Origin of the sequence: Microcoleus sp. N9_A1 (assembly GCF_036701795.1) — a bacterium.
Lineage (GTDB): Bacteria > Cyanobacteriota > Cyanobacteriia > Cyanobacteriales > Microcoleaceae > Microcoleus.
The window spans coordinates 57,672-115,342 of record NZ_JAUBRI010000013.1 but is presented as its reverse complement, the minus strand read 5'-3'; the positions used below and the strand labels follow the sequence as shown (position 1 = coordinate 115,342).

Genomic DNA, 57,671 nt, shown 5'->3' with positions numbered 1-57,671 from the left:
TACTACTGATTAATAGCAATAATGAGGCAGGAACTAAAGCGACACCAGCAATGAATATATCCCCTTGAAAGCTTCCATATCCCCGAAATAGTTTGCGCGTCGCAAAACTAGCTCCTGCTATACTCAAAAAATTAGCAGCGCTGGCCACTATTAAATTAAATAATGAACTGCCAGAGTTGTCTGGAAAAAATTTGTGGCACGCGAATACAAAGCAAACTACATATACTATTCCAAAAGCAATTCCCACCCCTAAAGCACGTTCCTTGCCTAACCCTTGAAAAAAAACTGGAAGACCGCCAACAGGATTAATTAGAAAAATTTTTAATCCTTGAATAGCGTCATTAACAGTTGATTTAACTTTGCTGGCGACTTCAGTAGCCATTTCATTTTGATTTGGGTTGTCATTCATAATTATTGTTTTAGATAATTTTTTTGGTTGTTCGTAAGTTCAAAAAAAATATAGTTACTTTTCTTTTTCTTACATTGATGTCAAGCAAAAGTAGTTGATATTAGCCGCCATTTCCAGTACATTTTTTGACAAGTTTTATATGTATATCAAGGGTATCGGCAACCTCTTTGACTGTCTCCTTTTGTTCTTGCGACAGCGGGCATTTCAGCTTTGATTCTTTTTTCGGTTTATTAGTCATGGCTTTATATTTTAATGTTTGGTTACAGCGTACTACCAGTTAATCATAGCTTCTACTATAAAATTACCACCATCCTCAGAATGCAGTCAAGTCATAAAATATCATAAAATGTCAGAAGTTTAATATTTCTTAATCTCATAAAATGTCAGATGCGATCGGGATGTCATAAAATGTCAGAAAATGTCTGATACAATAGGATAATTCCCCTACCTACACGACCTATGGACGTGAAAGAACTCTTGAAATTAGCTGACAACCTAGTTTTGGCCAAGACAGGAGAACACTTGGACGATCTGCAAGAAGCCATCCTAGCAGGTGTATGGGAAGGTCAAAAATACTCTCAAATCGCAGAAGCATCATATTGTAGCGAAGGTCACGTCAGGAATATAGCTTCAAAATTATGGAAGCGTTTATCCAATGTCTTAGGTGAAGAAGTTACACAATCAAATTTACGATCGACAATTGAAAGACAACAAGTATTCATCGTTTCACAAAATTTTGGGAATGATTTTGTATTCTGTAACGTCAATGTCAGTACAGATAGCCAACCTCCCGAAGTTCCAAAAGATCGATCGCCCTCAACCCCCACCTCAGACACCTCCCAACCCCAAACCCGACTAGACTTAACAGACGCACCTCATATTTCATCCTTGTGCGATCGCACATCCGAACTCGCCACCCTGGAAAAATGGATCGTCCAAGAAAAGTGCAACCTCGCAGCCATATCAGGACTCAGCGGCATCGGCAAAACCGCACTTTCTCTCCATCTCATCCAAAAAATTCAGCATAACTTTGAATACGTCATCTGGCGAAGTCTCCGCCACTCCCCACCGTTAGAAACAACCCTAAAAAATCTCCTAGAATTTCTTTTAAATAAACCCGAAATCGAACTCCCTCGCAGCATTCCCGATCGACTTTCCCTGTTAATGGAATATCTGCGAAAAAACCGCTGTCTCATCATCCTCGACGACGTGCAAACCATTCTCAGCAGCGGACAACTAGCAGGAAATTACCGCCCCGAATGCGAAAATTACAGCATCCTCTTCAGACAAATCGGAGAAACAACCCACAACAGTTGTTTAATCCTCAACAGTTGGGAACCTCCCAGAGAAATTACCGCCTTAAAAGGTGAAAATTTACCAGTTCGCAGCTTACAACTCAAAGGCATAGGTACAGCAGCAGCCGAAATTTTCCGACAAAAAAAATTACTCAATCCCGAAACATGGGAAAACCTAATTAACGCCTATGAAGGCAATCCATTGTGGTTAAAAATAGTCGCCACCACTATTCAAGAAATATTCCGAGGTAGGGTTGCAGAATTTTTGAAATATGATATGCTATTCTTAGGGGAAGAATTGGCAGCAACATTGCACCCGCAGATAAATCGTTTGTCCGAATTAGAGAAAAACCTCATCTGCCGCCTCAGCCGCGAAGCAAATTCAGTTTCAATAGAGCAATTGCTACAAGATGCCGATTTATCGCCCTCGGAGTTATTCAACGGGCTGCAATCTTTGGGCAGGCGATCGTTAGTTGAAATAGAAGAACAGGAGAATAAAACGCTATTTGGCGTTTGTCCTGTGGTAAGACAATATGTAATATCAAATCCAGTTTGTTGATACTTTCCGACATTCCGGCAGGGGTTGAAACCCCTGCCTCAAAGCTAAAGTCGGTTAAAACCGACTACAGAATGTGATGAAAATGCAATTAATTGTAGTCCTCTTTTAGAGGACTTTCGCTGTGAAACAGGGGTTCTCAACCCCTGTCGGACTCGAAGTCAAACGAGAGATTCGATCGAAAATATGAACACTCCTAAACCTTCATTAACTAAAACCGAATTAAGAAAATCGCTCCTCCACACCCGCAACTCCCTATCAACACAAGAATGGAGAAAAAATAGCGCGAGCATCTGCAATCATCTGCAAAACTCGCCCCTATTCACCCCAGCAAAAACAATCCTCGCCTACTTCAGTTGTCGTCAAGAACCAGATTTAAGTCCCCTATTTACATCTTCTGTGGAGGAAGCATCTTGCCTGCTCAATTCTGGAGACAGGCAAGATGCCTGTCCCACAAATGCCATTCTCACCCCTAAAAAATGGGGATTTCCCCGCTGTGTCGGCAAAGAGCTATCTTGGCACATCTGGCAGCCCGGAGATGCTTTACATACTGGAGCTTATGGCATACTTGAACCCCTGCCGGATGCTCCTAAAATAGATTGCTCAGAAGTAGATTTAATGCTCGTACCCGCTGTAGGCTGCGATGTTCGCGGCTATCGCTTGGGCTACGGCGGCGGCTATTACGACAGAATGTTCAGTTTACCTGAGTGGGAATCAAAAATTACGATCGGCATTATCTTTGAATTTGCCTTGCTGGCCCAACTACCAGTTGACTCGTGGGATAAACCGCTGCACGGAATTTGCACAGAGAGCGATTTGACAATCGTACAGCAAAAATCAAAAAGGTCGATCGAGCAATAAATTTTCAGAAATTATCCCTAGATCCATGTTTATATATATTCTATTTAGGACTTGCACAAGTCTTTTTGAATCTAGAATCTAAAACCTAAAATCTACAATACTATGGCCCAGCGCTACGTTCGAGTTAAAACAACACAAGGACACATCCATTACGGTTTACTGCAACTCAGCCACAGTGTGCAAGTATTTGATGCACCGCCCTGGTTAAAAGGACAACCAACCGATTTGGAACTTTCACCAGATACTTACCAAATTCTCGCCCCGTGTTCTCCCTCAAAAATTGTAGCCGTAGGCAAAAATTATGTCGATCACGCCGCCGAGATGGGAACCCCAGTACCGGAAGAACCCCTGCTGTTTTTCAAGCCTCCGAGTGCAGTCATCCCCGCAGGTGCAGCGATTCGTTATCCGCAGCAGTCGGAAAGGGTAGACTACGAAGGAGAATTGGCCCTGGTAATTGGCGAACATTGTACCAACTGCACTCCCGAACAAGCACACAGCAAAATTTGGGGCTATACTATCGCCAACGACGTAACAGCCAGAGATTTGCAAAAGCGGGACAACCAGTGGGCCAGAGCCAAAGGGTTCGATACTTTTTGTCCCTTGGGGCCTTGGATTGTCCGCGAACTGAGTCCTGCTGCACAATTGCAGACTTTTGTCAATGAGAGCGATCGACCGGTACAGTCATCCCAGATCGATCGCATGGTATTTTCGCCAGACTTTCTTGTCTCCTACATCAGTCAAATAATGACCCTAATTCCCGGCGATGTGATACTGACTGGAACACCGCAAGGAGTAGGGCCGCTACAAATAGGCGATCGAGTCCGCATCGAAATTGAAGGCATCGGCAGTCTTGAAAATACAGTAGTTATTAGTAATGGGTAATGGGTAATTGGTAATTATCACCAACAACTAACAACTAACAACTGTCAACTGTCAACTGTCAACTGTCAACTGTCAACTGTCAACTGTCAACTGTCAACTGTCAACTGTCAACTGCCAACTGCCAACTGCCAACTGACTAACGTACCTGCATATAAACAGCATCCGAAAGCGGAGGAATCTCTGCATAGCGTCCCAAAAGCGACTGCACGACTGCATAGACAAATGCAGCAAAAGCGCCCAAAAACACCATGTTATACAGAGTTTCCGCAATAAATGCGACTTGGACGCCTTTTGAAAAAATCGGCAAAACTAGACCGCACAGCATCAAAACAATGTCTAAAAGAATCGCCTGCATCGCATTAAAACGAATGAAGTGACTGATGTTTTCGTTTCTAACTACTCCTAAATATAGGGCAAAGAAGATAATCAAGCTAGCAAAGGGTACCCTATAAAGTTGAAGCAACGGAGTTAGCGGGATCAAAAACAGTTGCAGGACAGGAAACTGTGCAAACAGATACCTGCCAAACCCCAGCCCGTCAATCAGTGGCAGCAAATAAGGCAAAGAAGCAAAAATCCGGTCTGGAACAGTTGTAGATCCGCGCCAAGTCATAATGAACTCTCCTGAGTCGATCGATTAACTATCAATTCCCGTTACACTCAGCATAACGCAGCAGGGTTTGTGTTCCGACTCGCCCGGAATTTTCCCACACTCAGAGCCGAGTAGATTCAGGGGTACTTAGATCGAGTCGGGTTCAATAGTCACCATGCCCGATGCCCGATGCCCGATGCCCGATGCCCGATGCCCGATGCCCGATGCCCCATGATTATTTAATATTGGCAATGACGAAGCCCATTTGACACTCGTACCGATCGGGCAAATTTTCCGTAGGTTTAGCAACTGGATGCCCGCAGCGAAGCTCTCCACCGCTCCAGCGAGGTTGGCCCGTGCGATCGGCGAGCACACAACCTTGGCAAACACACTGAGGGGCAAGCATCTGATTTTCCATTAGAATAACTAACATTTGATACCTCCGGCAGGTTTCACACCAGTAATTTCATTGTATGTCAGGAACTTGGGACAAACCGCTTAACCCGAACACAATGTAATATTTGTATCAATCGTGCGAAATCCGTAGTAGGGTAAAAGATCCCCAATTCGCAATCCCAAAATTGTCAAGAGGTTGATTATTGTGACCGACACTAACTTAGACTTGCTTTCCAAAACCGACCCGCAGATTGCCGATTTAATCGGGCAAGAACTCCAGCGGCAGCGAGACCACCTAGAACTGATCGCCAGCGAAAACTTCACCTCCGCAGCCGTAATGGCAGCTCAAGGCTCAGTGCTGACCAATAAATACGCTGAAGGACTGCCAGCCAAACGCTACTACGGCGGCTGCGAATTTATTGACGGCATCGAGCAAATTGCGATCGATCGCGCCAAACAGCTCTTTGGAGCAGCTCACGCCAACGTCCAGCCCCACTCCGGCGCTCAAGCGAACTTTGCAGTGTTTTTGAGCTTGCTAGAGCCTGGAGACGCAATTATGGGCATGGATTTGTCCCACGGCGGACACTTGACCCACGGTTCCCCCGTCAACGTCTCCGGCAAATGGTTCAAAGCTTTTCACTACGGCGTTAACAAAGAAACAGAACAGCTTGACTACGACGAAATTTTGGCACTGGCGAAACAAAACCGACCAAAATTGCTGATTTGCGGCTATTCAGCATATTCGCGAATTATCGACTTTGAAAAGTTTAGAGCGATCGCCGACGAAATCGGAGCCTACTTGCTCGCCGACATCGCCCACATCGCCGGGTTAGTCGCCACAGGCCACCACCCGAACCCCCTCCCTCACTGTCACGCAGTCACCACCACCACTCACAAAACCCTACGCGGCCCCCGCGGCGGCTTGATTATGACTAATGACCCGGAATTAGGTAAAAAGTTCGACAAAGCAGTGTTCCCCGGCACTCAAGGCGGCCCCTTAGAACACGTTATTGCGGGCAAAGCAGTAGCTTTCGGCGAAGCATTAAAACCCGAATTTAAAACTTATTCCGGTCAAGTAATAGAAAATGCGCGGGCTTTAGCTGCACAGTTGCAGCAGCGGGGTTTAAAACTCGTTTCCGGCGGCACGGACAATCACTTAATGCTAGTAGATTTGCGATCGGCAAACATGACAGGCAAGCGAGCCGACCAATTAGTTAGCGGTGTGAATATTACTGCTAATAAAAATACCGTGCCTTTCGATCCAGCATCGCCTTTTGTCACCAGCGGTTTGAGACTCGGTTCGCCGGCGATGACAACCAGGGGCATGGGAACTACTGAATTTACCGAAATTGGTAATATTATTGCCGATCGCCTGCTAAATCCAGATGATGAAAGCGTCGCAGCCGACTGCCTGCGTCGAGTAGCAGCACTGTGCGATCGCTTCCCATTATATCCCCACTTGTTCTTAAAAGTGCCGGCATTAGCTTAATTTTCCTGATCGGCAATGGGAAATTTGTAGTTGGAAGTGTACGGGTAAAACGGTAAAAGAGCAGGAAAAGATTGATAGTTGCCGATAGCGATATTGACAAGCGGTTTTCACCAAAAATATCGATCGCCCATACGGTTTTTAGTAAAGATATTTGTCGGGCGGGGCTGGTTTGACTAACGGTATTTGTCGGTTGCGAAAGATACCGCTCAACAGGGCCCGCTCGCCAAATATCAACTTTTTTGCTCGCGAAAGAGTCGATATTTCAAATCGTTAATTCGAGAGTTATGAATGAAAAACCTGACAATTCGCCCCAGGGCAACTGCCATTGCGGCAAATCTCCGACTCCCAAACCCCCAGTCGCTCTTCAAGATGTTTCCTTGTTATAAGCCATCTGAAATGTAGTAGACTCTGCCTGACAGCCTAATTGCCCCGCACTATTTAAAATTGATTTCAGATGCCGTATCAGTATCTGTACCACATACTCGCTTTCCTGGTTTCTGCGAGCATCGTCCTCTGGAGTACACCAATAGTCAAAAAAATTGGTCTCAAAAGCGGGCGAGTCGATCGGCCAGGCGAGCGAAAAGTCCACAAGCGCCCGATGGTGCGCTTGGGAGGAGTTTCCATCTTTCTCGGCACTCTCACTGCCCTCTTATTTGTCTGGCTCTCAGGAGGCTTCCTCGATGCTAACGGACAAGTTCTCAATTCCAAAGACGAATACGAAATTTGGGGAGTCACCCTCGGCGGCATCGGATTCTTCCTCATCGGTTTAGCAGATGACCTATTTTCGCTCTCGGCAGTAAAACGTTTGCTCATGCAAATTGGCGTATCCAGCATCGTTTGGTACGCGGGCGTACAAATTGAGTTTCTCACAGTTCCCTCCCTGGGACTGACAAATATTGGCTGGCTGAGCTTGCCAATTACCGTGATTTGGCTTGTCGGCATGGCTAACGCCATAAACTGGATTGACGGTTTGGACGGTTTAGCAGCCGGAGTTTCAGGTATTGCAGCAGTTGTAATGCTGATAGTCAGTCTGTCGATGCACCAACCGGCGGCGGCCCTGATTGCAGCGGCTTTAGCTGGCGGGGCCTTGGGGTTTCTGCGCTACAACTTCAATCCGGCTCAAATCTTTATGGGGGATGGCGGGGCTTATTTTATCGGGTTTACTCTCGCGGGAGTGGGAGTAATTGGGTTAGTTAAAACTACGGCTGTTACTTCTGTGTTGCTGCCCTATTTAATTTTAGCTGTACCGATTTTAGATATGTCGGCGGTGATTCTCGATCGACTCCGCAACGGCAAATCACCATTTATTGCTGACAAGCGCCACCTCCACCACCGACTTCTAGAAGCCGGACTCTCCCATAAATTTGCGGTTTTATTTATTTACTCGCTGACACTGTGGGTAGGGAGTTTAGCCCTAGCTTTTTCGGTTCCAAGCGGCGTAATTTACGCTATGGGTGCAACAAGTTTGCTGGGATACGCTAGCTGGAAAGTTTGGAGACACGCTCGATAGTCAGTTGACAGTTGACAGTTGACAGTTGACAGTTGACAGTTGACAGTTGACAGTTGACAGTTGGCAGTTGATGGTTGGCAGCTTGCCCTGAGCTTGTCGAAGGGTTGACAGTTGACAGTAGTCATTTACTACCAATTACCAATTAGCAATTACCAATTAGCAATTACCAATTACCAATTACCAATTACTAATTAGCAATTACTAATTAGCAATTGCCCATGCCCAATGCCCAATGCCCAATGCCCTATTACCAATGCCCAATGCCCAATGCCCTATTACCAATAACTAATGGTTGCTGAAATTATTTGTGTTGGCACTGAATTGCTGTTAGGAGATATTCTTAATGGCAACGCTCAGTTTTTAGCGAAAGAATTAGCGAGTTTGGGAATCCCTCACTACTATCAAACCGTGGTGGGGGACAATCCAGAACGCATCAAACAAGTATTGCAAATCGCTGTGGGTCGATCGCAACTTTTACTCTTCACAGGAGGCCTCGGCCCGACACCAGACGACCTCACAGTCGAAACAATCGCCGATTTCTTTGGAGTTCCCTTAATCGAAAAACCGGAAATTATCGCCGATATCGAACAAAAATTTGCCCTGCGGGGACGCACCATGAGTCCCAGCAATCGCAAACAAGCTTTAATTCCAGAAAGTGCGGACATTCTGCCGAACCGCTGCGGTTCGGCACCGGGGATTATTTGGCAGCCGGTTTCTAACCTGACAGTAATGACATTTCCCGGCGTACCGGCGGAAATGCACTTGATGTGGCGAGAAACCGCCGTTCCTTTCCTGAAAAATGGCGGCTGGTGCAGCGCCACTATTTTCAGTCGCACGTTGAAATTTTGGGGAATTGCTGAGTCGGCGCTGGCGGAAAAAGTAGAATCTTTTCTGCATTTAACTAATCCTACTGTGGCTCCCTACGCCAATCACGGCCAAGTCAAATTGCGGATTTCTGCCCGCGCTGACTCAGAAGCGGCTGCGAAAAAGTTAATTGAGCCGATCGAACAACAATTGCAGCAGATTACTGGCCTAGACTGTTACGGTGCCGATACCGATACCCTCCCTTCGACAGTAGGCAAATTGTTGCTGTTGGTCGGGGAAACTCTGAGTGTGGCTGAATCCTGCACTGGAGGAGGATTGGGGGCGATGCTGACTTCTGTTCCCGGCAGTTCGAGCTATTTTTGGGGCGGGATTATTTCTTATGACAATCAGGTTAAGGAATCATTATTAGGTGTTAATCCGCAAGATTTAGCCGAATTCGGCGCAGTCAGCCAGCAAGTAGCCAAACAAATGGCCGCGGGAGTGCGCGCGAGGCTCAATACCGATTGGGGATTGAGCATTACAGGCATCGCGGGGCCAGGAGGCGGTACAGACGCTAAACCTGTGGGACTGGTTTATGTCGGTTTATCCGGCCCTGACGGCGTGACAGAAAGTTTTGAATACCGTTTTGGCGATGCGCGAGGCCGCGATTGGATTCGGCATCTCAGTAGCTGTACGGCGCTCGATCGGCTCCGGCGTCAATTATTGTTGGTAAAAGCGTAAAAAGTATCCAACGCTGTGTAAATTGTCAACCATTAGCAGTAAGCTTAATCTTTATTTAATAGTTTGTAAACCCAGATTGTTTCGCAATTTTCCGATAACCTCTTGCTTATCTGTAAAGATTCGTTATGATAATAAGATAGGACTGATTGGCAAAGATACTGAAATCTCTCCTTTGCTGAAAACAACCAGCAAGCGAGACAGCAAGTTTGACCTTTGGTTTCAAAGTCGCGCTTGCTTATGTTTCAGAAATTTAGCCGTCGGTTTAGCAGTCTAGACTATAAAAAAAGGAGCTATCCGTTCAATGGAAAACATTGAAAAGGTGCTGGAACAAATTGAAAAATGGGTTCGCAAGTTGATAGAAGGACTGCTGAGTCCCGAAGCTCAACCGGAACTGCAACCGATTCCTATTCCAGTTAACCAACCTAGGCATCGCCGATAGTTGAGACTGGGTTTGAGATTTGATCTTGGCGATCGAATTTAAGTCAAGACTCAAAGTTTTGTGGCGCTGGAATTTAAAAAATTGTTAAATATCCTGGTACTTCACGGCCCCAATCTGAATCTATTGGGTCAGCGAGAACCTGGAGTTTATGGTCTTGCGACTTTAAATGATATCAACGAGTTGCTAGAACGAGAAGCGCAAGCCCTCCAGGTGAAAGTCTCAATTCAGCAGTCGAATCATGAAGGGGTCTTGGTGGATGCAATTCACTCGATGTTAGGGCAGCACCAAGGCTTATTAATTAATCCTGGAGCTTATACTCATACGAGTGTGGCAATTAGAGACGCGATCGCCGCAGTGAATATCCCTGCGGTGGAAGTTCATCTGAGCAATATTTATCGGCGGGAAGCTTTTCGACACCACTCGTATATCGCACCAGTGGCGATCGGGCAAATCAGCGGTTTTGGCTCAGAAAGTTATCGGCTGGGGCTGCAAGCTCTAGTTACTTACCTGATTAAAAATTAAAAATTGACCGATTTTCGCGATCGGATGAGGGCAGGTTTTAGATGGAAAACCAGCCCTTATATGTTTGGGTTAAATTCAAATTAATCACAAGAGTTAGGCAAAGAAGCACAGCAGGAAGAATTCTAAATTACCAATTACCAATTACCAATTACTAACAACTTGAGTTAAATTCAAATGCGGCATTCCCTGTTGAGCAAGTTTCAAGGAACCATCCTGGGGGCAGTTTTAGGAGACTCTATAGGCCTGCAATACCAGAGGCAAATCGTGGGTATTCCTCCCCAAACAGAAGACTTGCAGCCGATTTTACAACTGACGAAACACCAACAATTGACCCTAAGAGGGGCAACATTGGCCTTGAATTCTGTCAACAGTAAAATCCCAAGTGGCAAAGACTCATCCGCATCCGGGAGACTTGCGGTAGCGTGTGCTCAAAGTTTAATTCGGTGTAGGGGTTTAGATTTAAAAGATTGGCGCGAAACTTGGGAAGCATTTGCCAATTCCGAAATCTACGATCCGCGAAGCAGTGAGTTTCAAAGCCTGCTTAACCCTTGTGAAGCTGCCGTTGCTGCGCTGCCATCCGCGATGTTTTTTCACGAAAATAAAGCCAAGCTGCGAGAAAAAATCATGCTGGCGATAGAGGTTTGGCACAACGAAAACCAGCCAGAATGGGAAACAGCAATTTTAGCAGTAGCATATACGATCGCCCGATCGCTCAAACAAAGACTTGACCCCGCGACAGCGATCGAGCAAACACTTGCCTACCTGAAAACAGATAATGCCTTAACAGAGCTGCTGCTGCAAGTGCAAATACTACTAGAAAAAGGAGCCGATTTAGAAACAGCCGCCACTCATCTGTGCAAAAGCGCGACAGCTTTGCGAGAAAGACAGGGCGAAGGTGAAAAAAAATTACAAACCGAGTCAATTGTCAACCCAGAAAATTTGATTCCCATTGCCTTAGCTTTCTACTGCTTTTTGAACACCCCAGAAGACTTGCGCTTGTCAGTGGTGCGTGCTGCCCGCTGTGGCATAACTGGACAAATAACCTGCGCTTTGACAGGAGCTTTGTCTGGAGCCTATAACGGCGTTGCGGCGATTCCTGTAGAATGGCGACAGGTATCTTCGGCTCAGGTTAATTCGCAGCAGCTAGCCGACGGCCGAGAACCCTCGCTCTGGGGAATCGGCAGCGATGCCAAAATTGTGGAGTTAGCAAATAATTTGTTTGCGGTGTGGGCGGGAGTTTACAACCCTTCTGCGGGCATGAATTCGGCAGCGCTAGCCCGCGCTGTGGCTGCACCTTATGTGATTAGACCTCGCAAAATATAACGTTTTGAGCTTGAAAAAGGGAGGGTAAACTAGAAATTAATTAATAATGAGAAATGGGCAATTAACCAGTCAAAAGCGAAAGCGGAAGGAAAGCGGCAATTAAAAATTTAAAAATAAAATCTGACTATCTTGACTCCCAAAACCCAGTTTCTAGGAAAATGTTGGGTTTTAAAACCAGGAATCTACGGATAAATCGGGTTTTTAGCCCTCGCGCCCGCGAACTGTTCGAGATAGACAAGGACTCGAAAGAAGCAGCCGAAGCTTGATGACACTGCTGGCTGGTTGGCTACTTCTTAGCAAACCGAACTGCTGGCGACATTCAGGCAAAGTAGCTGGCGCGGTTAAATATTCAGGTACGGCAATTCGGATACACTCAATCAAGATGCACAGTCAGAATTTCTGACCGAGAAATGGGGATACAAGCCCCTTCTTCAGTGGCCGGCTTTGTGCGATAATTTAAGTGGTTGAAATCCCCACCTAAGAGTGCAGCGATATATACTCATCAGAGTTGAAACCGGGACTGCTCCAGTAATAGGGAAAGACTGAAGGGCAATGGTTAAAATCCAACCTGGAAGCAAAACAAAAGTATTGTTAATATTCCCAAAAAAAACGATACATATTAGTCGCCATAGGGCATTAGGAGACTCTAAACGGACATGGAGGGACTGTAAGACTACCTTGGTAGCAGGACTCGTTGAAGTGTCAAGAATCCCCGCTCGTTTACGACGGGGAGTATGTCAAAAGGCTGCTGGATAACAGTGAACATATCTTCGACATATAATGAATACGATCTCCTCATTGATGCGACAGATTGAGCAGCTAGGGGCTGCGCGCTCACTGCGCCAACACATTGCTAAAGTGCAAAATGGCAGCAGCAAAGCAGATACCTCACGCGCTGGCGGGCCTCTCCTGAGCCGTTTGTCGCGCCCGAAATGGATTCTTCCCGAGACTTTTACTACTAAATTTACAAGTAAAACCTCCAAATCAAGCCTCAAAAATCAAGCTCGTTCCCCTATGTTGGCGCTGGTAGCGGTAGTTTCCCTAAGCAGCACTCTGGGCCACCGCTTCTACAACCAGCCGAAACTGGATGTGGGGACGAAAGCTCCTCAGACGATTAAGGCTCCTGCTACTGCTAGCGTCCCCGATTACAAAACTACTGAAGAACAGCGGAAAGCAGCGCGGACAGGGGCTGTAGCGATATTAATGCTGGATTCGGCGGTCGATCGACAAATTTATCAAGAATTGCAACAATTTTTGCAGCAGGGAAGCGAGCTACGGGAGGCGGTAGGCCCGTTTCCGTTTGCGAGCACCTCGGCGCTCTCACTTGCGGTTCAGGTTTACTTGCGGGGCTGTCCCGAGTGGGAGTGGCGCTCGATTTTGGCGCAAGCGGGTGACAAAAGGGCAACTTCCGAGCGATTGAGTTTGGATTCCCCGGCAATTGCTGGGGCAACAGATAACAAGTCTCAGCAAGATGCTATCGCTCAACTGCAAGCTTACAGCCGATCGGTCCGGGCGGCAGAGTTTCAAAGCCTGACAGACAGTATTTCCTCTGCTCGCCAGCGCTATCTCAATGCTGTGGAGGCGCTGGGAAAACCGTCGGTTTTGGGGCTGCCCCAGATTTACGATACTTCGCTGTTTGATTTGTCGGATGCAGCTTGGCAGAAAACCCAAACGGGTATGAGTCGGGCGGCAAAAAGGATGGTGGCTCAAGGTATCCCGCAGGGCTTGCCAAAAGAGATTTTGAAAGAAGCTGTGAAGCTGCAAGTGGCTGATGAAGTGCCGTTAGAGTCCCAAGCTTTGGCGGTGGAGGGTTTAAGTGCGATTTTGCAGCCAAATCTGGTGAGAGATCGGGAGGAAACCAAACAGCTAGCGGAATTAGCGGCGCAAAAGGTGAAACCGGTGATGATCGCAGTAGATCAGGGCGAGATAATTGTTGCAGAAGGAAAAGAGATATCGCAGCAAGATTTCGTGTTGCTGGACTATTTTGGTTTGAGCCGGCGGGGGGTGAATTGGCTGGGGCTGACGGGTTTTGTTTGTTTAGTCGCGGGGGCAATTGCGATCGTACTGCTGGTGGAAAGGCACTACCGCTTGCGCCGCAGAGATCATTTGCTATTGCTGCTGCTGACTTTGAGCGCGCCCGTGCTGGTGAGTTTGGGGCTGCCTTGGACGAGTTTGCCCGCGATCGGCATTTTAGCCGGTGGCTTCTACGGTTCTGCGGTGGGAGTGACTGTGGTGGGGCTGCTGTCGGCGCTGCTGCCGGTTGGCTTAAATGTGGAGTTGATTCATTTGGTGGCTAGCGCGGCGGGGGGATTGCTGGGCGCTTTTATGGCCGGGCGGCTGCGATCGCGCGAGGAATTGGCTCTTTTGGGCGTGGCTGTCGGCTTGACTCAGGGCACGGTTTATCTGGTGGGGACTTTGATTGCCAGCGCGGCTGCCGGTGCGATTTGGTACGTCGTGCTGGGTACGGTGGGCGCGCAAAGTTTGGCCGGTTTGGCTTGGAGCGTTGTGGCGATCGGCATCAGCCCTTATTTAGAACACGTTTTCGACTTGATTACCCCGATCCGGCTGGCGGAACTTGCCAATCCCAACCGCCCGCTGTTGAAGAAATTGGCTGCCGAGGCTCCGGGGACTTTTCAGCACACGCTGTTTGTGGCGAGTTTGGCGGAGGCTGCAGCCCGGGAACTCGGCTGCAATGTTGAGCTGGTCAGAGCTGGGACATTATACCACGATATTGGAAAAATGCACGACCCGCTCGGATTCTGTGAAAATCAAATGGGCGGGGGTAACAAACACGATGAAATTAATGACCCTTGGGCGAGCGCTGAGATTATTAAAAAGCACGTTAGCGAGGGCTTGGTGATGGCGCGGAAGCATCGATTGCCGAAGGCAATTCAGGCGTTTATTCCCGAGCACCAAGGTACAATGTTAATTGCTTACTTCTACCACCAAGCGCAGCAAATTGCTGCAAAAGAAATAGAAGATTTAAAGATTGCTTTGCCAGATGCGGATAATTCAAAGTTAACGATCGTAAGTCGCCAAGTGAGGGAGGAGGATTTTCGCTACGATGGGCCGATTCCGCAGTCGCGGGAAACCGGGATTTTGATGCTGGCAGATTCTTGCGAGGCTGCTTTGCGATCGCTCAAGGATGCTACTCATGAAGAGGCTTTGAATATGGTTAATCGGATTTTGCGAGCTCGTTGGCAGGATAATCAGTTGATTGATTCGGATTTAACGCGGGAGGATATGTCTCTAATTGCGGAGATTTTTGTGCGGGTTTGGGAACAGTTCAATCACAAGCGGATTGCTTACCCCAGTGCAGTTTTCACTCCCAGGTAGGAGGAAATTTTTAGTTATGAAAAATCAGTTCGCATTTCAGTTGTGAATGAGATTTCATTGCTATCTGCCCGGTAAAGCGCCATGTACTTCAGGATTGTGGCTGACAATTACCACAGTTTGCTTGATTCCTGTGATTAGCCAATGTCTGTCTGTTTGAATCAAGGAGTGAAAATAGTTACCTCCTGTATCCAGCCGATTCTGTCCCGCTTCGCGCTCGGGGTCAAGTCGATAAATGCGGTACACAGACTTACATTTGGCAGCATCCTTTTTAATAGTTACCTCGTGATTTGTGCTGACGTGCAGCGTTCGCAAACCGGCAAGACCTTCTACGCGCTGTTTTATGTATTCTTCTGCGGTTACTCGTCGGGGAGTTTCACCTCGAAATTCGGAATAGTCGATATCTATTTCGTCTGCTAGATGCGAGCGCAATTTTTGCCAGTCTTGGGCATCGATCGCATTGGCAAATGCTACGATCGTATCTACAACCCCAGCGCGATCGATAATCCAGCGGATGTCTGGCAGTTCGTACATAAAAAATAAATTTTGTGAGTGGTGAGTTCAAAAGATTTTAATTTTTAACCGCAGATGAACGCGGATAAACGCCGATTTTTTGTGTTGATTCTATCCTTTGACTCCAGCGGCGGTTTCTGTTGGCACAATGTATTTTTGCAAGAGCAAAAATAGTCCTAAAACGGGAACAATAGAAATAATGGAACCCGCCGCAACTAAACGCCAATCTAAGGAAAATGTCCCGGCTAAATTGGCTACGCCTAAAGGTAAAGTGTAATACTCCGGCCTGTCTAAAACTAGCAGCGGCCACAGAAAGTCGCTCCAAGAACCGATAAATACGAAAATTCCTAGGGTGACTAAAGCTGGCTTAATTGCCGGAATCATGACGTGCCACCAAATGCCTAATTCGCTGCAGCCGTCGATGCGGGCGGCTTCTTCTAGTTCTTTGGGAACTGCTAGGAATGCTTGTCGTAATAAAAATATGCCGAAGGCTGAGGCTAGTCCGGGAAAGATTACGCCTAAATAACTATTTTTTAGTCCGAGTTGTACTGTCAATATGTATAGGGGAATCATGACTATTTGGAAGGGAATCATGATTGTGGAAATGATTGTGATTAAGATGGCTTCGCGGCCGCGAAATTTGAGTCTGGCTAAGGGGTAAGCGGCGAGGGCGCAAAAGAGGACGTTGATGCTAACTGTGAGGCAGGCAATTAGGGTGCTGTTGAACAGGTAGCGGCCGAAGGGGTTGGTTTGCCACACTTTGATGAAGTTTTCGAGGGTTGGCTGTTGTGGCCACAGTTGCGGGGGATATTGAAAGATGTTTTCGCTTGGGGATTTGAGGGAGGTACTCAGCAGCCACAGCAGGGGGAAGAGCATTAAAAGTGCGATCGCGCTCATGATGGTGTACGTCCACAGGGTGCTCCACGGCGAGGGAGTGTTGTTTGGGGAATTTGGTTTTTTAGTTTTGAGATTGTTCATTGTTGGGATATGATGATAAGTCCTTGCTTCGTGAGAAGCCTTGTTGTCCATAAGGGGATTATTGCCATGAAACCGTTTATTTACGAAACAATGTACATTCTGCGCCCTGATTTGGGTGAAGAAATGACTGACCAGGCGATCACGAAATATCAAACTATTTTGCGCGATCAAGGTGCTGAAAATATCGAAACTCAGCACCGCGGCAAACGTCGCTTGGCTTACGAAATCGGCAAGCACCGCGACGGAGTATACGTTCAAATGAACTATACAGCTCCGGGCGCTGCAATTTTTCCTCTGGAGCGCGCGATGCGTCTGAGCGAAGAAGTGATTCGCTATTTGACAATCAAGCAAGATGTGCCAGATGCACCTGAAGCGGAAGCTGAAGCTGAAGTCGCCGAGTAGCATTCGTGTCAACTTAACGTCTTATGTAGTACCAGTCTACTGTTTGATGATTAGGACCGCTTATTCCCCGGCACGCATTTCTTAAGGGCTACCCTGTACACACAACTTGAAAAACTAACGTCAGAGCCTTTCGCTCCCCGTGGCATCCTCCTGAAAAAGAGACTAGGGGGATCTCTGGAATTGTGGGTACAGCATAGTTTCTTAAGGGCGGGACTTGATGTTAATTGAAATTATATGTGAATGGGCGATTGTTTTTCTAGGGGAGGACGATCGCTCTTTTTTGTGGGGAGGCTGCTGAGGCTTAATCTATTTTTACCAACAAATAAAGCTCGCTTTTAGAGGATGGCGAGAGCGATTCACTTTGGCTCAACTCTATTATCTAGTTGACTACAAAAAACTTGACTATGCTTGAGCATAGCTGCTTAATCATTGTAAATCTAATTGTGATTCGCTACTTATTAAATTTACTGTTAACTAAGGCAAATTCGACTCCATTGAGAGGCAAAATTCTGTATCTATAGCAATCCTAAATTATTTGTGGGACTACTCGTTACCAGGCTCTGCCTGGTAACGCAGATCCGGAGGCTCTGCCTCCATTTTCGCAGGCGAGGCAGAGCCTCTGGACATGGGTTTCCCAGGCCAAGAGCCTGGGAACCAGTTATTGAAAATGATTTAGGATTGCTATATAACTCTGAACCAAACTATAAAGTTATTTTTGCCCTTGGCAATTAGGTAGTCGCTAAAATGTGGCTTTTAGAAGATGAATATTGTCAAATTTTGCCAACTGCTGCTTGAGGTTGGGCCTGAATCAACTAGCCAAAGCTCGATCGCACTCCCTGCAACCTCGATCGAGATTCTCGCCCCATAGCCCAATTGTAAAGTTTTGTGACAATCTTGATTTGGTAGCTTTAGATACAGAATTGTCTGTTATAGTGATAGAAGAGAAGAAAAAAACAGCCCAACATTAATCTAAAGAATACGGAGAAACCCCCTATGTCTACCGAAAATCAAGCTCGCTCTCTGATGATGCGCCACCACCAACTGGTGAAGAACCGGCAGCAATCCATGCTCAACCGCACCGCCACCGAAGTCGGGATGGAAGATACGCACTACTGGGGTCACATTCAAGGCAAACCGCAGCCCAGCTTTCAAGCCAGTTACGATCGCAGCAACGCCACTATGAGCTAGGGCAAGCTCAATTTCGACAATTGCCTACGCAGTTATTACCTATAATTTGGAGAAATCAGTTATGTCAACTCAAGAACAAGCCCGCAACCTGATGATGCGCCATCAACACGTCGTCAAAAACCGTCAGGAATCGATGCTGAGCCGTGTGGCTGCTGAAGTTGGTTTAGATGCTGGTTCTCCAGCGAGTATTGATCGCAAATAACTCCTTTTTTCAACCGCGAGATAGTTGAATCGAGTTTGTTGTTTGCTAGCTAAAAATTAATAATGTCAATTACAAAACCGTCGCGACTTCTTCTTGAGTTCTAACTCTAGATTGGAAGCCGCGATTAGTTTTATGGGGAATTGGGAATTAGGAATTGGTAATATCTCGATCGTACTGCTTGTATAGAGAGCCGTTTGAGTAAAGGGTGAGCTAAACGAGAGTTGGATAGCCTCAAAAGTATACATCACAAACAATAAAAGACGTTTGTGCCGAGAAACTTGATATAATCCCCTTTCAGCAGATTGAAGGCTACTAGGGAGGTCATCATGTCGGACTGGAAAAAAATTGACGGCGGAGTTACAGCACCCAGAGGGTATCGAGCATCGGGAATTACAGCGGGTTTGAAGCCTTCTGGCTTGCCGGATTTAAGTTTAATTTTGTCAGAGGTAGACGCGATCGCCGCCGGAGTCTTCACAACCTCCACTGTCCGGGCCGCTTGCGTGGACTACTGCCGCCAGCGTTTGCAAGCTAAACCCAGCGCCAAAGCAATTTTGTGCAATGCGGGACAAGCTAATGCTGCTACTGGCGAACAAGGTTTGGCAGATGCCCTCGAAAGTGCCAAATTGTTGGGAGAAGCGCTGAATATTCCTCCAGAATCAATTCTTTTGGCCTCCACTGGCGTCATCGGACAGCGGATAAAAATGGAGCCGCTGAGGGCGGGAATTCCGCGATTAGTTGCTGAGGCATCGGAAACTGGTTCTGATGCGGCGGCTAAGGCTATTTGTACGACTGATTTAGTGCCGAAAACGATCGCCCTGGAAACCATGTTTGGCGATCGACCCGTCCGCATCGGCGGCATTTGCAAAGGTTCGGGAATGATTCACCCGAATATGGCAACAATGCTGGCATTTGTAACTTGCGATGCAGCAGTGTCGTCGCATTTATGGCAAGAAATGCTGAGTCGGGCGGCTAACAGAAGTTTCAATCAAATTACTGTTGACGGCGATACCAGTACCAACGATTCGCTAATTGCTTTGGCGAATGGTCAATCTCGCACACCGGCAATTACGGAAATGGGGGCAGATGCTGAAAAATTAGAGGCGATGCTGACAGAAGTGTGCGTACATTTAGCAAAGGCGATCGCCCGTGACGGCGAAGGTGCAACTTGTTTGGTAGAAGTGCAAGTTAGTGGCGCGGTGGATGAAGTTTCTGCGAGTAAAATTGCCAAAACAATTGTCGGTTCTTCCTTGGTGAAAGCTGCTATTTTCGGACGCGATCCGAATTGGGGCAGAATTGCGGCGGCGGCTGGGCGCGCTGGTGTATCTTTCGATCAAGAGAATTTGCGGATTCAATTGGGGGATTTTTTGATGATGGAAAACGGACAACCTAAAGAGTTCGATCGCGCTGCTGCAAGTAATTATATGAAAGCGGCTGCGGAGGGGAAATATTTGAAGGCTGATACGGTTTTAATTCAGGTTAGTGTCGGGAATGGCAGCGGTTTTGCGAAAGCTTGGGGATGCGATTTGAGTTACGACTACGTGAAGATTAATGCGGAGTATACAACTTAAATAAGTCCAGGCGGTTAGCAGTCCGGGCGGTTAGAAACCGCACACAAACAAAACCAGACGAGAGAAAGTTGAAGGCAAATTTCACACAATTTAAACTAAAATTCCCCCACTTGGGGGAAATTAAAAAATCTAGGCATTGCTGATTTACGGTATGAAGCGCTAAATATGCCCGTCATAGAAACCAGTACCCACAAAGCTTTTGGATTTTAAGGTTATTTTTTCATATCCTGATTAAGCAATACCAAGCTTTATGATGCAGCACCTCATCCCAAGCAAATTCTTTTAATTCGCGGTTTTGGGCATGATAATATCTCTGACATGATTGAAAGTCATCAGTTTAGGATGGCATGAAAAAATACATTCAGAAGGTTAATGCCACAAAATGAAAATACTTCTTCTTGGGTTCATGTTTATTATCTGATTACAAAGTTTGAAAACACGCCCTAACCTAACCGAAACTATCGGAGACAAACACATAGCCGCCGCCATACGCCGCACCACCGGCCAATATTAAGCCGTCATTGCTCTGTGGATCTCCACTCTGAGCAAGTCCATAATTCACCACCCGCAACAACCGCTGCGGCGTAAAAGATTCTAATTCCACAAAATTGCCGGCATCCAGCCACGCGAGTTCTTCTGCTGTTAAACCTTGCCTCACAGCATCGGGTAATTGACGAGTGCTTTGTGCCATTGTTTGAGATTGCTGTACAAACATATCGCGAGTTTCCAAGATTTGACGGGGAGAAATGCCTAAATCAAAAATTGTGACGGCTTGATTTGCAAACCAGTTTGGACTGGTTCGTAGTTGATGCACTAAACTAACTCCAGCAGGATTCGCATCGTGCAGTGCATAGACTTTTAAATCAGCATTGCGTCGCAGCATTTCAATTACTGTGTCGAAGATGCTTTGGGGATAGCCGCTGATGCTGAGAATGGCGCAGTTGTTCTCAAAATGGACGTTGTTGGCAATCAGGAATTGGGCGGTTTCGTCACTGTCGCAGATGATTGCGCGATCGAAACTGTAGGCGCTAATTTCGGGATCGATGCTGGCGGATAAAGCTTCTTGGCGAGGTGCTGGGAGGAGTTTTTCTAGTGTACCGTTTACTCTTTGCCAGTCTCGCAGCCACTTATTACTCTGGGCTTGATTGACTAGAAATATTTCACCAGTTATCTGTGGACGATTTTTTTGTGAAATGCCCAGCCAGTAGGAAAATAGTCCTAGGGCGATCGCTGCGATGTATCCTGGGACATAGTTCAGTATCAAGCTTCCTGAAATCCCTGTTACTAACATCATTATTCCTAAAGTTTGTAAATTTGTGGCATTAATTCTTCTGTTGCGAGCACTTTGCTCGGTAGATTTGCTTTTCGCGAAAAATCCCCCAATCCAAATAATATTTAAAACTGTCCACACTATCAAAAATCCCACAGTATCAGAAAAAATAGAGCTCATGAATAAACCGCCAATGATTAGAATTATCAAGCTCTGGATCAAATATTCTAAAGTCCACTTCCAGAGGTTAGATGATGTGCGATTTTTTAGCCGTTTATCCATCAAATAAAAAAACTGTTTGGGCGTAAAAAATAACATATTTTGGCTGGAGATATCTGCGATCGCATTCTTGAAAAATGGATCGGTGAAGGCGATTTTTTGATCGGTGATAGTAGTGGGATCAAATACAAAGGGATGGTTGCAATTCTTACAGCGCCCTGAGTTGGTGGTACGATCGCGCAAATTGTTGTCGGTGTTACACTGGACGCATTTCATTCCCATTTCGGTTACTCCTGATTAATTTAATGGATTTATGTCGTTTACGGTTGTTTCGGAATGATTTAACCGCAGAGGGCGCAGAGGGCACAGAGGAAGAGAAGAGAGAGATGAATAATTCGGTTTAAAAGATTTGCCCGTTTAACAAGATGGAATAGTCTTCTCGCTGTCGAATTAATCGATCGCCCTTAGCATCAATCAACACTTCAGCAGGGCGCGGGCGGTGCAGAAAATGCGACGACATCGCATAACCGTAAGCCCCACTATCCAAAATGGCGATTGCATCTCCAATTTGCAGTTTCGGTAGCCAACAATTGCGCCCCAAATAATCCCGCGAATAAGTCGTGTTGCCGCAAATATCGGTTTCGTATCGCGATACATCGCCGGTTTCCCAAGTTGCGATCGCCCGATAGCCTCCGTGTACCGCAGGCACTGATAGATTTGATACAGTGGTATCGACTCCGACTATTTGCCGCTCGCCCAACCACTTCACAGACACAACTTTTGCTAGCAAAATACCGCAACCTGCGATCGCGGATCGTCCCGGTTCAATTACTAACTCGATCGGGCGAGATAAAGCACTCAATCGTTCAGTAATCGCCGTACCAAACTCCCCCCAGTCAAACACCGCACCGCCTCGGTAGGGATAGCCAAAACCACCGCCAAAGTCGAGGGTTTTCCAATCGGGTAACTGTTGGGCGATCGCAATTAGGCGATCGATTACTTGCGTAAAAGCACCAGTGGCATTAGTTCCCGTCCCCCGATAAAAATGCAGTCCAGTGATGCTAAAACCATGCTGCTGCGCGATTTCGTTGGCTTTTTCAAATTCAGCGGGATTGAGTCCGATGCGGCTGTCTCCCGTCAATTCGGGTAAGTTGAGCCGCAGTCCAATTTCGGGATCGATTAATCGCGGTTGACTGCGCGAATATTCGCAAAAATCCTGGAGTTGCGACAGGCTATCGAAGTTGAATCGATCGATCTTCCATTCAATCAGTTGCTGAATATCCGCCCGGTTGAGGTTACTGCCAGTGTAGACAATGCGATCGCCCGTAAAACCCGCTTTCAGCCCCAAAAAAACATCACCGGGCGTATTCGCGTGCAGCCCCCAACCAGCTAGCTGAATCAGTTGCAACAAAGCAATATTGCCGTTGGTGACGGTGGCAAAATGAAACTGAACCTGCGGATAGTCGATCGATCGGGTAATGCGATCGAGAGTCTGGCAAAGAATCTCGGCTTGATACACGTAAAGCGGCGAACCGTAGGTTGATAACAGTCGCTTGGCGATTGCTTCGGAGCACGGTGGCGAATGTATTTTGGTTTCATTATTTAGCAGAGATTCAATCATAAGGAAGAAGTTCGGCAACGGATTTTGTAGCGGATGTAACGGATGTAACGGAGGTTATATCAAGTCCGATGGATCTGTTCTGATATAATTCCATATCTTGTAGGGGCGGGTTCAACAGTATTCTCAAATTCAAAGCCAACAAATTTATAAACCCGCCCCGACCATATCAACAGTCAACTGTCAACAGTCAACTGCCAACAGTCAACAGTCAACTGTCAACTGTTAACCTCCTTCGATATTTCCAAATGCGTTGTCCGATCGCCGGTGGCAACCAAAAAACATGATCCAGCGATCGCTTAACTGGAATTTCGCCTAAAACCTCAGTACGCCATGCTTGCCACATCAGCAGCAACCAGAGATTGTTGCCAATATATCGATCGCGCATGGCAACTCCGAGTTTTCCCGATAACATCGAGTCGGCTAAATGCGGTTGCCAGGATTTTTGCGATCGCAGTACATTCGGATTCAACCGAGATCCGATCGCAGCCCAAAACTCCCGGTAATACCAAACCTTCAACGGCACACCCATCCCGCGCTTTTCCCGCCAGACAATTTCCGGTGGCAACCAACGTTCGGAGGCTTTTTTGAGGATGTATTTTTCGCACGCACCTTGCAGTAGCAGCTCGCCAGGGAGTTGAAACGTCCAGTCCGTGAGGTCGGGGTCGCAGAAGGGCGATCGCACCCACAAACCGCAAGCAAAGCCCAATGCGGTGGCCCTCGGCTGGATATTTTGGGCACCTTTGAGCATCAGTGAAGCCCGCCGCAGTTTGGCTAGCAGGGAGGGACAGGTGTCGGTACCGATCGCATCTTGCAGGTAAACGCTTAAATCGTGGGATTGAGTGCGATCGAGCCTCTTTGATAAAAAACTGGGCGTAAAAATCTGTTTTTCATAACCATAAAATCGCTGGAATGTCCGCAAATACTGCTGTTCAAAGGTTTCTTTTCCGGCTGGATGTTCTGCGCTGTAAACTCCGTTAGCAATCAAGGGTTTGTTTGTCCATCCGGCAAATAGCTGATCGCCGTTTTCGCCATTGAATACGACTCGCACCTCTTGCGCCGCCGCCTGTTTGAGCAAAAACAGCGGGGCTGTTGTGCCGTCTCCGTAGGGTGAATCTAGGGCTTTGGCGGTTGGCCCGATCGCGCGCAACACTGCATCGCCCGTCGCCGCCACTCGGATTAGCGGAATCCCGAAAAAGTCGGCAACCTGTTGCGCGTAGGGCAATTCGGAATAACTTTCGACACCAAAATCGAGGGCATAGGCGCGGACTTTCAAGCCTGCTTTGACTAGCAGCGCTGTCACTAGGGAAGAATCAATGCCGCCTGATAGCAAAACGCCGACTGGTTCGTCGATCGGCAAATCAGCCACCTGTCGATCGATCGCCTGTTGTAACAGCGTTTGCAATTGTGCGATCGCCTCATCTTCACTCCGCAGTAATTGCGGCGCTTCTTGCCAAGCTGATTTGAGCGATCTCACTTTCGGCTGAGACTGAACATCGGCGATTTCCCAAACGATCTCGCTTCCGGCTGCTACGGATGCAATTTGCTCGATCGCAGTTAACGGCGTTGGTACATAGGAAAAACAAGCATAACTGTGTAGGGCGATCGGACTCACTTCAGGAGAATCAATCAGCGGTAGCAGCAATTGCATTTGAGTCGAAAACCAAATCGTTTTTGCCAACTGAATCCAGTAAAGCGGCACGCGCCCAAACGGATCGCGCCCCAACCGCAGTTGTCCCGATTCCACCACAGCCCAAGCATCTCCCGGAAAATCCGTCGGTTGAAATCGCCCGCAAGCATTCAGCGTCACTGTGTCAGCCGCGAGGATTGATGCAGAGGCGATCGCCCACTCGGATAATTTGCCCGATCGAATACAGTAGTCTGGCACTAAACGGCGCAAGGTTTTTGTGAGATCCGTTTGTCCCCAATAGCCGATGAAATGTGCAGGTTTGCCGATCGCACCCATATCTATTTCACCACGAAAGGTTCACTGCCGATCGCGCGCCCATCCAGAGACATCCGAACCTCCCAGTTTCCCGGCAAGGAAGCAGATCCGAGGTCATAAAAACAGTAAGTATTCCAAACTGGTGTATCGATCGTGCGAGTCTGATACTTGTTCTGATGAACAATTTGACCACTCGGATTAGTCCAGTCGCATTGCAGAGACAACTGATTGCCGATCGGAGCATTTTTCAACGTCACCTGGTAGTAGATGCGGGGATTGATTTGACGATTGACTTGACTGAGGCTATCACCACCCTTTTTCGATAGCGAAATCCTGTCTTCTGTTGACGCAACTCCAGCATTTTGCTGCTGTCGATTTTGCCCGAATAGAATGCCGATCGCGATCGCCGAAATCACAGCGACTGTCGAGGCGATCGCAATCCAACGATTCCGTCGCTGCTGTTTTTCCAAGGCTTCGCGACGGTGCATTTGGGCGATCGCATCTTCCAGAAGTTCATCAGGCAAATTCAACTCCCGTAAAATTTCTCTTACCTGATCAGTCCCCAATTCTAAATCACGCTGGTTTGATAACCTATCGATTTCAGCGACAACCTGTGCTAACTGAGTTTGAGTGAGTCGAGTTTCCATAGAGTTTTTTCCAGTAAAAATTAGATAAATAAATCATATCTTTCTCCTCCTCTGCGCCCTCTGCGCTCTCTGTGGTTAAATTACTCATATTATTCAATAAATAATTCTCAAAGTCAATTCATAAAAATCATAACCTTAACATCATAAAAATCATATTTAGATAAAATCCAGACTAGCAAATTCCTCTACCTTCTGAAAATCCAACTTTCCTAAATCCAGTTTTTCCTGTTGGCGATTCAACCAAATTGCATTTAAGCCAGAATTTTTAGCACCACAATAATCAGCCTTGAAGCTGTCGCCAATATGCAATACATTTTCAGCAAGGCAATTATGTTTCTGCAAAGCTGCGGTAAAAATTTGAGAATCTGGTTTAGCAGCACCTACTTCGGTAGAAATTGTGACTGATGTGAAATATTCTGCTAAATTGAGTGCTTTTAATACTGGATAAAGTCGCGAATCAAAATTCGAGACTACGGCTAATTCAATTCCTTGTTGCTGCCACCTATTTAAGGCGGGGAATACATCGGGATAGACAAACCAAGGTTCGGCGGTGGCAAAATGAGCGTAGAGTTCGGCAAAGAAATTTGGAAAGTCTGAGAATTGATGGAAAACGCCTGCTATTTGAAATGCTTTCGCGGAAACTGTCAGCCACCATTCAAATTCTAATTGGGGAATTTTTGCTGCTTCTATCCCAGGAAATGCCATCGGATTTGAGTCAACGAAGCTTTGGAAAAATGCTGCATTTAATTGTTCACTGTCAACAGTTACTCCAAAACTATTGGCTAATTTTTGGTACACTTCGCCAACGCTGCCGCGCACGTCAAATAGTGTGCCAGCGGCATCTAAAAAAAATACTTTGGTCATTGGTTAATGGTTATTAATTATTAGTCAGTCAACTGTCAACTATCAACTATCAACTGTCAACTGTCAACTGTCAACTGTCAACTGTCAACTGTCAACTGTCAACTGTTGTTTGCGGATTTACTACACCGGAATGATTGGCAATATTGCCCGCAGGTTCAAATCGACCTCCTAAATATTTGGCGAGGAATTCTTCTGCGATCGCGTAAAAGTGCAGGCGATTTTCCGGGCGCGCAAATCCGTGTCCTTCGTCTGTATAAAGTACGTATTCTACAGGTTTGCCGGCTTGCTCCATGGCATTGACAATTTGCTCGCTTTCTGCTACTTTGACTCGCGGGTCGTTGGCACCTTGGGCGATGAGTAAAGGTTTCTGGATGCGATCGACAAAAGATAAAGGCGATCGCGACTTCAGAAACTCTGGTTCTGTTTCCAAATTGCCGACGCGGTGATACAGACTTGCTTTTCTCGGTTCCCAGTAAGGGGGAATAGTTTGCAGCAGCGTAATCAAATTGCTTGGCCCGACAATATCGACGGCGCAAGCAAAAACATTGGGACTAAAAGTCAATCCCACTAAGGTGGCATAACCGCCGTAGGAACCGCCCATAATCGCAATTTTATCCTGTTGGGCAATTCCTGTTTCTACCAGCCAATTTACGCCATCTAGCAAGTCGTCGTGCATTTTAGCTGCCCATTCGCGATTGCCGGCATTAAGAAAGGCTTTGCCGTAGCCGCCGGAACCGCGAAAATTGATTTGCAGGACGGCGTAACCTCGGTTTGCCAGCCATTGGGATTCTGAGTTGTAACCCCAGGTATCGCGTCCCCAGGGGCCGCCGTGAACTAGCAAGACTGTCGGTACGGGTGTGGCGACTCCGACAGGTTTTGTCAGGTAGCCGTGAATTGTTAAACCATCTCTTGCGCTGTAAGCAATCGGTTCCATTGACGATAGCGGCAGGTTTTCGAGTTTTGGTTGCTTGCTGAATAGGAAGGTGAAGGTTCTGGAGGCGCGATCGAACACATAGTAATAAACTGGGCCGTTGTCTGTCATGTAAGCGACTAGCCAAGTGGTGTCGGCGAGGTTGCGGCTGGTGAGGTCGAATTCGCCGGGACGGAATTTGCCGATCGCCTCAAAATCTTCTGCTATGCTTTGGTCTAAAATCTGCCACTCTTGTTTGTCTTTGTAGAAGGAAACCGCCTGAATCTCTCGGTTGGTGGGGTGTACGACAATACCGCCAAGATCGTATTCTGGGTCAGAGATAATCTCCGTTTCCTGTTTGGTTTCCAAGTCGAATGCGATCAAACGTTCGGCGTTAGCATCGTGATTGCCGATGATGTAAAGAATTTTGCCGTTTTCGGAGAACATGAAGGCACCACCTTCGTCGTCTGCGCCCCAGCTTCGCAAGCTTTCCCAAGACTTGTCCGCAGTTTGCCGACCTAGCAATTCTGAGCCGCCGTCAGGAGTTGTAGCTGTGGCCGCCCGTACTTGAAATTGAGCGTCAGCAGTCCAACCGACGATGTTACCTGGGTTGTCGGTGTCAAATTCAACGGCGCCGTTTTTCAGGTTGATTCGGTAAACATCGTGTTTTCGCCGATCGCGGATGTTCATTCCCACTAATATTTGATTAGGGAAGTTGTGGTCAAGGGCGATCGGCTGGGCTTGAACGCCTTGAAATGGAGTCAAGTCGCGAACCAGCTTTGACTCGATATTGACTGAGAATAAATGCCAGTTTTCGTCACCGTCAGTATCTTGTCGATAAATTAATTCTTCACCGCTGTAAGTCCAAAAAAAGATGCGGATGCCGCGTTTTTTATCGGCTGTTAATTGGCGATCGTCTTCTTGACCGACTGTACGCACTCGCACTTGCAGGACGTTGTTTTCGTCTGGTGCAATGTAGGCGAGATACTTGCCATCTGGTGAAAGTTTTGGGCTAGTTTTTTCGGGGTTTCCGAAGAGAATCTCCCGCTCGATTAGCGGTGGAAGTTCGTTTTTTGGATCTTGAACTGTTATATTTTGCATTTTTTATTGTGATTAAGATTCTCTATTGGAATGGGCCTCTTGCCCATTCCACAAGAAAACTAAATCTTTGTGGAACAGGCATCTTGCCTGTTGTTACCCATTCCACAAGAAAACTAAATCTTTGTGGAACAGGCATCTTGCCTGTTGTTACCTATTCCACAAGAAAACTAAATCTTTGTGGAACAGGCATCTTGCCTGTTACGGATCTATTTGAAGAAGCATTGATTACTTTTTAAGCAACTCCTGAATCGGCTTGCTAATCCAATTGAATCCAACTTTTATTTGGTGGTCAAATGTTGGCATCCGATAGAGATAGGCTAGGCGGCGAGCAATATGTGCTAGTTGTCCGTCGAGTTTAATTCCTAAACCAGAAAGAGTAGCATTGTCAATGCCTAGTGTCATCATTTCTCCTAGCGGCTGGTACCGGAAAGGAAGTAATGGGCGATCGGTGAGGGATGCCCAAATGTTCCAGGCGGTATAGTCGGCTTGCTGGAAGGCTGTTTGGGCTGTTCCGGGGACTTTTTGTCCTGTTGCGTCGTGACATTCGGCTAAGTCTCCCAAGGCAAATATGTCTGGATGGTCGATAATTTGCATCTGGGAATTAACTATTAATTGACCGCGGTGGTTTTGTTTGAGGGGGAGCGATCGCACTGCTTGACTAACTTGAGTTCCTACTGTCCACAATACTATGTCTACCGGGAGAACATCTAATTGTCCTTTGTAAAGTAAGGATATTGTATCCGCTTCGATCGCCTCTACTTCTGTTTCTAAGTCGATCCACACTTTCCGTTTTTCTAAAGCTTGGCTGGCGGCTTCGCGGTTAAACTCCGGTGATGTCCGCAGAATCATGTCGCTTTGCTCAACTAACCGGATGCGACCTTTGTCTCCGAGTCGATCGGCTAATTTACAAGCTAATTCTACTCCTGAATAACCAGCGCCGACGATCGCCACCCGAATTTTGTCGGTATTGCTGGCTTCGAGAAACCGCAGTCTTTCTTCCAAGCCGTAGGCGTCCTTGAGGGTGCGGAACGAATAAGCGTATTCAACGGCTCCTTTTACCATATCGAGAGGGGTTTCGCCGCCTAAAGCTAAAACGAGGCGATCGCACGGAATTTCTGGGCCGTCGCGTAACTGCACTCGCTTCTGGTATAAGTCGATGCCCGAGACAGTGCCTTGACAAAAACGCACGCCTGTGTTTTCCAAAAGTTCGGCAAACGGCGGGGCGATTTCCCAGGTTTGGAGTTCACCGGTGAGGAGTTCGTACAGCAGGGGAACGAACAGGAAGCGATCGCGGCGGTCAACTAGGACAATTTCGGGTTTTTCGGTTTTGGAGAAGGGTAACTGACTCAAGCGCAGGGCTGTGTAGAGTCCGCCGAAGCCTCCGCCGAGAATGCAAATCCGGGGTTGTTGTTGAGTCATGGTGTTTTGTGTGAGGGGCTCACGGTAGCAAGGAAACTTATCTTATTCTAACGAGAGTGAGGGAGTGGGGAAGGGGGAGAGTGGGGGAGTCGGAGAGTAAGGGAGTGGAAAAATCTTCCCTCTTTCCCTCGAACCTCAACATCCATCTGTTAAATCCGTTAAACTCACACCCAGAGCACCATTCGTGTGGAAGCTTTTTATGGGCGGGATCTCCTGCCCAACTCCTACTCCCCACAAGAAAATGCACTTGTTGTGGAACAGGCCGGAAAGCCTGTTAAGCGAGAATGGTGCTCTGGGCGTGAGTTAAATCCATTAAATCCGTTAGACAATGCGTTTCCGAACTATTTTCTAAATCTCTAGCCTTGATTAGCTTTACCTATTACCCGCCCTCAAATTTTCTGAATGTTCGCAGAACTAATTTTGTACTATATTAGTTTATAACGAATTATTTCGCACATTAAATTCACTTTTTATAGGGTCATCTACTCTAACACTTGCCCTCGCACTCACAAGTGAAAAAAAACCATGCAAATTTCTTCCAATTCTTCTAAATTTAAGAACGGCGATCACAATAACGAAGACGGCTCATCTTTGTTAAAAAGCGAAGAACGATATAAAAATTTAGTAGCTAATATTCCCGGTGCTGTCTACCGCTGTACCTGCGAGTATACGGACGACGGGGAATTAACACGGACAATGGCGTTTTTGAGCGAGGCTGTTCAAGAAATATCAGGCTATCCCTCTTCTGATTTTATCAACGATCGCGTCCGTTCTTTTTCCAGCATTATCCATCCTCAAGACCGCAAAAATGTGGATGGTACTGTCAAAAAAAGTGTAGCAACCAGAACTTCGTACATCCTTGAATACCGGATTGTCCGGGCAGACGGCGAAATTAGCTGGGTTTACGAAAAAGGCAAAGCTGTTTGCTGTGAGGAAGAGGCTAGAGGAAAACAAGAGGGACAAGGGGAAATTGAGGGCTTTTTGTCGGCTGTGGTTTCGCCGGTTTCGCCGATCGCAAATTCTCTGTGTCGGGTTGTTTATCTCGACGGAGTGATTTTGGATATTACTGAGCGAAAGCGAGCTGAGGAAAACCTGCGAAACACTCAAGATTTTCTGAATGCGGTACTGCAAAATCTGCCGATCAGTGTCTTTATTAAAGATGCTGTAGAGCAAAGATTTATTTATTGGAATACTGCTAGCGAAGAATTGTTTGGCTATTCGAGGGATGAAGTTATCTTAAACAATGCTGCTGACTTGTTGAAGTCAGAGGAGGCAAATTACTTGCAAGCACAAGATTTAGAAGTGCTGGTAACGAGAAAATGTGTCGATTTGCCAGAAGAAACTATCCAACTTCCCCACCGAGGAAAGCGGATTTTGCACACGAAAAAAGTTCCTTTGTTTGACGATTCGGGCGCGCCTAAGTACATTCTGGGTATTGCTGAAGATATTACCGAAAGAAAAAAAAATGAAACCGAATTGTCGCGGTTGGCAATTGTGGCTCAAAAAACCCAAAATGGTGTGATTATTACTGATGCTCAAGGCTGCATTGAATGGGTGAATGAAGGATTTACTCGGATTAGTGGTTACGTGCTGGCAGAAATGCAGGGAAAAAAACCGGGTGATGTACTGCAAGGCCCTCAAACAGACCCGCTAACTATTGCTCAACTGCGAGCGGCTTTGGCTACGGGCGTGCCGTTTAATCAGGAAATTTACAATTACAACAAGGATGGAAAGGGTTATTGGGTGGCGCTTTCGATCGCCCCAATTTATCAAGAAACCGGGGAACTCGAAGGTTTTATTGCGGTGCAAACTGATATTACCGATCGCAAGCAAGCAGAGGCAACAGTCAGGGAAAGCGAGAGTTATTACCGCTGCATTGTCGAGACGGCTTCGGAGGGTGTTTGGATGTTTGACAGCCAAAGCATCACGACTTTTGCTAACTCTCGGATGGGCGAAATGCTGGGGTATACTGTAGAGGAAATGCAGGGGCGATCGCTATTTGAGTTTATAGACTGCGAGTCTAGGAAAATAGCAGAAAGTTACGTGCAGCGCAGGCGGCTAGGCATTCGCGAACGCCACGATTTTAAGTTTACTCGCAAAGACGGATCTCACTTGTGGGCGATCGTGTCGGCGACGCCGATGTTCGACGCTGAGGGCGAATTTTCCGGGGTTTTGCGGATGATTACCGATATTAGCGATCGCAAACAAGCAGAAGCAGAATTGCGCCAAACTCTCAAAGAGTTGGAATTTGAAAAATTTGCTTTGGATCAATCGGCAATTGTCTCGAATACAGACGAATTCGGAGCCATTACCTATGTCAATGATCAATTTTGCGAACAATTTAAATATTCCCGAGAAGAACTGATCGGCAAAACCCACAGACTTGTCAATTCTGGCTATCATTCAGCAGATTTTTTCAAGCAGCTTTGGTTGACCATCCGCCAGGGAAAGGTTTGGCGAGGAGAAATGAAAAATCAAGCTAAAGACGGCACATTATTTTGGTTGGATACTACGATTGTACCTTTCTTAAATACGAACGGCGAACCCCATCAATATGTAGCAATTCGCAAAGATATTACCAACCGCAAACACGCAGAAGAAGCGGTGCGACTTTCGGAAAGTCAATTGAGGGCTAAAAATCAAGAATTGGCAAAAGCCCTACGGGACGTGCATAAAACTCAAAGCATGATGGTTCAAAATGAAAAAATGGTAAGTTTGGGGCAATTAGTTGCTGGCGTTGCTCACGAAATAAACAATCCAGTTAGCTTTATTTACGGCAACGTCATGCACGCTGACGATTACTTTAAAGACTTGCTAAAAATGCTGCAACTTTACCAGCAGGAATACCCGCACCCCACACCGGCAATTCAACAAGAGATAGATGATGTAGATTTAAATTTTCTGCTCAAAGATTTGCCGAACCTGTTAAATTCGATGAAAATGGGAGCCGAGCGAATTCGCCAAATTGTGCTGTCGCTGAAGAATTTTTCGCGATTGGACGAAGCCGAACAAAAACAGGTTGACATTCACGAAGGGATTGACAGCACTTTGTTGATTTTGCAGCACAGGTTAAAAGAAACGGCAGGACATCCGAAAATTACGCTGCTCAAAGAGTTCGGTGATTTGCCTCGCCTACAGTGTTATGCCGGACAGTTGAATCAGGTGTTTATGAATATTATCGGTAATGCAATAGATGCTTTGGAAGAAGCAATGGAGACGGGACAGTGGGCCGAGGGGGAACTTGCACCTATTCCTTGTTGTCCTTCGCCGACGCTGCGGATTTCTACGGAAGTAAAGTACGAACAGGATGTTTTGATGCAGGCAAATTCTGCTGTTTCTGATGATTCTATTCGGCATCCTTCTCATATTGTGATTCGGATTGCTGACAACGGGCCGGGGATTCCGACGGAGGTTCATCAAAGGCTATTCGATCCGTTTTTCACTACGAAAGAACCGGGGAAAGGGACGGGTTTAGGGCTGTCGATTAGCTATCAAATTGTGGTGGAAAAGCACGGCGGGCAGCTTCATTGCGATTCCGCACCGGGTCAAGGCACGGAATTTGCGATCGAGATTCCTGTGGGGAATAGTCAGTAGTCAGTAGTCATTAGTCAGTAGTCAGTAGTCAGTAGTTATTTACTACCAATTACCCAATGCCCAATGCCCAATTCCCAATGCCCAATTCCCAATTCCCATAACCATGAAATATAACGTAATTTACGACGGCAATTGCAATCTCTGCGTTACCTTGGTGCAGTTACTAGAAAATTTAGATAAAGGCCAGAATTTTGAGTATATTTCCATGCAAGATTTAGAGGAATTAAATCGCTTTGGGATTACGTCTGAAGACTGCGAAATGGGGATGATTTTGATAGATGGCAACACCCCGGAACGGCGCTGGCAAGGCAGCGATGCGGCGGAGGAAATCGGGCGGATATTGCCTGCTGGCGAGGTGTTTGTGGCTGCTTACCGGGCAATGCCGGGGATGAAGTGGATGGGCGATCGCGTTTACGAACAAGTCCGCGACAACCGCTATACTTTGTTTGGCAAGCGATCGACTACTTACAAATCTGTTTATGCAGTTGGCTGTAGGTCGATCGACAATTGCGACAATCGGGACTAATACCAAATCCAGCTTATTTCTTAGTCCGCGTCGGCGGACTTCGTTCGTGTAGAAGGGGAGCCTCTCATATTTGTAAAAACACTTCTTCTGGCTCCTTCTTTCTTCCTTCTGACTCTTTCCTCCTGGCTCCTGTATCCTGTCTCCTAACTCCAATTTCTAGCTTAGCTGCAAAACTGAGATGCTCCCGTGTAGAAGCGATTTCAATCGCCGAATGACTGATTAAACAAATCAAATATCTGCTGGCAAAAGTCTTTGAGTTTTTGCGCCGACTCCACCGCAGGTTCGGTTAGGCCCAGAAAATTCCAATTTTCCACAGTAGAAAAGTGCCACTGCTGACCGCTATGATCGTAACCTGCCGCCTCAACTCCGATCGCCCGCCGATATCCTTCCACCGGATCTTGGTAAAATCGGATTTGAATCAAAATGCTGCGGCTTTGCAGCAAGCGACTTCTACCGGGAAAATGGAAGCCAATGTCGATCGAATCTGGATCGACAAGTTCTCTGGTATCCTCGTCATTCATCCAAGGTTTCAAATCGACTTTTGCATCCGGGAATTCGGACTTGAATAAATTAACAACCGCAGCAATTTTGCTGGCAACTTCTATATTTTTGGCTTGTTCGGCAGCGTTCACTCGAAATACTCCTATCAAATACAGTTATTACATGATTTAGCTAACAATGTAACTGCATACTGCCTGCTTTAAACCGTGAACTGTGGACTATTTGATAGATATTTAGGAATTGACAAAATTCCAAGTATGTGTTAAGCACAAGTCATAACATTTGAGATTTGAGATTTGAGATTAAACAATTGGCAATGACTGATTCCGTAAGGGGGGTGAATAAATTTTATCAAAGCGGCAGGGCGATCGCAAATTCCGAACCTTCTCCCAGCACCGATTCGCAACTGAGTTTACCGCCGTGGGTTTCTTCGACAATTTGCTTGCTGATAGACAACCCCAAACCCGTACCTTTTCCTACTCCTTTGGTAGTAAATAAATGGTCAAATATTTTCGACTTGACCTCCGATGACATCCCTTGACCGTTATCTTTGATGGTAATCACCACGCTGTTGCTATCCTCGGAGACTTGAGTGATAAGGGCGATCGTATTCGGTAAAGCTTCAATTTCAGCATAAGTACGACCCTGATTGAATTCGTCAAAACACTCGATCGCATTTGCCAGCAAATTCATAAATACCTGATTTAGTTGCCCAAAATAACATTTAACTGGCGGGATATCTCCGTATTCTTTGATAATCTTAATCGCGGGGCGAGTATCATTAGCTTTCAGGCGATACTGTAAAATCATCAAAGTGCTGTCGATGCCCTCATGAATATTTGCTGACACTTTATTCGCACTGTCAGCGCGGGAAAAAGTCCGCAAAGACGTGCTAATATTGCGGATGCGCTCTGTACCTGATTTCATAGATAAAAGCATTTTCGGCAAATCTTCCATCAAATATTCTAAATCAATCTCCGATGCTTTATCCTCTAATTCATCACCCGGATTAGGAAATTTTTCTTGGTAAAGTTGCAAATAATCAATCAAATCTAAGCTAGCCTCAGCAGCAGCATCAATATTCCCCGCAATAAAACCCAGCGGATTGTTAATTTCGTGAGCAACCCCTGCAATCAAGTTGCCGAGAGCAGACATTTTTTCGCTTTGAATAAGTTGCAGTTGTGCCTGTTGCAGTTCATTGAAAGATTTTTCTAACTGTTGAGATTTTTCTTTCTCGCGCGCGTACAAACCAGCATTTTCTACAGCAATAGCAACTTGAGAAACTAATACTTTGAATACTTCTACTCTCTCTGCTGTAAAAGCTCCTACTGTCAAAGCATTTTCTAAATAAATTATTCCGCGCCGCTGAGATTGATAAATCATCGGCAAACAGAGGATTGATTTTGGTTGATATTTCTGAATGTAGGTGTCCACCTTAAAAGGTTCGGCGACAGTCGCATTGTCTAAAACCAGATGCTTTTGACTGCGGTGTACGTAATTAATCACCGACAGGGGAACATCTTGACGATTTTCTACGGGAATAGACGGTAAAATTGTCACTTTATCATCGGCAAAACTGCCAGTAGCTTCTATGCAGAGGATATCGTTTTTCAGCAGCATTAGCACTACTTTTTGAGCCGCCGCATTTTCTAAAATAATTTTGATTAATTTGGTCAACAATTTTTCTAGAACAATTTCACCGTTAATGGCTTGCGCCGACTTAATAAAAGTAGCTAAGTCTAAGAAATCGCCTAAACTACTACTGGTAGTATTTCCCGTGGCAGTGCGGGTGACATCGAGGGTTGGGGTTTGAATTGTGCGCGTCTGTGCTGCTAAGAAAGGATGTGTTAATTCTAAGTGTTTAACTTTAGCTATGGCTCCCCAATGGATATATCCATAATAGGCTTTAGTCAGATATGCTTGAGAAACTATCTCTTTACCCAAAGCTTGATAAAATTCTCCGGCTAATTCATAGGCTAATGCTTCCTCTTGAATGTAACCGTTTTTGGCGGCTCCATCAATTGCGCGATCGTACAATTCCATTGCTTCGGTATTTTTCCCCAACACTCGCGCTTTCTCGGCTGCTACCAAGTCGTATTTGTGTTGATAATTCATCGGAGCATCAATTGCCCATTTTTTCATCTTCTTTTGGTTTCGCAGCACTTTTTTCAGATATTGCTTTTGCTCCCCTTTCTCAGCTTGAGGATACAAAGCGAGAAGACTTATAGAAGAGTAAAAATTATTCAGGGAAACTACATAAAATCCGGCTACGGCTTCTTCATATTTCTCAAATAACCTTGAATTTTCTAATGCTTCCGCGTAGTTGCGGAATATAAAATTAAGCTGAGTTTTGGCATGATAAACCAAACTCACTAAAAAAAAGTTTTTAGATTCTATTAAAACGGGGAGCGTTTTGACTTCATTAAATTTATCACCGACTAAATGGCAGGGTTCGACAGCTTGACCGCGCAAATTGAGGGTTGTCTGCCTGCCTATACTTAGATACTGTACAGCCATTTCTAGTTGAGATTGCTGCATTAGTTTCATATATTTACCCGTCTCCTGATCCACCAAATCTAGAGGCTCTCCTATCGACATTTTTTTGAAGCAATATTGACCTATACAATAACTCGCATATTCTAATTCTCCAGTTTCCATCCCAGTTTGAAAACCTTCCTTGAGAACGCTTAATCCTGAGGAAAGCTCGGTTTTCCAGTGTAGAATAAAACAACCCAAGAGTGTATAAACTCTACTTTTCATTGAACGGGATGGAGATTGGTCTAACATCCTAATGGCCAGTTGACCGCATTGGTATGCCAAACTAATGTCCCCTAGCCGGCACATAACTACGCCATAATAAAGGTAGGCAATACTTGCATAAGGCGAATTGCCATATTTAATGCACAGCTTGACCATCCTAAATGCCAGCAGTGGTACCAGGCGGGGTTTTCCCTGAACAGCAGTGCTGATAATCCCTGATAAAATCCGCATGGCTGCTTGTTGATTGGGATCTGTCATTTCTGGCAAGTTAGCTAAATCCTCAATTCGTTTCAATCCCAAGCTCAGTTTTGTCTTCATTAGTCCCGCCACAATATTTAGCGCGTTGGGGTTTTGAGGAAAAGAAATGCCTAACAGTTTCAGCACTTCCAGTCCTGTATTTAGTGCTTCTATCAGTCTAATTTGAGCATTGTAAGACTGGATTTGAAGTTCATAAACATTCATTTTATCCAGTAAAATTTTAGCTTTTTGCAGTACAATCTCGACCAGTTTTTTTGAAGCTTCATAGTTGATGTTTAAGTATTCAGCTTCTGCTGTTGACTCGTAAATTGCTAACGTTAATTCATACTGACTTTGCCAACAATCCGCTGGCAATAATTCCATAGCCACCCGCAAATACCTAGCTGCAGCTTCATAAGCACTCGCGGCTTTTGCCTTGCGTCCAGCAGTTAAGTTTAATTTTGCTAACTGCGTTTTTTCTGCTGGCCGGCTAATCGTGTCAATTCCGACATTCAACTGATTGACGATATCAAAGATGTTTTCTTCTAGCTTGTCGGGTGGAGTATTCTGTAACAGTAATTGACCGACTTCTAAATGGGTTAATTGCTTTTGGTCTTCGGGAATGAGCGAATAAGCGGCTTGCTGAACGCGATCGTGCAAAAATTTGTAACTAACCCGCGAAGTGTCTAATTTGAGATTGATTGATTCGGCTCGATCGAAAACTAAAGGAATACGATAAGCATCGCTCAATGGCAGAATTAACCCTGCTTGCAAAGCTGAATAAAGTTCAGTGGCTGTAGTATTAGCTGACTCTTCTCTGACAAGTGACAGCACATCTAGAGCAAATTTATCTCCCACGCAAGCTGCTAGCTTCAACACTTCTTGCGTGGGTGCGGGCAGCTTTTCAATGCGAGAAGCTACCAGTTCCACCACACTTTTATCGGTAATTCCAATGGCTTGGATTTCATCGATACTCCAATACCAGCCACTTTGACTTACCTCATTTGGAATGGGATTAAAGTCAAATCTTAAAAGATAGTCTTGATAAAGTGCTTGGAGTAATTGCGTCAAGAAAAAAGGATTCCCGCCCGTTTTATTCCAGATCAAGTCTGCTAGGCTGCTTACTTTTTCTGTGCTACTGTTAAGTGTTTCAGTGACTAATTCCGTCACATTTGCTAAATCCAGCGATTGCAGCACGATATTATTAACTATTGTACCAGTTTTTTCAATTTCTTCTACAGTCTGAATTAAGGGGTGCGTCGGACTAACTTCATTGTCTCGATAGGCACCGATTAGCAACAAATATTCCTGGTCAGGGTCAGTTATCAGTATTTGCATCAACTTTAATGTTGCTGAATCTGCCCACTGCAAATCGTCTAAAAAGATTACTAGGGGGTGTTCTTTTTGGGCGAAAACGCGAATAAATTCTTTGAATACCCGATTGAATCGATTTTGGGATTCTACAGGGGCAAGTTCTGGCACTTCTGGCTGTTTGCCGATGATAAATTCAACTTTTGGAATTACGTCGGCAATTACTTGCCCGTCTGTTCCCAATGCTGTTAAAATTTTAGTGCGCCATATTTCTAATGAAACTGCACTTTCTGTTAGCAATTGCCGCAGCAAGGAGTTAAATGCTTGGATTAATGAGGCATAAGGAATGTTGCGTTTGAATTGGTCAAATTTGCCGCTAATGAAGTAACCTTTTGACCGGGTAATGGGTTTGCTAACTTCGTTGACTACGGCTGATTTGCCGATGCCTGAGTAGCCTGATACTAGCATTAATTCGCTGGTTCCTGATGGAACCGACTTTTGTTCTAAGGTTGCTGGTTTTTCTTCTGACAATTTGTTGGCTAAACCCGCTCTTACACGTTCAAATGCTGCTAGCAATTCATTAACCTGATTTTCCCTACCGTACAATTTTTGGGGGATCAACAATTGGCTGAGAATATCTAAGCTTCCGGGGATGAAGTCGGCAATTTGTCCGCTGGTTTCTAACTGATGCAAAGAAATTTCTAAGTCGGGCAACAATCCGGCCGCACTTTGATATCTATCTTCGGCATTTTTTGCCAGCAATTTCATCACTATCTCAGAGATGGCGACAGGTATTTCTGAATTGATTTGATGGGGAGATATTGGTTGAACTGCTATGTGGCTGTAAACTATTTCCAGGGGGTCGTTGCTGCGAAAAGGCAATTTTCCGGTCAGCATTTCATATAATGTGATACCAAGGGAATAAAAGTCTGTGCGGTAATCGAGGGTGCGGTTCATTCTCCCGGTTTGTTCGGGTGACATATAGGCTAATGTGCCTTCGACTGAGTTGGGATTGTTGAATTGCGGGTTTTCTTTGTTGAGTTTTGTGGCAATGCCGAAGTCAGTGAGTTTGACTTGTTTTGTTTGCGAGTTAATTATGATGTTGCTGGGTTTAATGTCTTTGTGAATAATGTGCTGATAATGCAGGTATTGTAATGCTTTGACTATTTGGATGGCGATGTTTAAATTTGCTCGCAGACTCAATGTTTCTTTTTCTAGGAGTTGGGCGAGGGATTGGCCGCCAAAGTCTTCTAAAACCATTCCTAATCGGTGATCAAAAGTTTCGAGACTGATGGCTTTGACGATTTGTTCGCTGTCTAAATTTTGGCGGATTTGATATTCGTGTTTGAGCCTGGTAATGGCTTCGAGGGTGGGGTATTCGGCTTTGAGGACTTTGAGAATTGCTGGGGGCGCGTCTGTCGGTGTTTGTCCGCGATAGATTATTGTTTCGACGCCTTCGTGCAGAGTAGAAGTTATTTGGTATTCTGATGTAATTAACATTACTTAACTTATAAATTACAGGAGCTAATTATTATTAGATTAACACTAATTAATCTTAATTTCGTGTGATTCCGATCGTGTATTTTGCGATTCGCAATCACACGGAAGATACACTAAGTGAAAATGTGGGCTTGGTCGTTGGTGTCAACAAACATCTTAAATGTAATCTCGGTCTTGTGTTTGAGTCCCGAATGCTTTCGCTGCACCGTTTTTCAGGGGGATAGGAGCGATCGCACTCTGCCCCAAACAGCAGGATATGGAAGCGATCGCACTGGGCCTCAAACAGGCAAGTGAACGGGTTCTCAATCGCTGACTACCGTAACTTCACAGATAGTAGAAATAGATTCCGGTTCAGGCAAAATACGCACGCGGGCGAATTTTAAACCGCTAACTCCTTGTTGTGATTCTACCATGCCCGTCTGAACTTTTGGCTCTACCCAACCTTCGCGAGACAAGTAGCGCAAGTATTGCTGATACTCTTCCCACTCCTCCTCGGTGGAATAAACAACAGTCAACATTCCCGACTGGGTAATCCGCTCTTGTGCGTCTTTGTCAACGGCTTTTTCGATCCGCTTTTTGACAAGTTCGTAGCGAATGTCGCGAGTGCCTTTGACATCAAACATTTTTTCGGTATTTTCGTTGTGGAAAATGTCGATCGTGGTATTCTGCACTAAGACTAAATGTGCGAGTTCCATGTCGATTTGAGACTCGGCTTGCAGGCGAAAAACTGTGCGACCGCAATCGCAAATTGCTCGCAGTTGTTCGTACCGCAAACTGTGCAGGTGAAACTGGCTAAATTTGGAGTCGATCGATTTTCCTACATAAATCATGTGATCGATGCCGTCGGTGCATTCGATGTCGCAGTAGTGGGGCAAAATTTGCTGCATTTTTTCTTGCCAGCGGGCCCAGGTTTCTTGGAGTTTGGTGCTGATTAAGTTCAGCATTTGGTCGTAGCGGTTGCGATCGGTGTAAACGCAGTTATGTTCATTTTCACAGGCTGCTTGGTAAGCTTCAACGGCTGCCTCAACAAGCGGCCCGCACTGCACAAAATAGTCAAAATATACTTCTAAATGCTCGTTTAAATACTCGGCGGCTCGCACCTCCATATCGACTGTTACTTTTTCTTTTAAATGCTGGATGTAGTCAAGCAAGTCGAGCCGCATTTGCTCGCCGAGGTGGGTAGTTTGTGTTTCGCAAACGGCATCAGCTATCGCTAAACCTAAGCGGAATTGTTCGAGCAAATCAGTTTGAATGGCTCGGTTTCTTTCGTCGCTAGAACCGCGAATGTCCGAAATTCCGTACAGCGGATGAACGTCAGCAAATACGATTGTTTCTGGAGGTAGTCCCCAACTTCGCCTTTCTGCTTCTTGAGCGAACCGCCACTCGACTGCGGGGTGGATGTTGTGAATGTGGGTAAACCGCTCCTGGATGGCTTGCCGCAGGGCTGCAATGAAGGCGGGAATGAGTTCTTGGGCGTGTTGAGTGTCAATGCCGTTGAAGTGGTTTGGCCGATCGCACAACAGCCCCACAACTCCCAAAATCCGCACCCCGCACCCCTCACGGGTGACGGATTTGACTACCAGGGGCACCAGCAGCATCGATCGAGTTCCCATTCTCCGCAAAGTTCGATCGCACTCGGTTTCGCACTCCCTACGCAAGTCTGGCACGTTCCAAACTTGATTTGCTGCTGTGGCCTTCAAAAAGTGAGAAGCTTCTAGGGAATTCATTGAATAAAGAATTGGCTGCAAATGTTGGCCGTCTTTTGCAACTAATAGCTGTACCTGTTCGCCGTCGGGCCGCAGCAGCAAAGTGCCGTCAGCATTGAAGAGCGATCGCAAACACCGATCGATTCTCTCAAATTTGTCTGGCTGCAGCATCGAATCTTGATCGATCAATAACTGAGTCAGCCGCCGAATTTGCTCCTGCACGGTGACATCAAAACCTTCTAGCAGCAGCAAGCCTTCTACGCGGTAATTATCCAACTGCAATCGAGCGGCTAAATTTTCCAGTTGATTCGGCTGCATCAGCCAAGCTTCTCGTTCCGAAACCGGCATTAATCTTAAAGAAACATCCGCAAATTCATCTATTTTTGAGTCAATTCGAGTAATTTTTAACTGTTCCGAACCCAGCCAAAATTCTATAAATCTGGGTTCTCGGTGTTTGGGGTTTTTTACACTCGCCGTGACAGGTTCGTCTAGCACCCGCAAACCGTCGATATCCATCTGATAATATTGCTTAAATACCCAGTGCAAAAGATGGCGGCGGTACAATTGTTCTGCTGTTTTGCCGTCCCCATCCTCGAACAGTTCCAGCAGAGTCATGTCGGTTTCTGCAAACAAACCGTTGGTAGATTGATTTGCCAAGGACGTTTCCTCCCAACCGGCCAAGCGGCAAAATGCTGCGTTAGCGTACCGTAGGGCAAAAGTTCCTGGTTGCATTACTGCGATTAAAACGCGGCGATCGCCGAGAAATTGAAACAATCGCTGTAAATCTTGTTTCCACGTTTTCAAGGGTTCAATTTCAGAAGATTGACTGGGTACTTGGCCCGCCAAAGCTTCCAGTAGCTGTTCTATACTTGGTTCGCTGGGCAGATTGTTACTGTCTTGCTTTGTTGGGACGATATCTGTCGCTGGCAGTGATTTTACGGAGTTGTTGTTTTGATGGGAAGACGATTTAGGAGTAGACATGAGTAAAACACCTGAAAGCAGTGGATTTTGCCAAAAAATATCAGCGATCGGCGATTATGGCTTTGTAAAGAGCTTAGATCCTGTTTGTAAAGTTTGTGTATGGGTATCGGAAACTGGGTTTTTCTCGGACGATGGGCCCAGGGACTTTTACTTTTATTCACAAACAACCTCTCAGTCTCGACGTTATAGGTGATATTAACCTGTTTACCTGCTAGGGGGTAACACCCATTATAAGCGGTACACAGTAGCGGATAGTGTCAGCAACTAATGCTATTTGACTCAGAGGCGAGATATATAGCAGGTTGGGGTTGAATGAAGCACAGCCCTGTTAACAGTTGACAGTTGACAGTTGACTTCGGAGTGCGAAGTTTTTAGGCAGGGGATTTAAGCCCCAGCCTAAAAACAATCCACCTAAAGGTGGGGGCTTAAATCCCCTGTGCTTTGGTAATTGGGAATTGAGAATTGGTAACTTATACGCTCGCGTAGCCGAAGTATTGGTAATTGTAATTGACTATAGCAATCCTAAATGAGTCGTCAACTTTTTACCCCACCCCAACCCTCCCTTATCAAGGGGAGAGAGTAAGAAATTCACAAATGATGCGAGGATTGCTATATAGACCAGCAGGTTGCTTGTCCTTAATTGAGGAAATAAAAGTTGCGACCAAAATTCAAACATCCTTGCTATTTGGCAAGGGAATAATTAAAATGTATAATACAGCTAACAGGATTTTTGAAAGGACATAGTTATGGCTTTAACGGTTAACAATCTCATCGGCGATGTGACGGGATTTCCTGTATTCGCTGGCGGCGGGCCACGTCTTTTGGGATTCGCTACACCCGATGAGATTAACGTAGGGAATGGAAATTTGTCGTCTTTTCCCTGGGGAGTTTGGGGACTTGATGGCAATGATACTATAGGAGGTTCATCGGATTCCAACGAACGTCTGTTAGGAAATAACGGCAATGATATTATCGGTGGTGGCGGCGGAAATGACATAATTTACGGCGGGAAAGATGACGATCTCTTGGATGGAAATGATGGCAACGACCTAGTTAGGGGCGACACCGGAAATGATATTATCTTTGGAGGGTTCGGGAACGATATCCTGCGGGGAGGGCAAGGAGACGACGATTTAGACGGCAATGACGGCAACGATTTCTTAGCGGGCGATCGGGGAGTTGACGTGCTCACGGGAGGCCTCGGTGCTGATATATTTGTACTCAGAAGCAACGATGAAGCATTTGGTATAAATGGAGCAGATGTCATTACCGATTTTAACTTTGACGAGGGCGATCGTATCGGTTTGACGGACGGTTTAACAGAACTAGACCTTTTCTTTGAAGACGACAATTTGATTGCTTACGATAATGACGGAATTATCAACGACATGGTGATTGAAAACATAATTACCGGACAGATTGTGGGGGTAGTTTTAAATACCAACAGCTTTGAACTTACTGGTGCATTTGAACAATCGAGTCCGTTTGCCTTGGCAGTTAACGGTTCTCAATTCCAGTTTTTAGCTTAGTTATTTGTAGGGAATTAGACGGGCGATCGGGCTAGTTCCGGGTAGGGAAACGGCACTGCAGTTTCCCTACAGATAGCGGGCAATCGATCTATACGCAACCGTACTTTGCAGAATTGATACTAAAAATTTATGCCTTTAGATATTTTTTAGCCTCATCTAAAAGTAGAAATTCAAACTAGGGGAAAGTATATACAGGACTTTGCGATTTTATGAGGTTCAATTAAGTGAAAAGCACCTGATAGCTAAAGCTCATGAAATCCTATTCTTTAGACCTCCGCTCAAAAATAGTGACAGCGCACTTGGCAGAGAAGATGTCAAGCGAGAAAAGTAGCTGCCCCGTTTTGCGTTACTAAGAGTTGAGTATTGGGAAAAAATCCGAAATATCGAGGCCCAAAACAAGCATATTTTTAGACGAAGTGTGAAGCGTACCTATCTGGCAAAAGTGATGGATAAAGACAAGCAAACACAATTTAAAAGTAAGCGCAATTGCAACACCTTTTGTACTGGTAGTTGTTTTGAGCGAATAGAGGTGCTTTGATAACGCCTTTGAGAGTTTTCGGATTCATTCCAGAATCTCCGTGGCTTCAGCCCTGGGGAGTATCAATCATTGCTGCTACTGTACCTCATAGCATCGGAAAGTGCTGTAATATGGTGTCTCATTACACTATCATTCTGCCGTAAGGATTCAGGTCTAAAAACTTGTGGCTCCAACGCTTGTCTGGTAAGGGTTTGAGGGCAAAATAATGGTTTTTGTCCTTCGTGGTTGATTGTCAATAAATGACGAAAAATGACATTTTTTCGTCATTTATTGATAATAGATATTTATTGAGCATCAAGCTCCAGAGCTAAAGTCTTTGCCCAGCAAGGAGTTCAGTGACCTGAATCCTTACATTCTGCCTATTCAGGACGGCGAATGTCTGAGGGGTTTGACCCCTCAGACATTCGCCAACAGTCTCTTTCGATCGCCGATTTTTATCTTAACTTTTTGAGTTTCTTCAAGTGCGATCGCCTCAAATTTTCCACCAACTGCCGCAACTGGTTCAAATTTCCCGCTTCGCCGCCATACTTCCATCGCACGTAAGCTTGCGAAACTTCATCAATCACCTCAGCTTCATCAGTTGCATGATTACCGCGCATTGCCTCAGCATACTCCAAAGGCGTTTGAGCTTTCTGCTTGGCAAATCCCCTACTCGCCAAATCCTTCAACATTTCCTGATAAACCCCCTCCACAGGCGGCAACTTCGCCAGCCAGCGGCGGTGGCGCCACTTGCGCCACACTTGCCAAATTAACCAGCCAATAAAGCCAAAGCCGATCGCAGCAATTAAGCCAGTAAATAACCCCACCCAACCCTTAGCAAACTGTCCCAGAAACCAGCCCACAATCAAACTGATCCAGCCAATTACAAAACCTATGACTGAATCCAGCCCGCTTCTGAGAGGAGTCGGTAGCCAACCCGCGATCCACTTCCAAAACGATTCCAGCGCACTAAAAGTCTGGTTGTCTTCCACCGAAGCCGGAATCAGCGGATAACCGGGAATCGGATTAAAAGCAAACCAGCCGTTATTGGGAAAATATACCTCCGTCATCAAAAAAGCGTCGGTATTTTTCACAATATACAAACCCGTAAACGGGTTAAATTCCCCCGTATCGAAACCGCCCGCCAGTCGCGCCGGAATCCCGATCGACCTCAGCATAATTGTCAGTACAGTCGAAAAGTGGTCTGGATATCCGCCTGTAACTTTTTTGCCGGCCTGAGTGTTTTTGTAGCCAAACAAAAAACCTGCTACTAAATCTTCACCTTCTTCTAAGTAAGGCAAAGCTTTTACAAGTTTGTAATTCGGGTTTTGCTTCAAATATTGAGCCAAATACAAAGCTTTTTCGTAGGGAGAATCGATCGCCCTGTCCGACTTAGCCACTCTTGTTCTCCCCAACAAGATCTCTTCAGTTTTTTCTCGCACCTTCTGGGCAATTTCCGGTGGCACATCCAAATAAAACTTGCGAATATTTTTCGGGTAATTAGTACCAGTTTTCCCCAATAAAGAGCGATCGCGAAAAGGTACATTTGAAATCACCGTATAAGTCAAACCATCCGCCAATTCCACAGGCGATCGCAAACCCCCCTCCGCATCAATCGCCACCTCTGTCGTCGGAAAATAAAGTTCCTTCGGCTTGTTTAAAGCCGGAATCAAATTCGGCAACTGAGCAACAATAGTATAACTTTGAATCACCTCTTGAAAGCGGGGCGCATTGGGAAAAGGATTCAGATAAAATTGATAAGACCAGCGAGGTCTATTCACCTTAAAAGCGTCATCGTTGCGAGAAATTTCCCAACCCTGACCGGTGTATTTGTCAAAGCCTAACACTCGCCAAAAACCCGCAGCCTGCGATCGCACCCGCATCACCACTTGAGGTTTCATTTCCCCCCGCAAATTTTGATTGATGCGCTGGTTGAAACCGTAATAAAAAGTAGAGTCCACCTCTCCTGGCCCAGAGTCTGGGTTTCTCCCCCTTCCTCCGCCAGTCCCTTTTTGATTTCCCCCTCTAACATACCCCGGATTGGTAATGCTGCGCGAGTCAAACTCCCCCTGATATTCAATAGGAGCACTCACCGGAAAAGTCCGCAACTGATAGCCAGGGAGGCGTGGCAAAAACGCAAAAATAGTCAGCCCCAACCCGACAGTTATCAGCAGCAGCCAAGCAAAATACTTTGGGGATAAAGTAGCAGCAAATAGCGACAGGCTTTCATTTTTCCCTTTACCTTGTGCTTTTTCGCCAATGACTTCTGGCTTCAAAAATCCCAAGCGCGATCGATAATCCAACACCAAAGTCGGCAGCGCTAAAGCCAAAAACAACAACAACAGCGGCCCAAAAGTCAAGGTTTGGCTGAGAGTCGCTGCTACCCCTAACAAAATTAGCCCGATTACCATCGAGTAGCCTAAATCCTTGCGGCGAGGCAAATCGAAACTGTGCAGCACTTGAAGTTGGATTAACAGTTGCGCCAAAACTAACCGCGTATCATTCAATTCTCCCACCAAGCGGCTAAAAAAAGCGAACAGCGCCACCAGCATTCCAATAGCTATGCAGAACTTAGCAGCTACATTGCGATCGCGGCGGCGGTACCAACTCCAAGTTGCTCCCACAATACTAACAGGCACAGCCCACAGGTTCAGGGCTTCTTCAGCAGCAACGTCAGTTGCCACAATTCCCACAATTACCAACAACTGAACTAGGATTCGCAGCAGTAAAGAATCCTCAATCACCGGCGGAGGCATGGCCTCAATCTGCTCCCACAGCTTACCCAAAACAGGTATATTTCGCAGGTTATCAGTTGTCATGTGCACCCATCCAAGTCAACGAGCAGTAGATTGTAGATTTTAGATTTTAGATTGACTCTCGCATTGAATCTGGGAGGGCTTTAACTAATATCTAAAATTTTTGGCTTTCCATGACAGAAGTCGAGGAATTGCATTTGTTTTTGTGTGAGGTCAAACCACAGAGTAAAAACCTAAATTATTTACTCTAATTTGACTTTTCTATTTGCTATTTTGTCTTTACAAAGTTGGACGAATAGCAAACATCAGAGGTCTGGTATCGAAGTTTTGGAATTTAACTTCTAGGGCATAAGTCTTGTCAGGTTGCGGGTCAAACAACTCCACACTTAAATGCCCGGAATTCGGACGCTGTGCAGTTGCTTCGGCATCTCCTCCCTTGAGTTCCAAACTTCCTCCCCCTGGAAATTCGCACTCAACTCTTAAACACGGCCTTGGTGGTTCTGTGTTGCGGTTCGACAGGTATTGAGCTGAGAGAGTCAGCGAACCCAAAGCAGTCAGCCACTCCCGCGAAACCGGGGGCTGATTTACAGGACAATTCAAAGTTAGAGACTCAATGATTTCTCGGGCGGCCAACAGCGACATGAGCATTTGTTGATCGGTAGTTGCCTCGGAGTAATTCGGTAAATCTTCTACTTCTGAAGCTGTAATTCCTCTGGCAGCACCCATGAGTACCAAACCAGCTAATTTGTTAAGTTCCTGAGACTGGCCGGGAAACAAGCCATCTACAGCGCGAACTAACTTCGAGCCTTCCCGCAGCGACGACATTACCAGTTCCTGACAAGGTTCTAGCAGTTGAGCAAAAACCCCTTGGGCGATCGGAATTGGCAGGCGGCCCCACCTGATATTTTGTAGTTGGGGAGTCCAGAGGTGTAGGGGGGGAACCCATTGCGGGGCTACATCGTCTGGGTAATCGTGGTCGTAGCTTTTGAATTCTGTTTCCCAGGGGAACAGCGGCGGATTAGATTCAATTTCGGCTCTAAGCCTTTCTTTTAACAAGGTCTGAAAACGGTCTTGCACGGTCGGTATTTCTCCAATTGTCTGCGGTTGTGCGGGTGCATTGCTGTGCGCCCCCACTTGATAGTCCAGCGGGTCTGGTTCGTCCCATTCCCAGTATTCCACCCCGGAATTCTCTTCTGTGTCGTCCCACTCTTGTGAGCCAGGGGACGGATTGAAGTTTTCCTCATCTTGGCTAGAGGCATTCGCGATCGGCGCCTGCAATATCCAGTCTAAAAAATGGCGATCGAAAGCCTCTGCATCCCTGTTCGTTTCGTTATTCATCACTAGATGCCCCTTCTCCGGAATCTGAACGATTTCGCAATTCCCACGCAAGTTCCAGCAATTTAAACCACCGCTTCTGTACCTGGGCTACCGTGCTGCCCAGGGTTTGGGCGATCGCTGACTCTGACAGACCCTGTTGCTTCAACTTTAGCAAACGCTGTCCCTCTGGACCAATTTGCTCGCCAAACGCCTGCCACTGAGAAGGCAGCAAACCTAAATTTTTGTCTAAGTCTGCTTCCAGCCACTGGTGAACGAGTTCCCAACGGTGCGACATGGCGAACCTGAGCAAGTGGTACTTGAAGCGCTGCTGCAAATAGTCTCTTTGGCGGGGAGTTATGCCCAGGATCGACTCTATTTCGTTAGTCGGCAAGTCTTGCAAGCGCAGCACGAAGTAATCGGCGCATTCTTCTTGGTTGCGCTCTTTCAAGTAGGCGACTAATTCGTCAATCACGTTTTGCCGCAGAGATTCTGACTCGTCGGCTTGGGGGCGAATTGCAGATGAACCCTGTCCGGCCATCGCTTCCCGCACGGAGTGTACCGAGGTGTCGTTCCAAGTTTGGTCGGAATCTGAAGCCCCTCCGTCGGCGGCTTGTTCCATATCTACAGAGGTTTCTTTGGGCTGCTGCTGGGAAAAGGTTTGGGCCCGTAAAATAATTAGTTGCTGGCTGCGGTTCCGAGGTAATGGAATGCGCCGCTTGCCGAAGCGCTCTACAAAGGCCATGTACTCTGCTAGTTCTAAGCGAGTGCGGGGACTGTAGGTAGGTGGCAATTGGGTTTCGCGCCGGAATGCCTTTAAAGCTTCGAGATAAAATCCTTGCAAAAAATCTTTGATCAGTTCTACTCGCGCCTGATAGCTAGACTGCACCTGCGGAGGGGTGATGTAGCGATAGACGATCGCGCTGAGGGTACTGTGCAATTCTACTCGCCCGGGCCCGGAGCCTAAATTGTAATAGTGGAGGCATTGTTGCAAGCGGTGCTGAGCCAGGCTCATGGCTGAACCTTCTATGTCTCCGGATGCTTGAATCCGCAGGCTTTCGGTGCATATCCTAGTGACTTCTGCTGCGAGTCGCCCTGCTACATCTTGGCAGTTCTGCTCAGACGCGCGAGTGGACTTTTTTAGTTCGTCTAACAGCAGTTGAAATATGGTTTCCACGCTCTGGCAGATTTCCCGCATGATGGTTTACAGCTAACAATGAAAGTAGCACAGTTAGTAAAAGTATGGATAAATATTTCCTACCGCTACTTTACCCCGTATTCCCCAGATAGGACAAACTGCAATGCCCTCTTTCTCCTCCTTCGCGCAAACACAGAGGACTGCTTTTTTTATCTGTCCTGGAGGCGCCATCCGCCAAAAACTAGGTTTAAACAGTTGCCACTGCAACGATGCTTCATCAGAGTGTCGGGTTTGAGAAAGCCTTCAGGGGGGCCGACAACGCCACACTGCCGTTGATACTTTCGGCTTAGTGCTATGGTGGTCACAGCAGCAAGGGTTCCCGAAGGTGAAGCGAACACACAGCTTCTCCCGGTGGTCTACTAGATGGGACAAAGGGTGTCAGGGCTGTATTTGTTTGTTAGAGTCGATCGAGGTGACAGTGGCCAACGGTTTCTCAAATCGATGATGGATAGCTTGGGATGGATTATTCAGGTAGTTGTACGATCGCAACACCCAAGGCTTTGTTTTACTGAAAATAACAATCCGTGGTTGAACAAACTTTTGCTTGGCTCAATTTAGTATGGACGGTTGAGCAAGTACGATCGGCGATTACCTGCTTCCTCACCAAAAAACGAGAGGGAAGCTCCTGGCTTTAGACATTGGGAGGAACTAGGTAGCGGTTTCAACCGCCTTCAATATTTTTTTTGTATTGGTTGTTTTGTAGGCATACTTTACCCTTGAATTGCGAATACTATGCTAATATAAACCAAGGAGGAAAACAGAATGTATGGATGCCAGCAAAATCTAATCAGTCCAGGCAAAGACTTGACAGCAGTCTTAGAATTTCTGTGTAGTGAAGCCTCTAAATTAATCAATTGTGGAGTTTACTATTCCCGACAACTCTTCTTTAAGACAGGTAAAGTTCCCAATAGAGCTAAGCTACACAAGGTATTGGGAACAGAAAATCATAACGTCCACTACAAAGCTTTTTATTCAGATACCGCACAACAGATATTAACTAGCGTTGCTGAGTCTTTCAAGTCCTATTTTGGCTTACTGACGGGAATCAAAGAAGGGACGGTGACGCAACGTCCAAGACTTCCTGGATACAGAAAAGGCGGATTAGCACTGGTTACATTTACAGGTAGATCGGTCAAATTAAAAAATGGAATGTTGCGATTTCCTTTAGGGAAGCAAGTTAAAGCTTGGTTAGGCATAGATGCGTTCTATCTGCCCATGCCATCTAATTTAGAGCATTCTTGTATTCGAGAGTACAGGATTTTACCCAGAAACGGATGTTTCTATCTGGAATTGGTTTACCAAAAAGAAGCTGTCCAATCCGATGTGAACGTTGATTCTGTGTTGATGCTCGATCATGGGATAGACAACTGGATAACTTGTGTTAGCAATATTGGAGCTTCATTCATCGTAGACGGAAGGCATCTAAAGTCTATCAACCAAGGTAACAACAAACGAGTGGCAACCTTGATGTCTGGAAAAGACAACGGATTCTGGTCGAAAAGACTGGAACGGCTGACCGAAAGCAGAAATATAACAATGCGGGATGCGGTTAATAAAGCTGCTCGTAAGGTCATTAATCATTGTGTATCGTCCAAGATTAGTACAGTGATATTTGGATGGAACAAGAATCAGAAAAATTCGCTCAACCTAGGTAAAAAGACGAATCAAAAATTTGTTCAGATTCCCACGGGTAGGTTAAAAGATAGAATTGCTCAACTGTGCGAACAGTACGGAATAAAATTCATAGAAACTGAAGAATCTTATACCTCAAAAACTTCGTTTCTCGATGCTGACGAACTGCCTAAATTCGGTGCGAAACCCGAAGGGTGGAAAGCTTCTGGAACAAGAATTAAACGTGGATTATATCAGACGGCGAATGGATGGCTAATTAATGCAGACTGCAATGGGTGTGCAAATATTGGTCGTAAAGTAGCAACAATACTTGGAATTGATCTCAGTGGAGTTGGTAGGGGTGATTTGTCAGCACCCGTAAGACTTAAATTATGGTCTTATGAATCCCCGTCTATGAAAGGGCTGGGGAGTTGTCAAAAGCAATGATATATAGCCATCCTAAATCATTTTTGAATTTCTTACTCCCTCCCCTTGATAAGGGGAGGGTTGGGGTGGGGTAAAAAGTTTACGACTCCTGCAAGGATTGCTATACATCTTCCTGATTGGTTTATCGCTATTTAACAAACCCAAAATTATCGGTGTTCATGTAAGCCAATTTGAACACTATCAAGGGTTCCATCCTAGAAATATTTATACTTTCGGGGCTTAAGCATTAAAGTAATCATCAGCCACTTTGGCCATAAAGTTTTGATGGCGATCGCCCGTCTGTTTCTTGGCAGCATCCTTAAACGTCGATTGAGCGGTTGCACTCAATATCATTTCTAGCATCCCAATCACAGAGGTCAGCACCGCTCATGTCCGAAACTCTGTTTCCTAGCCTTTTAGGATAACTGGGGTTATATTTAATTGTAAGCCCCTGATGCCGTCATTTTAAGCAGCCCGCACAATTAAGTGTGTGTGATGTTCGTTAACTTCGGCATAAATTCCTTGATTTTTACTAACAATCAGAGTGCCGCCCCCTTCTCTAGGGGGATTGAGCGGGGGCTCACCAACGGCCCAATCGCTGTGTTCGCCAAACAAAGGCGCTCAGGAACAATAAGTTTCATTGCATCTATCTAAGGGTATCAATCTTGCAATTACTTTAACCTGAAAAGCAGATATTTTACGAAAGTTCGATCGTCTTCGATCGTCCTCTGGGTTGATGTAAGTGGTTAGGTAAATTTGTTCTAATAAATGTAAAGTTAGATTTGAAGGAACAATTTCAATGCGTAAGTTAAACATAGGTCTATCTGACGAGCAGCGTGCAGGCGTTATCGAACTATTGAATCACGACCTGGCAGATGCTTATCTGCTGTTAATCAAAACCAAAAAGTATCACTGGGATGTAGTGGGCCCACAGTTTAGATCGCTCCACCAGTTGTGGGAAGAACACTATCAGGCGTTAACACTAAATATCGATGCTATGGCCGAACGGGTGAGAACTTTAGGTGGCTATCCAATTGGTACTGCTGAGGGTTTTCTGAAGTATGGCTCGATTAAAGAACATATCGGCGATTTGCCTTTGGCTACCGAAATGGTATCGCGTTTAGTTGACGACCACGAACTGATTATTCGCAATCTCCGCAAACACGTTGAACAGTGCGGTGAAGAGTTTAAGGATGATGGAACCGCAGACTTTTTGACTGGTTTGATGGAACAGCACGAACAAATGGCTTGGATGTTGCGCTCGTTTATTGAAGGGGAATCCCTTGCGCCCGACGGTAAGCAGCCGAAAGCTCAAACTGCTACAGCTTCTCACGCTTAGAGATATATAAGTAGAAGGAAGAAGCAAAAATTTATTTCCGTTGATTTAACTCTCTTCCATAGCTTGCCTCAAAAACCAGGTTTCTTTAAGAAATCTGGTTTTTGAGCTTGGGTTTATTCGCGTTATCGGTTGGCAAAATTATTGAATCGCATTCTTTCATAAACCTGGGATGGGAGCATTTTATGAATCATGGTTCGCCTCTTGATGGTGGAAATTGTTGTGCCTTCAGTCTCTGTTGATGTTGATGTTGATATTGATTTTAAGGCTGACCCAGATAGAGTAACTGATGAAACTAGAATTTTTAATATACTTTCTATTGATAAAATGTACAAATTATGGCGTAAAATAGTCATCAATGAATCTTCTAGAAAAGCTCGATATAGCCAAAATAATGTACTGCGATGGTTGCCGTTACGGTTGCTTTTAACGGCTAAATTGTATATATAAAAACTGCTGTTAGACCAGCGATAAATATTGGCAGGAATTTCAGGATGCCGCTCCCGGACATCTGCCATAATTAGAGAGTGAGATTTTGCCATTGCTTCATAGTTGCAAGACATACTGCTGGAAATCTGTCGGTAGCCCACTAAAAATTCTGGCACTACTTTAAATTGATAATGCTCAGCGATGCGGAGAAAAAGTTCCAAGTCTTCGCAGCCTTGGGCGTTTTCTGCTTTTAATTGGCAATTGTAACCGCCGACTCTCTCGAAACAAATGCGGCGGATCAGAGATGAACTCGCATTACCCATAAAATATTTATAAACTAAAGCTTTGTATACTTCTCCTTCGATGGTGGAGTTGTAAAATCCACCTGTGAATAAGTCTTTTTCGTTGATATCAAGTGACCATGAATAGACAACTCCTACAGATTGTTCTGATGTAATTAAGCATTCGACTTGTTTTTCTAGGTTTTGGGGATACCAAATATCGTCGGCATCGATGGGAGCAATATATTCGCCTTTTGATTTTTCAATTGCTAGGTTGCGGGCGACGGCGACACCGGCATTTGATTGGTGGAATAAGCTGACTCGGCTATCTTTTTGAGCAAAAGATTGGACTATTTCGGCTGTTGTATCTGTAGAGCCGTCATCAACTACTAAAACTTCTATGTTTTGATAAGTTTGAGATAAGACAGACTCTAAGGTTTTAGCAATAAAATTTTCAGCGTTGAAAGCTGGTATGATGACTGAAACTAATGGCTGATTTAAAGTGTTTTGGGAGGTGTTCATGTAATATAAAAAATGGTTTAGATAAAAGTTTTGGTTCAAAGGGAGCTAGCTAAGGGTATGTTAGCAAATTACGAAAGCCCGATCGTACAGCGTCGGAAATTTTAAGAGGTATATTTAAAATATATTGCCAAAAGTCATAAAATGTGCATTGAGTCCGCAGTCGCGATCGAGACTTGGTGCAGGAGTCACTCGCGGATGAGGTCTGCAAAAGAAATTGTACCGCGCAAGTCCTGACAGTTGCCTGGTGTCCGTATAAACGATGTTTTATTTTATACGGTATGCCTACTTATAAAATCAAAGTCTTGTGCGTTGCAACACAGCCGCACAAAAATGCTGCTGGGGCTTTTTCCCAAGTTTACACAAACAATGACATATTTAAAGATTTTGTAAAGCTGTTGTCTACATCAGGTCAGTCTCAGCAAGATATGGCGTAAAATAGAGGTAAGAATGGGGAAAATCAAATCGATAATACCAGCAAAAAATCTAGCTGAAGACAAACAAAAATCGAGTTATAAATAAAAAAGTAGAGCTGATTTTACCCTTCGTAAAGTAGCACCAATAAAATTCCAGCAAATTTTGGCCCGTGTAATTTAAGTTATTTAGGTGATGATTTCTACCGCTGACCCGACTGTATCCGTGATTATCCCAGTCCACAACGGGGGCGCTTACTTCCGCACCTGTTTGTCAAAACTGGCTCAAGCTGTGCCCAGACCGATCGAGATTATTGTAGTAGCAGATGGCGAAAGCGACGGTTCTTGGCGACTTGCAAAGGAATTCGGGGCAAAATTAATTAGAATTCCTGAATGCGGCGGCCCAGCCCGAGCGAGAAATTTGGGAGCGCAAGCTGCGAAGGGAGATATTCTGTTTTTTGTGGATGCTGATGTGGCTGTTTGTCCAGAAGCTGTGGGCTATGCCATCTCGGTGTTCAAAAATAATCCCTACTTGGCTGCTTTTATCGGCTCCTACGATGATGCTCCTGGAGATCCCGATTTTCTGTCGCAGTACAGGAACTTGCTGCACCACTACGTGCACCAGACAGGTAACGAAGAAGCTTCGACTTTTTGGGGCGCTTGCGGAGTGATTCGCCGGGAAATTTTTTTGCAAATGGGTGGCTTTAATGAGAGTTACCGCCAAGCTTCGATCGAGGATATTGAATTCGGCTACCGTTTGAAACAAGCCGGTCATCAAATTCGGCTGTGTAAAACATTGCAGGTGAAGCACTTAAAGCGTTGGGAAGCGATGGGGATGGTGAAAGCTGACTTTTTTTACCGAGCGCTGCCTTGGACGGAACTTATTTGGCGCGATCGCAAATTGAATAACGACCTCAACTTGCAAGTTTCAAACCGCATCAGCGTGATTTTAACTTATGCAGTCCTGCTGGCAATTCTGGGGACGTGCTGGTCGCTGAGCTTTCTGCTAGTGGCTGGTTTGCTGGCGATACCACTGGTAGCAATTAATGCACCGCTTTACCGATTTTTTTACCGTAAACACGGTATCCTATTTGCCCTGAAAACAATTCCGTGGCACTGGCTTTTCTACTTTTACAGCGGACTGGCATTCGCGATCGGCACGGCTCGCCATTTGTCCCAAAAAAAGCCCTTGACTGCCAAGGTTAGCTTGCCGGTACCGCTGAATAAATCAATCCCAATTGCGCTTCAACATCAGATCGATCGATAGTTTCTCAGGGTATGTACGGGTGCATCTATCTATTTTAGAAGTTATAAATAATAGTATAGTTCGATAAAAAAGCTGGAGGTAGGCTGAGTGAAACATTATCCGGTTGCGATCGTCGGTGCTGGGCCAGCGGGTTTGACTGCTGCTTACGAGCTCGTCAAGCAAGGCATTATCCCTGTTGTGCTCGAAAAAGGAGATAAAGTTGGGGGAATAGCTCGCACCGAAACCTACAAAGGCTATCGTTTCGACATTGGGGGCCACCGCTTTTATACTAAAGTTGCAGCCGTGCAGGAGTTGTGGCAAGAGGTACTGGGAAATGAGTTTATTAAAGTGCCACGATTGTCGCGAATTTTTTATCGAGGTAAATTTTTTAACTATCCGATCAGTGCCTTCAATACTCTGTTTAATTTGGGCATAATTGAGAGTACGCTAATTATTTTGAGCTATGTGAAAGTGAGAATCTGGCCGTTGCCGGAAGAAACAACTTTTGAACAATGGGTGATCAATCGTTTTGGGGAACGTTTGTACAAAACATTTTTTAAGACTTATACTGAAAAAGTTTGGGGCATTCCTTGTTCGGAAATTCAAGCAGATTGGGCGGCGCAGCGGATTAAAGGATTGTCGCTGACGACTGCAATTATTAATGCTTTGTTTGGCAGCAACGATACTAAAACATTAATCAAAGAGTTTGATTATCCGGCTTTGGGGCCGGGGATGATGTGGGAAAAGTTCGCGGAAGCTGTGGAAAATAAAGACGGCAAAGTTTATCTCGATACTAAGGCGATTAGCTTTGAGCGCGAAGGTAATAAGATTAAAAGTATTACTGCGGAGCAAAACGGAGAATTAGTCCAATATTCGGCGGATAATTTTATTACGAGTATGCCGATATCGGCGCTGATAGCGAGGCTAAAACCGCAGCCGCCAGAAGAGGTGTTGCACGCGGCGCGATCGCTCAAATATCGAGATTTT

Annotated in this window: 40 protein-coding genes (2 of these 40 cut by a window edge); 21 read left to right on the top strand and 19 right to left on the bottom strand. The window is 45.7% G+C overall.

Features of this window, described 5'->3' with window-relative positions:
- Window positions 1–409, bottom strand: partial view of a hypothetical protein gene (locus QUA58_RS08885; protein WP_333393716.1) — the 5' portion only. The gene continues 200 nt to the left of window position 1, outside the view; 409 of the gene's 609 nt are visible here — the first part of the coding sequence; it begins with the start codon at window positions 407–409; its stop codon lies off the left edge, out of view.
- Between the two features lie 459 nt (window positions 410–868).
- Here QUA58_RS08885 and QUA58_RS08880 point away from each other — a divergent pair, with 459 nt between their 5' ends.
- From QUA58_RS08880 to QUA58_RS08870, 3 genes are all read left to right on the top strand, one after another.
- Complete coding sequence (locus QUA58_RS08880; RefSeq protein ID WP_333393715.1) at window positions 869–2,263, top strand: NB-ARC domain-containing protein; 1,395 nt, start codon at window positions 869–871, stop codon at window positions 2,261–2,263.
- A 183-nt stretch (window positions 2,264–2,446) separates the two neighbouring features.
- A complete protein-coding gene (locus tag QUA58_RS08875; protein WP_333393713.1) occupies window positions 2,447–3,121 on the top strand; it encodes a 5-formyltetrahydrofolate cyclo-ligase in 675 nt (224 codons plus the stop codon).
- 102 nt (window positions 3,122–3,223) lie between these two features.
- Window positions 3,224–4,003 carry a fumarylacetoacetate hydrolase family protein gene (locus QUA58_RS08870; protein ID WP_333255305.1) on the top strand — a complete coding sequence of 260 codons (780 nt, stop codon included), beginning with the start codon at window positions 3,224–3,226 and terminating at the stop codon, window positions 4,001–4,003.
- A gap of 136 nt (window positions 4,004–4,139) precedes the next feature.
- Here QUA58_RS08870 and QUA58_RS08865 read toward each other — a convergent pair whose 3' ends face one another.
- Together QUA58_RS08865 and QUA58_RS08860 are read right to left on the bottom strand one after the other, a co-directional pair.
- Window positions 4,140–4,613 carry a Tic20 family protein gene (locus QUA58_RS08865; protein WP_333255303.1) on the bottom strand — a complete coding sequence of 158 codons (474 nt, stop codon included), beginning with the start codon at window positions 4,611–4,613 and terminating at the stop codon, window positions 4,140–4,142.
- A gap of 214 nt (window positions 4,614–4,827) precedes the next feature.
- Window positions 4,828–5,025: a hypothetical protein gene (locus QUA58_RS08860; protein WP_332983033.1), complete on the bottom strand. Its 198-nt coding sequence runs from the start codon at window positions 5,023–5,025 to the stop codon at window positions 4,828–4,830.
- Window positions 5,026–5,193: 168 nt separating this feature from the next.
- Between QUA58_RS08860 and glyA the strand changes: the two genes are divergently transcribed.
- The 7 genes from glyA (at window position 5,194) to QUA58_RS08825 (ending at window position 15,152) form a co-directional block, all read left to right on the top strand.
- Window positions 5,194–6,477, top strand: a complete 1,284-nt coding sequence (gene glyA / locus QUA58_RS08855; RefSeq protein ID WP_333393712.1) for a serine hydroxymethyltransferase — start codon at window positions 5,194–5,196, stop codon at window positions 6,475–6,477.
- A gap of 454 nt (window positions 6,478–6,931) precedes the next feature.
- The gene (locus tag QUA58_RS08850; protein ID WP_333255299.1) at window positions 6,932–7,987 is read left to right on the top strand and encodes an MraY family glycosyltransferase; all 1,056 of its coding nucleotides are present in this window, start codon (window positions 6,932–6,934) and stop codon (window positions 7,985–7,987) included.
- 288 nt (window positions 7,988–8,275) lie between these two features.
- Complete coding sequence (locus QUA58_RS08845; RefSeq protein WP_333255298.1) at window positions 8,276–9,532, top strand: competence/damage-inducible protein A; 1,257 nt, start codon at window positions 8,276–8,278, stop codon at window positions 9,530–9,532.
- A gap of 301 nt (window positions 9,533–9,833) precedes the next feature.
- Window positions 9,834–9,971 carry a hypothetical protein gene (locus tag QUA58_RS08840; protein ID WP_265234438.1) on the top strand — a complete coding sequence of 46 codons (138 nt, stop codon included), beginning with the start codon at window positions 9,834–9,836 and terminating at the stop codon, window positions 9,969–9,971.
- Between the two features lie 81 nt (window positions 9,972–10,052).
- A complete protein-coding gene (gene aroQ, locus QUA58_RS08835; RefSeq protein ID WP_333393727.1) occupies window positions 10,053–10,493 on the top strand; it encodes a type II 3-dehydroquinate dehydratase in 441 nt (146 codons plus the stop codon).
- A gap of 174 nt (window positions 10,494–10,667) precedes the next feature.
- Window positions 10,668–11,816, top strand: a complete 1,149-nt coding sequence (locus tag QUA58_RS08830) for an ADP-ribosylglycohydrolase family protein (protein WP_333393710.1) — start codon at window positions 10,668–10,670, stop codon at window positions 11,814–11,816.
- A gap of 780 nt (window positions 11,817–12,596) precedes the next feature.
- Window positions 12,597–15,152 carry an HDIG domain-containing metalloprotein gene (locus tag QUA58_RS08825; protein WP_333393708.1) on the top strand — a complete coding sequence of 852 codons (2,556 nt, stop codon included), beginning with the start codon at window positions 12,597–12,599 and terminating at the stop codon, window positions 15,150–15,152.
- A gap of 60 nt (window positions 15,153–15,212) precedes the next feature.
- Here the strand turns inward: QUA58_RS08825 and QUA58_RS08820 are convergent, their stop codons facing one another.
- Together QUA58_RS08820 and QUA58_RS08815 are read right to left on the bottom strand one after the other, a co-directional pair.
- Window positions 15,213–15,683 carry a nuclear transport factor 2 family protein gene (locus QUA58_RS08820; protein WP_333255292.1) on the bottom strand — a complete coding sequence of 157 codons (471 nt, stop codon included), beginning with the start codon at window positions 15,681–15,683 and terminating at the stop codon, window positions 15,213–15,215.
- Between the two features lie 90 nt (window positions 15,684–15,773).
- Window positions 15,774–16,691: a carbohydrate ABC transporter permease gene (locus QUA58_RS08815; RefSeq protein ID WP_333393706.1), complete on the bottom strand. Its 918-nt coding sequence runs from the start codon at window positions 16,689–16,691 to the stop codon at window positions 15,774–15,776.
- A gap of 15 nt (window positions 16,692–16,706) precedes the next feature.
- On the opposite strand from QUA58_RS08815, the gene rpsF reads away from it, so the two are divergent.
- The 4 genes from rpsF to argJ all read left to right on the top strand — a co-directional run bounded on the left by rpsF (window position 16,707) and on the right by argJ (window position 20,000).
- Window positions 16,707–17,042, top strand: a complete 336-nt coding sequence (rpsF, locus tag QUA58_RS08810; RefSeq protein ID WP_333255289.1) for a 30S ribosomal protein S6 — start codon at window positions 16,707–16,709, stop codon at window positions 17,040–17,042.
- 993 nt (window positions 17,043–18,035) lie between these two features.
- Entirely contained in the window at window positions 18,036–18,230 is a 195-nt protein-coding gene (locus tag QUA58_RS08805; RefSeq protein WP_006631905.1) for a hypothetical protein, read from the top strand.
- 61 nt (window positions 18,231–18,291) lie between these two features.
- Window positions 18,292–18,432, top strand: coding sequence for a hypothetical protein (locus QUA58_RS08800; RefSeq protein WP_015176121.1), 141 nt, complete (start codon window positions 18,292–18,294; stop codon window positions 18,430–18,432).
- 326 nt (window positions 18,433–18,758) lie between these two features.
- Complete coding sequence (argJ, locus tag QUA58_RS08795) at window positions 18,759–20,000, top strand: bifunctional ornithine acetyltransferase/N-acetylglutamate synthase (protein WP_333393704.1); 1,242 nt, start codon at window positions 18,759–18,761, stop codon at window positions 19,998–20,000.
- A 448-nt stretch (window positions 20,001–20,448) separates the two neighbouring features.
- On the opposite strand, the gene QUA58_RS08790 is transcribed toward argJ, so the two are convergent.
- The 7 genes from QUA58_RS08790 to QUA58_RS08760 all read right to left on the bottom strand — a co-directional run bounded on the left by QUA58_RS08790 (window position 20,449) and on the right by QUA58_RS08760 (window position 29,993).
- On the bottom strand, window positions 20,449–21,765 hold the full coding sequence (locus QUA58_RS08790) for a hypothetical protein (protein WP_333393703.1): 1,317 nt from the start codon (window positions 21,763–21,765) through the stop codon (window positions 20,449–20,451).
- Between the two features lie 124 nt (window positions 21,766–21,889).
- Window positions 21,890–23,110, bottom strand: a complete 1,221-nt coding sequence (locus QUA58_RS08785) for a decarboxylase (RefSeq protein ID WP_333393701.1) — start codon at window positions 23,108–23,110, stop codon at window positions 21,890–21,892.
- A gap of 208 nt (window positions 23,111–23,318) precedes the next feature.
- On the bottom strand, window positions 23,319–25,073 hold the full coding sequence (locus QUA58_RS08780) for an asparagine synthetase B family protein (protein WP_333393699.1): 1,755 nt from the start codon (window positions 25,071–25,073) through the stop codon (window positions 23,319–23,321).
- Between the two features lie 2 nt (window positions 25,074–25,075).
- Window positions 25,076–25,699 carry a DUF3859 domain-containing protein gene (locus tag QUA58_RS08775; RefSeq protein ID WP_333393697.1) on the bottom strand — a complete coding sequence of 208 codons (624 nt, stop codon included), beginning with the start codon at window positions 25,697–25,699 and terminating at the stop codon, window positions 25,076–25,078.
- A gap of 156 nt (window positions 25,700–25,855) precedes the next feature.
- The gene (locus QUA58_RS08770; protein WP_333393695.1) at window positions 25,856–26,563 is read right to left on the bottom strand and encodes an HAD-IA family hydrolase; all 708 of its coding nucleotides are present in this window, start codon (window positions 26,561–26,563) and stop codon (window positions 25,856–25,858) included.
- Between the two features lie 91 nt (window positions 26,564–26,654).
- Window positions 26,655–28,574 carry a S9 family peptidase gene (locus tag QUA58_RS08765; RefSeq protein WP_333393693.1) on the bottom strand — a complete coding sequence of 640 codons (1,920 nt, stop codon included), beginning with the start codon at window positions 28,572–28,574 and terminating at the stop codon, window positions 26,655–26,657.
- A 225-nt stretch (window positions 28,575–28,799) separates the two neighbouring features.
- Window positions 28,800–29,993 (bottom strand): NAD(P)/FAD-dependent oxidoreductase, encoded by a 1,194-nt coding sequence (locus tag QUA58_RS08760; RefSeq protein ID WP_333393691.1) that lies wholly within the window; start codon window positions 29,991–29,993, stop codon window positions 28,800–28,802.
- A 525-nt stretch (window positions 29,994–30,518) separates the two neighbouring features.
- Here QUA58_RS08760 and QUA58_RS08755 point away from each other — a divergent pair.
- Both QUA58_RS08755 and QUA58_RS08750 read left to right on the top strand, forming a co-directional pair.
- Window positions 30,519–33,587 carry a PAS domain S-box protein gene (locus QUA58_RS08755; protein ID WP_333393690.1) on the top strand — a complete coding sequence of 1,023 codons (3,069 nt, stop codon included), beginning with the start codon at window positions 30,519–30,521 and terminating at the stop codon, window positions 33,585–33,587.
- 103 nt (window positions 33,588–33,690) lie between these two features.
- Window positions 33,691–34,113, top strand: coding sequence for a DCC1-like thiol-disulfide oxidoreductase family protein (locus QUA58_RS08750; protein ID WP_333252761.1), 423 nt, complete (start codon window positions 33,691–33,693; stop codon window positions 34,111–34,113).
- 200 nt (window positions 34,114–34,313) lie between these two features.
- Here QUA58_RS08750 and QUA58_RS08745 read toward each other — a convergent pair whose 3' ends face one another.
- The 3 genes from QUA58_RS08745 to QUA58_RS08735 form a co-directional block, all read right to left on the bottom strand.
- Entirely contained in the window at window positions 34,314–34,745 is a 432-nt protein-coding gene (locus tag QUA58_RS08745; RefSeq protein ID WP_333252763.1) for a hypothetical protein, read from the bottom strand.
- Between the two features lie 220 nt (window positions 34,746–34,965).
- Complete coding sequence (locus QUA58_RS08740; protein ID WP_333393688.1) at window positions 34,966–40,422, bottom strand: AAA family ATPase; 5,457 nt, start codon at window positions 40,420–40,422, stop codon at window positions 34,966–34,968.
- Between the two features lie 302 nt (window positions 40,423–40,724).
- Window positions 40,725–43,109, bottom strand: coding sequence for a GAF domain-containing protein (locus QUA58_RS08735; RefSeq protein ID WP_333393686.1), 2,385 nt, complete (start codon window positions 43,107–43,109; stop codon window positions 40,725–40,727).
- A gap of 746 nt (window positions 43,110–43,855) precedes the next feature.
- Between QUA58_RS08735 and QUA58_RS08730 the strand changes: the two genes are divergently transcribed.
- Window positions 43,856–44,638: a calcium-binding protein gene (locus QUA58_RS08730; protein ID WP_333252776.1), complete on the top strand. Its 783-nt coding sequence runs from the start codon at window positions 43,856–43,858 to the stop codon at window positions 44,636–44,638.
- 972 nt (window positions 44,639–45,610) lie between these two features.
- On the opposite strand, the gene QUA58_RS08725 is transcribed toward QUA58_RS08730, so the two are convergent.
- The 3 genes from QUA58_RS08725 to hetZ form a co-directional block, all read right to left on the bottom strand.
- Window positions 45,611–47,974, bottom strand: coding sequence for a transglutaminaseTgpA domain-containing protein (locus QUA58_RS08725; protein WP_333393684.1), 2,364 nt, complete (start codon window positions 47,972–47,974; stop codon window positions 45,611–45,613).
- A gap of 216 nt (window positions 47,975–48,190) precedes the next feature.
- A complete protein-coding gene (locus tag QUA58_RS08720; RefSeq protein WP_333393682.1) occupies window positions 48,191–49,249 on the bottom strand; it encodes a hypothetical protein in 1,059 nt (352 codons plus the stop codon).
- Entirely contained in the window at window positions 49,242–50,423 is a 1,182-nt protein-coding gene (gene hetZ, locus QUA58_RS08715; protein ID WP_333252784.1) for a heterocyst differentiation protein HetZ, read from the bottom strand. The genes QUA58_RS08720 and hetZ overlap by 8 nt, the downstream gene beginning before the upstream one ends.
- A gap of 804 nt (window positions 50,424–51,227) precedes the next feature.
- Between hetZ and QUA58_RS08710 the strand changes: the two genes are divergently transcribed.
- The gene (locus QUA58_RS08710) at window positions 51,228–52,481 is read left to right on the top strand and encodes a transposase (protein WP_333393680.1); all 1,254 of its coding nucleotides are present in this window, start codon (window positions 51,228–51,230) and stop codon (window positions 52,479–52,481) included.
- Between the two features lie 778 nt (window positions 52,482–53,259).
- Window positions 53,260–53,799: a Dps family protein gene (locus tag QUA58_RS08705; protein ID WP_333252791.1), complete on the top strand. Its 540-nt coding sequence runs from the start codon at window positions 53,260–53,262 to the stop codon at window positions 53,797–53,799.
- Window positions 53,800–53,921: 122 nt separating this feature from the next.
- Here the strand turns inward: QUA58_RS08705 and QUA58_RS08700 are convergent, their stop codons facing one another.
- Entirely contained in the window at window positions 53,922–55,028 is a 1,107-nt protein-coding gene (locus QUA58_RS08700) for a glycosyltransferase family 2 protein (RefSeq protein ID WP_333252793.1), read from the bottom strand.
- A gap of 606 nt (window positions 55,029–55,634) precedes the next feature.
- On the opposite strand from QUA58_RS08700, the gene QUA58_RS08695 reads away from it, so the two are divergent.
- Window positions 55,635–56,705 carry a glycosyltransferase family A protein gene (locus tag QUA58_RS08695; RefSeq protein ID WP_333252869.1) on the top strand — a complete coding sequence of 357 codons (1,071 nt, stop codon included), beginning with the start codon at window positions 55,635–55,637 and terminating at the stop codon, window positions 56,703–56,705.
- Between the two features lie 87 nt (window positions 56,706–56,792).
- Window positions 56,793–57,671, top strand: the 5' portion of a protein-coding gene (locus tag QUA58_RS08690) for an NAD(P)/FAD-dependent oxidoreductase (RefSeq protein WP_333393678.1). 573 nt of this gene lie beyond the right edge of the window; the window shows 879 of its 1,452 coding nt (coding positions 1–879); the start codon lies at window positions 56,793–56,795; its stop codon lies off the right edge, out of view.

Coding starts and splice junctions, on each gene's coding strand:
- QUA58_RS08720 (WP_333393682.1), bottom strand. CDS start 49,249: ATGAATAACGAAACGAACAGGGATGCAGAGGCTTTCGATCGCCATTTT.
- QUA58_RS08780 (WP_333393699.1), bottom strand. CDS start 25,073: ATGGGTGCGATCGGCAAACCTGCACATTTCATCGGCTATTGGGGACAA.
- QUA58_RS08695 (WP_333252869.1), top strand. CDS start 55,635: ATGATTTCTACCGCTGACCCGACTGTATCCGTGATTATCCCAGTCCAC.
- QUA58_RS08860 (WP_332983033.1), bottom strand. CDS start 5,025: ATGTTAGTTATTCTAATGGAAAATCAGATGCTTGCCCCTCAGTGTGTT.
- QUA58_RS08750 (WP_333252761.1), top strand. CDS start 33,691: ATGAAATATAACGTAATTTACGACGGCAATTGCAATCTCTGCGTTACC.
- QUA58_RS08830 (WP_333393710.1), top strand. CDS start 10,668: ATGCGGCATTCCCTGTTGAGCAAGTTTCAAGGAACCATCCTGGGGGCA.
- QUA58_RS08800 (WP_015176121.1), top strand. CDS start 18,292: ATGTCAACTCAAGAACAAGCCCGCAACCTGATGATGCGCCATCAACAC.
- QUA58_RS08755 (WP_333393690.1), top strand. CDS start 30,519: ATGCAAATTTCTTCCAATTCTTCTAAATTTAAGAACGGCGATCACAAT.
- QUA58_RS08790 (WP_333393703.1), bottom strand. CDS start 21,765: ATGAAATGCGTCCAGTGTAACACCGACAACAATTTGCGCGATCGTACC.
- QUA58_RS08820 (WP_333255292.1), bottom strand. CDS start 15,683: ATGTACGAACTGCCAGACATCCGCTGGATTATCGATCGCGCTGGGGTT.
- QUA58_RS08705 (WP_333252791.1), top strand. CDS start 53,260: ATGCGTAAGTTAAACATAGGTCTATCTGACGAGCAGCGTGCAGGCGTT.
- QUA58_RS08700 (WP_333252793.1), bottom strand. CDS start 55,028: ATGAACACCTCCCAAAACACTTTAAATCAGCCATTAGTTTCAGTCATC.
- QUA58_RS08730 (WP_333252776.1), top strand. CDS start 43,856: ATGGCTTTAACGGTTAACAATCTCATCGGCGATGTGACGGGATTTCCT.
- argJ (WP_333393704.1), top strand. CDS start 18,759: ATGTCGGACTGGAAAAAAATTGACGGCGGAGTTACAGCACCCAGAGGG.
- QUA58_RS08870 (WP_333255305.1), top strand. CDS start 3,224: ATGGCCCAGCGCTACGTTCGAGTTAAAACAACACAAGGACACATCCAT.
- QUA58_RS08880 (WP_333393715.1), top strand. CDS start 869: ATGGACGTGAAAGAACTCTTGAAATTAGCTGACAACCTAGTTTTGGCC.
- QUA58_RS08815 (WP_333393706.1), bottom strand. CDS start 16,691: ATGGACAACAAGGCTTCTCACGAAGCAAGGACTTATCATCATATCCCA.
- QUA58_RS08865 (WP_333255303.1), bottom strand. CDS start 4,613: ATGACTTGGCGCGGATCTACAACTGTTCCAGACCGGATTTTTGCTTCT.
- QUA58_RS08740 (WP_333393688.1), bottom strand. CDS start 40,422: ATGTTAATTACATCAGAATACCAAATAACTTCTACTCTGCACGAAGGC.
- QUA58_RS08875 (WP_333393713.1), top strand. CDS start 2,447: ATGAACACTCCTAAACCTTCATTAACTAAAACCGAATTAAGAAAATCG.
- QUA58_RS08850 (WP_333255299.1), top strand. CDS start 6,932: ATGCCGTATCAGTATCTGTACCACATACTCGCTTTCCTGGTTTCTGCG.
- hetZ (WP_333252784.1), bottom strand. CDS start 50,423: ATGCGGGAAATCTGCCAGAGCGTGGAAACCATATTTCAACTGCTGTTA.
- QUA58_RS08845 (WP_333255298.1), top strand. CDS start 8,276: ATGGTTGCTGAAATTATTTGTGTTGGCACTGAATTGCTGTTAGGAGAT.
- QUA58_RS08765 (WP_333393693.1), bottom strand. CDS start 28,574: ATGCAAAATATAACAGTTCAAGATCCAAAAAACGAACTTCCACCGCTA.
- QUA58_RS08735 (WP_333393686.1), bottom strand. CDS start 43,109: ATGTCTACTCCTAAATCGTCTTCCCATCAAAACAACAACTCCGTAAAA.
- QUA58_RS08840 (WP_265234438.1), top strand. CDS start 9,834: ATGGAAAACATTGAAAAGGTGCTGGAACAAATTGAAAAATGGGTTCGC.
- QUA58_RS08805 (WP_006631905.1), top strand. CDS start 18,036: ATGTCTACCGAAAATCAAGCTCGCTCTCTGATGATGCGCCACCACCAA.
- QUA58_RS08785 (WP_333393701.1), bottom strand. CDS start 23,110: ATGATTGAATCTCTGCTAAATAATGAAACCAAAATACATTCGCCACCG.
- QUA58_RS08760 (WP_333393691.1), bottom strand. CDS start 29,993: ATGACTCAACAACAACCCCGGATTTGCATTCTCGGCGGAGGCTTCGGC.
- QUA58_RS08725 (WP_333393684.1), bottom strand. CDS start 47,974: ATGACAACTGATAACCTGCGAAATATACCTGTTTTGGGTAAGCTGTGG.
- QUA58_RS08770 (WP_333393695.1), bottom strand. CDS start 26,563: ATGACCAAAGTATTTTTTTTAGATGCCGCTGGCACACTATTTGACGTG.
- QUA58_RS08775 (WP_333393697.1), bottom strand. CDS start 25,699: ATGGAAACTCGACTCACTCAAACTCAGTTAGCACAGGTTGTCGCTGAA.
- QUA58_RS08825 (WP_333393708.1), top strand. CDS start 12,597: ATGAATACGATCTCCTCATTGATGCGACAGATTGAGCAGCTAGGGGCT.
- rpsF (WP_333255289.1), top strand. CDS start 16,707: ATGAAACCGTTTATTTACGAAACAATGTACATTCTGCGCCCTGATTTG.